The organism is Mesorhizobium sp. WSM4808, from assembly GCF_055811675.1.
Genome location: NZ_JBVVQX010000015.1, coordinates 112,747 through 169,016, shown reverse-complemented (window position 1 = coordinate 169,016; position 56,270 = coordinate 112,747). Strand labels below are relative to the sequence as shown.

The window sequence follows — 56,270 nt, the reverse complement described above, 5'->3', positions numbered from 1 at the left end:
TCGAGCTCACGAGGGATGAAAACCGTCTGTCCCACCGCATGATCCTTTCGGCCGGAAGCTATTTCCCGCAAGACGCCGGCCGGCCTCGCGGCGGCGCCGTGGACAAGGTGTCGGAAAATCTATCGGAGGATAAAGGCGCCGACGGCCATAATCAGCACGAACAGGATGGTCGCCGAGAAGAAGCCGCCCGCGAAGAAGCCGAAGGCCATCGCCAGAAGCAGGGCTCCGCAGAAAAGCGATCCGTATTTGGCCAGCGCGAGGAAGCCCGCATAGGTGCGGTCATGCTCGGCATAGTCCATCTTCGCGCCCAGTTCGACAGGACCGGTCGGCGAGTGATCAGCCATAGGAATACCCCTTCGAAGACATCTTTCAGGCACATAGCGAAAAGCCGGGCCGAGAGCAATGGCGCTATTGCCGCACAACAGCGGACAACTGCCTCAAAGAAAGGTTGAAGCCGGCTGCCAACGCGCGACGGAGTCCGATCGCTGGATTCTGATGCTTGATGCGGAAAGATGCTTCGAAGGCAGACGCTTGCGTGGCCTAAGCCGGCGCCCTCAGCCGGCTAGATGCGGAAATAGCCCGAGCAACCCGACGACGATCAGATAGAGCGCGACGATGTAGTTCAACAGCCTTGGCATGACCAGGATCAGCACGCCGGCGATCAGCGAGATAAGCGGGGTGAGCGCAAGTGTGGAAATGGTCATGACGGGTTCCTTTGGCATATCCGTGGATTCGGCGACCAATGGCGAGGACGACAAGGCGCCGAGCCATCAGAACGCGTATCCGGCCCGAAAGCTCCAGTGGTTCTGCGAAACGCCTAATCTCAGGCGGCTTCGCGAAAATATTTGGCAGTCGGCAGGATGGTCAGCGGCGCCAATTCTCCAGCACCAGGTGTCTCGAACAGCATACGCTGCTCCAGAGATGTGGATCGGAAAAATGGAAAGCGCGAGAACGACCGCTCGCGAATGGCAGCGACATTGGCGCGATAAAGCACGACCTTGTAGTTCAGGCCCGGATAGTCGCGCAGCTCGCCGATCTGCTCAGAACTGTAGATACGACGGTAGAAACCCGCATGTTCGGGCCGGATAGTCGAGAGACAGTAAGGTGCGTCGAAGTAGAAGCAGGCCATTCCGGCAAGGCGCAGCGTCAGGTAGGGGATCTGCGGATAGACCTTCGACCAGTCTGGGTCGGCAGCAAAGCGGCTCGGATCGGCAAAGTGCGCACCCGCAGCCAGCATCGGGCGCAGGATGTCGCCGTAGACAGTTGTAGACGGCGATTGTGGCGTGGCCCGGCAGGCATGATGAATGCGCACCGTGGAGACCAGGATGCCGTCAATATAGACGCCGAACTTGGAACAATTTTCAGCTTCGTCGAGCTCGTCGTGCACAATATGTTCCGGGTTTTCCGACACCATATCATTCAAGCGATAGGATTTGTAGCGTAACCTATAGATGTCTTCGAGATCCTCCCCCTTGTCGCAGCGGCGATATTCCGTCCGCTCAAGCATCGCTGAAACATTGCGGGCGAAACTCGACATGCTGTCGGGCGAATTTTCTTCACCCCCGCCCGCCACATGGCCAAGCGCTTCCAACTGCACATCCATACTCAAACCCTCGTAAGTTTCCGCCGCAGTTCAACCTACGACGGGACCCTGAGATGTAAAAGATGAAAATGGAGCACACGTCGTTTACCGATCATTAACGTTAACGATCCGTAAATTTTTATGAAAAGGCGACACTCTTCCCGGCACCGGTCAGCGGCGTGCGGCTCTCTTGGCTGAATTGATGTCCTTGGCGAAGGGCCATACCGTGTTCGACATGGTCTCGATGCCGGAAGCGCTGAGCGCCGAACCGAACAGGAACCCCTGGACAAGGTCGGGCTTGACCTGCAGCGCCAGTATCTTGAGCTGCTCGAAGGTCTCTACACCCTCGACGGTGACCGAAAGCCCCAGCGGCCGCGATAGGTTGACGATACCCTTGAGCAGCTCGAGCGAACGGGGGTTCTGGGTGACGTCCATCAGGAACGAGCGGTCGATCTTGATCTTGTCGAGCGGCAGTTTGTGCAGATAGCTCAGGCTCGAATAGCCGGTGCCGAAATCGTCGAGCGCGATGCGTACGCCGATCTGCTTCAGCTCCTCGATATACTGGCGCGTCAGCGACTTGTCGTCGAGCAGCGCCGTTTCGGTGACCTCGATCTCGAGCCGGGAGGCGGCGAGGCCGGAGCCGGCCAACGCATCGCGAACCTTCTGGATGACGTCGCGGTTGCGGAAATCCTTGGCCGAGAGATTGACCGAGACGCTGGTCTGGTCCGGCCATTTGGCGCATTCGGCGCAGGCTGCCTGCAGCACGAAGGTGCTGATCTCGGAAATGATGCCCATTTCCTCAGCCAAAGGAATGAAGATGCTGGGTGAGATCGGCCCGAGATCGGGATGATCCCACCGGCACAACGCCTCGCAGCTGGCGATACGCATGGTGCTCATCGCCACGATCGGCTGATAGACCACCCTCAAGCCCTTGCTTTCCACGGCTGTACGCAGGTCCGCCTTCATCAGCTGACGGTTGCGGAAGGCGGCATCCATCGAGGCTTCAAACAGCCGCCAGCTGTTCTTGCCGAGCTCCTTGGCCTTGTAGAGCGCCAGGTCCGCCTTGACGATCATGGCGTCGACATCGGTATCCTTGACCCGTGACAGCACCGCGCCGCCGCTGGCCTGAATGCGCAGCCCGTGACCGGCGACGTCGACTTCTCCTTGCAGGCCGGCGAAAATCTCGTCGAGCTGGCTGGTCAGATGGCTCTCATCCTCGACGCGGTCGAAGAAGATCATGAACTCGTCGCCGCCGAAACGGCTGACCGTGATATCTTGCCTGGCAATGGCGGCAAGCCGCTCGGCAACGGCATAGATCAAGCCATCGCCGATCGGATGGCCAAGCGTGTCGTTGACGCTCTTGAAATCGTCGAGGTCGAGCACCGCAAGGCCGCAGAGACGATCGCGATCGCCTGATACCATGGCCTCGCCTACCAGTTCATGGAAATAGGCGCGGTTGGGCAGGCCGGTGAGGTTGTCGTAACGTGCCATGAAGCGGATCTTGTCTTCCGCCTCGACACGGGCGGTGACGTCCTCGAAGGTGATGACGCCCAGTTCCTGGCTGCCTTCGCGCGCCGAGAACTCGTAATGCTGGCCGTTGGCGAGGGAAACCAGCACCTTGCGGTCGCGGCCCTCGCGCAGGGCACGCGTCAGCTGGGCCTCGATGTAGCGGCAATCCTTGGGCGCCAGCATGCCGCCGGCGACACCGCGCATCAACAGACCATGGATCGACCGGCCGAGCAGCGCGTCGGGCGACTTGAGCGACATCAGATGCGCGGCCTCGGCATTGGCCACCGCGACGCGGCCGTCCGGGCCGAGCATGACAAGGCCGTGCGACATGGTGTTGAGCGCTCGGTTGAAGCGCTGGGCGATGCGATTGGCCTTTTTTTCCTCGGACAGGGCGGCGAAAAGCACCTCGCGGACCAGATCGGCGAAGCGCTTGATGGCAAAAAGAAATGGCGCCGAAAGCAGGCCGAGAATGAAGTGATAGGGATCGCCCCGCAGGATGAAGCCCAGCGAGATCGGCCAAGTCATGGTCATAATGAAGATCACGACCATCCTGGGCGAACCATAGTTGCGGCCAGCAATAGACGTGGCGGAGGCAAGCGTCACGCAGACGGCAGCTATTTCCGCGAACGGGTCATAGGCAAGATAGATGCCGACAAAGCAGAAGGCACCAAGCATGAAGCCATGCATCGAGCCGTACAGTATGTAGTCGTTCTCGCGGCGACGCGCCTCTTCCCAATTTTGAGGCGAAGGAGCGTGACGATATTTCCTGATGTTGCGAAGACGAAGGAAGGCGACAGCCAGCAGTCCGAGGGTGACGGCGAGATAGGCCGGATCCATGGTTTTCCAGTAAACCAGCACGACCAGCAGGGTTTGGGCAAAGAATCCTATCGAAAGCGTCAACCCGTCGCGAAACAAGGTTTCCACGAACGGAATGTAGACGTCGACCGGAATCTCGTTCTTCTTTATCAGATTCAACGCCTGAATCCCAACCCTGGGGAGCCAAGCAGTGCCACATCCGCCTTAAGAAAGATTTAGAGAGGCCCCGCCGCTCCTGCCGTCAAGCCGGGTGACGCAACGGAAAGCAAGGAAACTGTCGTTCAGGTAAACAAGGCGTATCGATCATTCCGCGGCCTGAAGTTTCGGCCGCGCCGGCGTACTCGACAGGCGTTCGAGCAGCCTTTGGCGTTCGCTCGAAGCCTTGTCGGCGCTGGCTCGACGGACGTGACCATAGCCGCGAATGAGGGCCGGCACCGAGGCCAGCGCAACGGCCGCATCGACCCTGGCCGGGGCCAGCGATCCGGCGATGAGTTCCAGATCCGCCTCATACTGCGCCAGCAGCCGTCGCTCCATGCGCCGTTCGGCGGTGTAGCCGAACAGGTCGAAGGCGGTGCCGCGCAGGCCCTTCATCGCCGACAGCAGGCGAAAACCCTTCATCATCCACGGGCCGAAGCTCGATTTCCTAGGGCTGCCGTCATTGCCGCGACGGCCCATGATCGGCGGCGCGAGGTGGAATTCGAGCTTTTCGTAGCTCTGGAATTGTTTTCCAAGTTCGGCGACGAAAGAGCCGTCCGTGTAAAGACGCGCCACCTCGTATTCGTCCTTGATCGCCATCAGCTTGAACAGGTTCCTGGCGGCGGCCTGCGACACCGCGGTCGACCCAGGCACGGCCTTCGCTTCAGCGGCGCGCAAAACGGCCAGTTTCCCGGCATAGCGCCTGCCATAGGCGGCGTTCTGATAGGCGGTCAGGAAGGCGACGCGGCGGGCGATGATGTCGTCCAGTGTCTCGGCGATATCCGTGGCCTGGCCGGCCTTTCCAGCCACAGCCGGACCCGGCTGGGCAACGAGCCCGCGCACGAAATCCGGCTGATGGGCAGCGCGACGTCCCCAGCGGAACGCGGCGATGTTCATCGCCACGGCTTCGCCATTGAGCTCGATCGCCTTCTCGACGGCCTCGGCCGACAATGGCAGGCCGCCATGCTGGAAGGCAAAGCCGAGCATGAACATGTTGGCGCCGAGCGAATTGCCGAAAAGTGCCGTGGCGGTGCGGGTGGCGTCGAAGAAATGTGCCTTGTCGTCGCCCGCGGCCGCACGGATCGCCTTTTTCAGCCGCTCTATCGGCAACGAAAAATCCGCCGAGCGGGCAAATTCGCCAGGCATGATCTCGGCGGTGTTGGCGACGAAGATGGTGTGGCCCTCGCGCACCGCGGTCAGCACCTTCTTGGCGCCCGACACGACGAGATCGCAGCCAAGCACCAGATCGGCCTTGCCGGCCGAAACGCGGATGGCATGGATGTCGTCCGGGGTGCGGGCAATGCGGACGTGGGTGAACACCGAGCCGCCCTTCTGGGCGAGGCCGGCCATGTCGATCATGCCGCAGCCCTTGTCCTCAAGATGCGCCGCCATGCCGAGCACCGCACCGACGGTGACGACGCCGGTGCCGCCGACGCCGTCGATGATCGCCGCCCAGCCCTGCTCGCCAAGCGGGAATTGCGCCGGCACGGGCACGCCTTCCAGCGGATCGGCTTTGCCGGCCAGGCCCTCGGCCTTGCGGATCTTGGCGCCGTGCACGGTGACGAAGGACGGGCAGAAGCCGTTGACGCAGGAGAAATCCTTGTTGCAGCTCGACTGATCGATCTTGCGCTTGCGGCCGAATTCGGTCTCGACCGGCTGGATCGAGACGCAGTTCGACTGCACGCCGCAATCGCCGCAGCCTTCGCAGACCAGTTCGTTGATGAAGACCCGCTTGTCGGGATCGGGGAAGGTGCCACGCTTGCGGCGGCGGCGCTTTTCGGCGGCGCAGGTCTGGTCGTAGAGCAGCACCGAAACGCCTTTGACGTCGCGCAGCTCGCGCTGGACGAGATCGAGGTCGTCGCGGTGGTGGATGGTGGCGCCGGCCGGGAATTCGGCCTTGCCGGCATATTTGTCGGGCTCATCGGTGACGATGGCGATGCGGTCGACGCCTTCGGCGCGCACCTGCCTGGCGATCATGTCAACGGTCAGGCCGCCTTCATGCGGCTGGCCGCCGGTCATGGCGACGGCGTCGTTGTAGAGGATCTTGTAGGTGATGTTGGCATCGCTCGACAGCGCGAAGCGGATCGCCAGCGTACCGGAATGGTTGTAGGTGCCGTCGCCAAGATTCTGGAAGATGTGCTCGCGCTTGGAGAACGGCGCCTGGCCGACCCATTGCGCGCCCTCGCCGCCCATGGCCGTGAAGCCGACGGTGTTGCGGTCCATCCACAGCGCCATGAAGTGGCAGCCGATGCCAGCCGCAGCGATAGAGCCGTCCGGCACCTTGGTGGACGAATTGTGCGGGCAACCGGAACAGAAGAACGGCGTGCGCGAGCCGATGTCGGTGGCCTCGGTGAGCATTGCCTGGAACTGGCGCAGTCTTGCCACCCGCGCCGAAATCTCTTCGGACGGGCCGATGGTCCTGACGATCCTCTCGCCAAGCGCGATGGCGATCTCGTTGGGATCGAGCGCGCCCTTGGCCGGAAACAGCCAGTCGCCGCGCTCGTCCTTCTTGCCGATAATGACCGGTTGGGTGGCAGTGCCATAAAGGCTCTCGCGCAACTGCACCTCGATCAGCGAGCGCTTCTCCTCGACGACGACAATGGTGTCGAGGCCGCGGGCGAAGTCGGCGATGTGATGCAGGTCGAGCGGCCAGGGGCAGCCGACCTTGAACAGCCGCACCCCGATGCGGTTGGCGGCCGCCTCGTCGATGCCTATATCCTCCAGCGCCTGGCGGACATCGAGGTAGCTCTTGCCGAGCGTGATGATGCCGATCTTCGGGTTGCGGCCGCCCGAATAGACAATGCGGTTCAGCCCGTTGGCAAGGATGAAGGCGGAGGCCGCGGCGCGCTTGTGCTCATGCAGCCGCTCCTCCTGGCCGAGCATGTCGATCTCATGGCGGATGTTGAGACCGCCTGGAGGCATATCGAAATCCGGCACGACGATGTTCAGCCGCTCGAGCGCGGCATCGACCGAGGCCGTCGATTCGATGTTGTCCTTGACGCATTTGATCGCCGCCCAGGTGCCGGCAAAGCGCGACATGGCAAAACCGTAGAGCCCGTAGTCGATGATCTCCTGGACACCGGCCGGGTTGAGGATCGGCACCATCGTGTCGACGAACAGGAATTCGGTGGCGTGCGCATTGGTCGAGGATTCGGCCATATGGTCGTCGCCCATCAAGGCGAGCACGCCGCCATGTCTGGACGAGCCGGCGAGGTTGGCATGGCGGAACACATCGCCTGAGCGGTCGACGCCCGGTCCCTTGCCGTACCAGACCGAAAAGACGCCGTCATGGGTGCCCTCGCCCAGCAGTTCCGTCTGCTGCGCCCCCCAGCAAGCGGTGGCGGCAAGCTCCTCGTTGAGACCCGGCTGGAAGACGATGTCAGCCTGGGCGAGCTGTTTCTTCGCCTTCCATAGCTGCATGTCGAGGCCGCCGAGCGGCGAACCGCGATAGCCGGAGACGAAGCCGGCCGTGTTCAAGCCCGCGCGACGGTCGCGCTCGCGCTGCATCAGCAGCATGCGAATGACCGCCTGCGCGCCAGACAGGAAGATGCGCTCCTTTGCGAGATCGAACTTGTCGTCGAGCGCGACGTCGTGCAGCGTCATCAGGCATTTCCTCTGCGGAGGCCACGCGGGGGCAGGCAGCCAACGTCGGGGTCGGATGACGCATCCTTTCTCCCCTTGCAAGGCAGGTCAAACAAAATCGCAGATGCCAGGCAACGCGCAACGAACAGTCCGCAGCCATCCTGAATCGGGTATGAAACCGATCCGCGGACAGTGCCCGGCGCACGAAAATTTCAGCTGCGGCCCGGGCGGCCGCGACGCGTCAGCCGCCCTTCGAGCAATCCGGCTTCGGATCGCCCGGCAGCTTGCCGTCGGGATGGCCGACGAGATCGGGATTGGCGGTGTAGAGCTGGTCGATGACCAGCGGCCGGTCGGGCAGGATCGACTGGTCTTCCGTCGACATCAGCGTGGTATCGATCTTCTGCAGGACCGCGCCGTCGGCGCCCTTGATGCTGATGGCAATCGCATAGGGCTTGTTCTTGACGACGCAGGTCAGTGCCGGACTCTCCAGCGTCACCTTGTCGAGCTTCGGCCAGACTTTCTGCTCGACGACCAGAGGCGCCACGCCGGCGGGATCCTGGAAGCTGGCGACCGCGACCTGGCCCTCTCCCATCGGCTTCAGCGGCCGCAGGGTCACGACATAAGTCGCCCTTGCGAGGCGGTAGTTGAAGACGAATATCTTACCGGAAATCTCGAACAGCTTGCCTTCGTCATTGCCGCTATCGCGGCAGGCGCCCAGCGCAACGGCCGCGATGAGTGCCGCGCCGACAAGGATCGAACGGGAAAGGCCGCTACGCATTCTTGACCTCATTTTCCGCCATGCGACGGCGATGGTAGTGACGGCTTGCCTTCCGCCTGTTGCCGCACACCGCCATGTCGCACCAAAGGCGGCTGGAATTGCGGCTTCTGTCGACGAACAGCCAGGTGCAATTGGGACAGATCCTCAGCCTCGCGACGGTGTCGTCACGCAGAAGCGACAACGCCGAAACCGCCAGTGCCGCCTCGAAGGCGATCGGCGTCAGGGGATCACCGAACGGCCTCCCCGGCGCACCGATCTCGGTCCGGCTGCCGGCAAGGCCATCGGCGCAGGCTCTCAGGAATCCGGGCAGATCAGTGGTGGCAACCGCGCCCTTCGACGCCGCTCCACGAAACAGCCGGTCGGTCGCCTCGCGGATCGACAGCACGACGGGTGCGATCGCCGCCGGCGAGGATACCGCCAACGGCCTATCGCCAAGTTCGGCAGCGCGAAAGCGGCTCGCCGCGTCGGCGAAGCGGGCAATCTCGGCCGGATCGTCGAAACGGTCGAACGTCCGCTCCGGATCGCCGCGCAACACGACGGTGTTCGCCGTGTCGAGCGCAAGCAGGCCGCCGGTGAAGCGATGCGGGGTCCAGGATACCGTCATGCCGAAAATCTAACCGATAAATCATATTTGACAAGTTAGATTCAGCGATGCACCCTCACTCTGGGCTGCGGTGATCTTCGCAGCCTTTTGAGCCTGTCGTTGGCCAGGACCGCTTCGCACTTTTGGGCGGCATGCTTCGAGGTTTTGCATGCTCTATTTCTTCCAGCAGGTGTTGAACGGGCTGCATTCGGGCGCGCTCTATGCGCTGCTCGCCTTTGGCTATGTGCTGACCAACGGCATCCTGCACCGCACCAATCTCGCCTATGGCGCGTTGTTCGCCTTTTGCGGCCAGACGATGATCCTGACCGCGGCCTTCGGCTATCAGGTGCTGTGGCTGACGCTGCTGGCGGCGGTGGCGCTCGGCGTCGTCGCTGCGTTCCTCTATGCCGCGCTGATCAGCTACGTGCTGTCGCGCAGTGTCTTCGAACCTTTGGCCGATCGCACGCCCAATGCAATCGTGGTGACGACGCTCGGCATCCTGCTGCTGCTGTCCGAAGCGAGCCGCATCGCCGCCGACACGCATGATCTGTGGCTGCCGCCGATGCTGGCGCAGCCCATCGTTTTCGCGCAGGGCGCCACCTTCAAGGCAACGCTGACGCTCATCCAGATCATCGACTGCGCCGTGGTGGTGGCGGCAATCGCGCTGGCCAGCCGGGCCTTTGCCCGGTCGAGCTTCGGACGGCGCTGGCGCGCCGTCTCCGACGACCCCAAGGCAGCCGCGATGTGCGGCGTCGACGTGCGCGCGGTGTTCCGGCGCGCGGTGCTGTTCGGCGGCTTCTGCGCCGCACTGGCCGGTGTCATGGCCGGGCTTTATTACGGCAATGTCAGCTTCGGCTCGGGCCTCGTCTACGGACTGAAAATCCTGTTCGTGACGGCAGTCGGCGGCTATCTCTCGCCACCGCGCGCGGCGCTCGGCGCGGCCGCCTTCGGCATGGCCGAATCGCTGTGGGCAGGCTACTTCCCGGTCGAGTGGCGCGACGCGTGGATGTATCTGTTCCTGGTCACGACGCTGATCCTGATCGGCGCCGGCCGCGACACCGGCAAAATCGCCTGAAAACGTCAGACTTTGGTTGCATGACGCCAGGGCAGATCACCGCTATTGGGCACTGTCTGCCATGCGATGACATTTGCTGCCTCTATCCTTGTTGACCCGTCAGTCCACGCGCGGCATACCGTTGGACCACGCGGCGTGACGGACAAAAAGGGGGAAGCCGGCACGCCTCCGGTACAGGGAGGAATGCATGGCAGGGCTTCTCGCTCTATCCAGGACTATTGATCGCGCCAACGAATTCATCGGCAAATGGATATCGTGGCTGATCCTGCTGGCGATCCTGGTGAGTGCCGCCAACGCCATTATCCGCAAGGTGTTCGACATTTCCTCGAACGCCTGGCTCGAGCTGCAATGGTATCTGTTCGGCGCCGCCTTCATGCTGGCCGCCGCCTATACGCTGAAGCAGAACGAGCATATCCGCATCGACGTCGTCTACGGCCTGTTTTCACGCCGCGTGCAGCACTGGATCGACCTGCTCGGGCATCTCTTTTTCCTGATGCCGTTCGTGACGTTGATGGTGATCTATTTCGTGCCCTATGTGTCGCTGTCGTTTCGCAGCGGCGAGATGTCCAACAATTCCGGTGGTCTGATCATCTGGCCAGCCAAGGCCATCCTGCTCGTCGGTTTTTTCCTGCTCGCGCTGCAGGGCATCTCCGAGATCATCAAGAAGATCGCCATCATGCGCGGAGACATGGACGACCCCAATCCCTTCATATCGGTGCATGAGCAGGCCGAACTCGAAGCCAAGGCGCTGGCCGACGAGGTGCGCTCGTGATGGAGTTCATCGCGCAGAACATGGCGCCGATCATGTTCGCTTCGCTGATCATCTTCCTGCTGATCGGCTACCCCGTCGCTTTTTCCCTGGCCGCCAACGGCTTGATGTTCTTCTTCATCGGCGTGCTGCTGTCGCCTTATTCCGGAGGATCGATCAACCTCGCCTGGCCGCTCCTGCACGCATTGCCGGATAATTTCTACGGCAGCCGGGTGATGTCGAACGACACGCTGCTGGCCATCCCGTTCTTCACCTTCATGGGCATCGTGCTCGAGCGATCGGGCATGGCCGAAGACCTGCTCGACACGATCGGCCAGCTGTTCGGGCCAATCCGCGGTGGCCTTGCCTATGCGGTGATCTTCGTCGGCGCGCTCTTGGCGGCGACCACCGGCGTGGTGGCGGCTTCCGTCATCGCCATGGGCCTGATCTCGCTGCCGATCATGCTGCGCTATGGCTATGACCGCCGGCTCGCATCCGGTGTCATTGCCGCCTCCGGCACGCTTGCCCAGATCATCCCGCCGTCGCTGGTGCTGATCGTGCTTGCCGACCAGCTCGGCCGTTCGGTCGGCGACATGTATGCCGGCGCGCTGATCCCCGGCCTCGTGCTCACCGTCCTCTATATGTCCTACATCCTGATCATGTCGATCATCCGGCCGAACTCGATGCCGGCGCTGCCGCTCGAGGCCCGTACACTCGGCCATGGCGTGATGTCGCTGCTGGTGGCTTTGCTGGTCACATTAGCGGTTTCCTACGCGGCATATCGTTATCTGGCGCCGGCGCATGGCGACAATGCCGACATTCTCGGCGCGACTGCCGGAGTCCTGTTCATCTACATCGTCGCCATTGCCGACAAACGCCTGAATTTCAACATGATGTCCAGGCTCGCGCAGCAGGTGATCATCGTGCTGATCCCCCCGCTGGCGCTGATCTTCCTTGTGCTAGGCACCATCTTCCTGGGCATCGCCACGCCGACCGAAGGCGGCGCCATGGGTTCCGTCGGCGCCTTGATCATGGCGGCGGCAAAGGGGCGCTTGTCGCTTGACGTCGTCAAGCAGGCACTGGCCTCGACGACAAGGCTGTCGTCCTTCGTGCTGTTCATTCTGATCGGCGCACGGGTGTTCTCACTGACCTTCTACGGCGTCAACGGCCACATCTGGGTCGAGCACCTTTTGACGTCGCTGCCGGGCGGCGAGGTCGGCTTCCTGATCGGCGTCAACATGCTCGTCTTCTTCCTCGCCTTCTTCCTCGACTTCTTCGAATTGGCGTTCATCATCGTACCGCTGCTGGCGCCCGCCGCCGACAAGCTCGGCATCGACCTGATCTGGTTCGGCGTGCTTCTGGGCGTCAACATGCAGACCAGCTTCATGCATCCGCCCTTCGGCTTCGCGCTGTTCTACCTGCGTTCGGTGGCTGCGCGCGTGCCCTATCTCGATCGTCTCACCGGCAAACAAATCGCGCCGGTGACCACCGGACAGATTTATTGGGGCGCCGTGCCCTTTGTCTGCATCCAGGTGATCATGATCGGGTTGACCATCGCCTTCCCGCAAATGGTGATGCACTACAAGGGAACGACCGTCGATCCGGGCACGATCGACTACCAGGTGCCGGAGATGCCCGGCCTGTCGCCGCTCGGCACGCCGCCGGCGGATGGCGCAGCGCCTGCCGGCGGCGGCACGGCTCCCGCCGCCCCCGATCTGTCGCAGCCGCCGAGCTTCGGCGACGCGCCGCCGGCCAAGCCGGCAACGCCACAGCCCGACCTGTCGCAACCGCCAAGCTTCAACTGAACCGGCATGGTCAAAACCATGAAAGCGGTGCGGCTGGAAGCAGTGGGCGGCATCACGCTGCGCGACGTCGACATGCCTGACATCGGTGCGGATGAGCTACTGGTGCGCATCGAAGCCTGCGGCGTCTGCGGCACGGATCGGCATCTGTTTCACGGCGAATTTCCGTGCACGCCGCCGGTGACGCCCGGCCATGAGTTCTCCGGTCTCGTCGAGGCGATCGGAAAATCGGTCTCGGGTTTTGCCATCGGCGATCGTGTCACCGGCGACCCCAACATCGCCTGCGGGCGCTGCGCGCGTTGTCACGCGGGACAAATCAATCTCTGCAGCAATCTGCGCGCCATCGGCATTCATCGCGACGGCGGCTTTGCCGAATACCTTGCCTTGCCGCAGAAGCAGGCTTTCGTCCTGCCTGCGGGTCTCGATCCCATGCACGGCGCGTTCTGCGAGCCGCTCGGCTGTTGCCTGCACGGCGTCGACCTTGCCGGGATCAAACCGGGCAGCTCGGTGGTCGTGCTTGGCGGCGGCGTGATCGGCCTGCTCACCGTGCAGCTGGCAAGATTGGCGGGAGCCACGACCATCATCCTGTCGACCAGGCAAGCCTCGCGGCGCGCCCTCGCCGAGGACCTCGGCGCGACAATGACTATCGATCCAACCACCGCCGATGTCATCGATGCCATCGCCGGACCGGTGGGGCTGGTGCCAGGCGGTGTCGACGTCGTCTTCGAATGTGCGGGCGTGCGAGAGACCGTCGAGCAGTCGATGCGGCTGGCCCGCGCCGGTGGCACGGTCGTCATCGTCGGCGTGACGCCGCAAGGCGTGAAAGCTGAATTCGAGCCGTTCGACCTGCTGTTCCGGGAACTGAAGGTGCTCGGTTCCTTCCTCAATCCCTACACCCATCGCCGTGCCGCCGAACTCATTGCTTCCGGCACGATCGAGATCGATAGGCTGATCTCCAGGCAGGTGTCGCTTGAAGAAGCGCCAGCGGTGATCGCCAATCCGCCGGCGCCCGGCGAGGTCAAGGTTCTGGTGGTGCCGCGCCGAGGCTGAAGCGCCGGTTTCGCCTCCGGTATATACAGAAAAGCTCCCTGAGCGGGTTCCGCCCAGAGAGCTTTTGAGCAGAAGTCCGGCCGACTACAGCTTGCCGTTGCGCTGCTGGACCATCATGAAGGTGTCGTAATTGTATTCGGCCACCTGCGCCCAGAGATAATGCTCCTTGCGGAAGCCCTTGATCGATTCCCAGATCTTCTTGAACGGGGCGTTGGAGGCTTCCATTTCGGTATAGACCTCGTTGGCCTTTTCGAAGCAGGCGGCCATGATCTCCTGGCTGAACGGGCGCAGTTTCGCGCCGCCGGCTACCAGTCGCTTCACCGCCGCAGGGTTCAGATAATCGTATTTCTGCAGCATGTTGGCGTCGGCCGCCTGCGCGGCAGTGTGCAGCAGCGACTTGTACGTCGGCGAAAGTTCTTCGTACTTCGCCTTGTTGAACATCAGGTGGACGGTCGGGCCGCCCTCCCACCAGCCGGGATAGTAATAATAGGGCGCGACCTTATAGAAGCCGAGCTTCTCGTCGTCATAGGGACCAACCCATTCGGCCGCGTCGATGGTGCCTTTCTCCAGCGCGGGATAGATATCACCGCCGGCGATCTGCTGCGGCACGACGCCGAGCTTCTGCACCACCTTGCCGGCAAAACCGCCGATTCGCATCTTGAGGCCGGAAAGGTCGGCCACCGTGTTGATTTCCTTGCGGAACCAGCCGCCCATCTGGACGCCGGTGTTGCCGCCCGGCAGGCCGAAAAGGCCTTGCGTGGCGAGAAACTCGTTGAACAGGTCGATGCCGCCGCCATGGTAGTGCCAGGCATTCATGCCGCGTGCGTTGAGCGAAAAGGGAACCGCCGCACCGAGCGCCCATGTCGGGTCCTTGCCCCAGTAATAATATGCCACCGTATGACAGGCCTCGACCGTGCCGGCCGTGGTGGCGTCGGCGGCCTGCAGGCCAGGCACCAGCTCACCGGCAGCAAAAACCTGAATCTGGAAATTGCCGTCGGTGGCTTCCGACAGCATCTTCGAGAACACCTCGGCGCCGCCATAGATGGTATCGAGCGACTTCGGGAAGGACGACGCCAGCCGCCATGTCACCTTGGGATTGGACTGGGCGATTGCAGGCGCTGCCAGCGTGGCCGCCGCCGCGGCGGCACCGACGCCGGTGACACCGGCCTTGCGAATGAATGAACGACGATCCATGAACTTCCTCCCTTTTGGATCAACAGGCCGACGTCAGGAAATCCTCGGTTTCCCTGTCGGTTCGTTCGAGACAATACACGGGCAAGAAGTCGAGTCCAGCAGGCCGACCCGATTTGACGGCGAAGCCCGGCTGCCCTGCAACTATAGTCTAACAGGCCGTTTCGTGGCCCATGCGACACGCCGAAACTTGGCATGGAAAAACAACCGGGGATCGCCTATTTTAGCGGCAGGTATCCCTTGCCCAGATGGAACACAGAGCAAAAATGCATCAGCCGCTCGTCGCCATATCGACCGACGTCCGTCAGTTCGACAACTACACCTGGCACGCCGCCCCACAACAATATCTGGAAGCGGCGGTCACCGGCGCCGGCGTGTTTCCGGTGCTGGTGCCATCGTTCGGCGACCGGCTCGATTTCGACGAACTTCTATCGTCGGTCGACGGCGTCATGGTCACCGGCTCGAAATCCAATGTGCATCCCTCGCTCTATGGCGGCGACGCCAGCGAAGCCAATGGCCCCTATGATCCGGCGCGCGACGCCACGACGCTGCCGCTGATCCGCCGGGCGATCGAACGCGGCGTGCCGCTGCTCGCCATCTGCCGCGGCATCCAGGAATTGAACGTGGCGCTGGGCGGCACGCTCGGCACCGAGATCCAGGAGCGCGAGGGCTCGCTCGACCACCGCGCGCCGGTGAGCGATAAGCAGGACGAACGCTTCGCCATCCACCAGACCATTTCGATCAAACCTGACAGTTGCCTGGCCGGTGTGTTCGGTGCCGGCGACATCAAGGTCAATTCGTTGCACCGCCAAGCCATCGACCGGCTCGGCTCGAAGCTGCAGGTCGAGGCCGTCGCCACCGACGGCACGGTCGAGGCGGTTTCGGTGCGCGACGCCCGCGCCTTCGCCGTCGGCGTGCAATGGCACCCGGAATACTGGGTCAAGTCGGACAGCAATTCGGTGAAGATATTCCGGGCCTTCGGCGATGCGGTCAGGGGCCACGCCCTGATCCGCCAGGCAGCGCGTACGGCGGCAGAGTAAACGACCGGGTCCGCCCCCTGGCGCGAACCCGCGATCAGAACTTATAGCTGACGCCGAAGCGTACGGTTTGAGTCGTCACGTCGGTTGGGTAAAGCCAGGAACTGTCGGTCGCTGGATTGTCGGAGAACGTGCCAAAATCGCTGTAGCGATACTCGACCCGCGTCGTCCAGTTTTGCGCGAAGGCATATTCGATACCAGCGCCCACAGTCCAACCTGCCTTTGTGTTGGACGAGCTATCCGTCGTGGTGCCGTCGTCATATTTGGTATCGAAGTGAGCGACTGCGAGACCGCCCGTACCGTACAGGAGAGCCGGTCCCACCGCATAGCCAAGACGTGCGCGCAACGAGCCCTGAACGTCGATTTTGGTTTTGATATTGCCCGCATACGCGGAATCCACGGAGCCGCCCGCTCCCGAGGCTTCGAGATCGGCCTCGACGCCAAGAACGATCGAATTGAAGGCCTGATTGTAGCCGGCGTGGATACCTCCAATCACTCCGTCGGACTTCCACGCGTCAGCCCAATCGGAACTGCCGTCGTCGATATTGACGTCGTGGCTATCGACGTGCCCCCAATTGTATCCAAGCTGCGCGCCCACATAGTAGCCACTCCATTCGTAAGCCACCGGAGCTTCGACAAGCGCGTCGGCAGCGAAAGCGCCACCCGAAAGGGCGACAAGCATGGTGGATGCGAGAAGGATGGATTTCACGTTAGGCCCCCAATTGAATGGTGCATAACGATCTATCTTCGTTTGTATCGCAAGATGCTAAAATAGCGTGGAACTTCTTTTCGCAATCGGCGTGGCAGAACGGCCACTATGATTGGCTGGCTAAACCGCCATGGCGGTGCGATACCTGCCCTTTGTAGCGGCAGAATAGGCCGCTGGGCATTAATAGCTATTCAGCGACAGCAACGGTAGCGCCGGGGCATAAGATTCGTAGCCGTCGCCATCGGCAGCCGCGAAGGTGACGATCGGATCGACGCCGTTGGCGCTGAAGGCGACCGTGCCGTCGTTTTGCTCGCGCCAGAACTTCGCCTGCTCTATGCCGGGCAAGAGCCGGCGGCATTTCGGAGCAACGGTGACCAGCGACAAACCGTCCGAAATTTCGGCCCCGCGGCTGACTGCACAGACCGCCTCATCGCCATTGGCGACCAGCCTGTAGCTGTTGGACGGGGCGGCCTCGTTGGCCACGCTTTCTCGGCTGCCGCCATGAAACAGCTGAATGCCGCCAAACAGCGCTGCGGCAGCGATCAATGCGGAAAGTGCTTTCATCATTTTTCATCCACGTACACGGACAGGTTGAACAATGATTCCAAATGGTTAAGCTGACGTTAATAAATGTGGCGGCCACCGATCAGTTTCTAGCCTTGACTTCTGCTGTCTCGGGGACCGGCGTCAACGGCCGACGCTCGGTGAACCAGGACACCAGATTGTCGACGCACAGATCCGCCATGGCGCGGCGGGTGTGGTCCGAGGCCGAGCCGACATGCGGCAGCAGCGAGGTGTTGGGCGCGTTGAGCAGCGCCTTGGGCACGTTCGGTTCGTCGGCAAAGACGTCGAGGCCGGCGGCGGCGATGGTGCCGGTGACAAGGGCTGCCGCAAGCGCTGCTTCGTTGACAGTGCTGCCACGGCCGATGTTGACGAAGACGCCGTTGGCGCCAAGTGCCGACAGGATTTCGGCATTGACCGCCTTCTCCGTCGAGGCGCCCCCCGGCGCGACCGAAATCAGCGTATCGACGGCTTCTGCAAGCCCTTTCAGGGTCGCATGATACTGGTAGGAAAGACCTTCGACACGGCGCCGGTTGTGGTAGGCGACCGGCAAGCCAAAAGCTTCCAGACGCCGGGCGATGGCCTGCCCGATGCGGCCCATGCCGAAAATACCCACACTGCGCCCGCGCAAGGTCAGCCGGCTCAGCGGATAGTTGCCGTTGCGCAGCCAGCTGCCGTCGCGCAGCCAGGTTTCGGCGCGCGGCAGGTCGCGGATGGTGTTGATCAACAGCCCGATCGTGGTGTCGGCGACCTCCTCGGTCAACACGTCGGGCGTGTTGGTGACCATGATGTTCTTCGCTCGGGCATGGCTGACATCGACCGAATCATAGCCGACGCCGAAGGAGGCGATGAGCTCGAGGTTGGGCAATGCATCCATCATCGCCGCGTGGATGCCGGCAAACGAAGCGATGCCGCGCACATCGCTGCGCATCTCGTCGGTGATGAGGGACGGATCGGCGCGTTCTATTCTGACACGCCTGAACGTACGGTTGATGCGGTCGACCGCATGGTCGTTGAAATCGCCCGGCACCAGGATGGCGACGGTCTGCAACTGTTCGGCCTTGGTCATGCACGCTCCACCGGCTTGCCGGTCGACTGACGCACATGCAGTTCCGGCTTGATCAATTCCTGCGAGGGCCGCACCGTCTGGCCGTTGAGCTTGTCGAGCAACGCGCTGGCGGCGCGGCGGCCAACCTCGCGCTGGCCGTTCCAGACGGTGGTCAGGGCCGGCGTCGCGATCGCCGCCTCTTCGAGGTCGTCATAGCCGGTAACGGAGATGTCGATGCCGGGCACAAGGCCGGCACGGGCAATGCCGTTCATCAGGCCGATGGCGACAAGGTCGTTCCAGCAGCAGGCAGCCGTCGGTCTGTCCTTCAGCGCCAGGAACTGTCCGGCGGCCTCGAAGCCGGCCTGCTTGGTGCGTGGGCCGGCGATGCGCCATGACGGCCTGACTTCCAGCCCGGCCGCCTCCATCGCGTTGACATAGCCCTGGTAGCGGTCACGGCCGGTCGAGGTCTGGTCGGTGCCGCCGATCATGGCGATGCGCTTGTGGCCGAGCGAGATCAGATGGTTGGTGGCGAGGCCTGTTCCATAAGAGTCGTCGCCGCGAAAGACCGGCACGTCGGCACCCTCGACGGTGCGCGCGATCAGCACAGCCGGCAGGCCGTTCTCCTCGGCCATCAGGATGTCGGAAGCCGGCGTGCCGATGGCCGGCGACATGATGACGCCGTCGGCGCCGAGCTGTAAAAGCGTGTCGATGAAGGTGCGCTGCTTTTCGAGCTGATCGTAATGATTGGACAGGATGAAGGTTTGACGGCTGCGGTCGAGCTCGCTTTCGATTGAGCGCAGGATCTCGGCGAAGAATGGGTTCATGATGTCGTGGACGACGACGCCGACAATGCCGGAACGCGAGGTGCGCAGGCTGGCGGCGCGTCGGTTATAGATATAGCCGATGGCGCGGGCATGTTCCTTGATGCGGTCACGCGTGGTACCGGCAACCAGAGGGCTGTCGCGCAGCGCCAGCGAGACCGTAGCCGTGGACACGCCGAGCGCATCCGCGATCGTCGAAAGCTTGATTTTTTGTGCCAGCGACGTGTGCTCCCCGGACCTGAATTTCCAGACCTAAACTGTTTAAAGGCGGCGTTATGCCACCGATCGGGGGCAAATCAAAGTTTTTTTGCCAACGCCTCGGCCTCGACATCCGAGGCCGCGCGGCTCCGCAGCCGAAGCCTATGCTCGCGATGGACGATGTAGAGACCGCTGGCGACGATGATGGCGGCGCCGACCAATGTCCAGCGGTCGGGAAACTGCTTGAAGACGATCCAGCCGGAAATGATCATCCACACCATCTGCGAATAGGGATAGGGCGCCAAAGCCGTGGTTGTCGCCAGCCGGTAGGCCTGGACCAGCAGCCAGTGACCGACGCCGCCGAACACGCCGAGCATCAGCAGCACGAACCAGTGCCAACCGTCATGCGGCAGGGAAAACGAAAACGGCAGCAGGGGCAGAAGCAACAGCGCCGGCGCCAACGCCGAAAACAGGATGAGGCTCTCCGATGTCTCGGTCGCCGACATGCGGCGCGTCATGATGACGTAGAAGCAGTTCGACAGCATCGAGCCGAGCGCGAAGAGATGTCCGATGCCGAAAACGCCGACGCCCGGCCGGGTGATGATGAGGACGCCGGCAAAGGCCGCCAGGATGGCCAGCCAGCGCCGCCAGCCGGCCCACTCGCCAAGCAGCGGACCGGCCAGTGCCGTGATCACCATCGGCCCGAAGAAATAGATCGAGGTGGTCTCGGCCAGTTGCAGGGATTTGAGCGCCAGGACATTAAATATGGTCGATCCGAACAGGAACGCCCCGCGCAGGATATGCGCCGGCAGGTTGACCGGACGAAACCGCACCGGTTGGCGCCAGCCGCGCAGCAGCGCGCCGACCAGCACGACATGCACGGCAAAGCGCACCCAGGCAACGACCAGCACGGAAACGCCGGCAAGGACGAGGTATTTGCTTGATGTGTCGAGGAAGGTGAAGAAGACATAGGTGGAAAGCATGCACACGATCGCCACCGGGGGCGTCGCGCTTTCTACATGTCTTTGGGGAGCACTCACTTGCAGGCCGGGTGGGAAGCTGGGCTGGAGCCCACCTTTGCGGGAATTGCCGGCTCCCGGCAAGCCAATTGTCGACTGCCGCGACATGAAAGCCTGCTGGCACAACAAGAGCCGCCGGCAGGCGTAGTGCCTTGGCTAGGCGTGCATGCGGGCGCCCTTGGTGATTTTATCGACCAGCTTCTTGTCGGCGCGAAGCGCGATCCCGACCACCTTGGCGTCTTCAGGCGCGAATTCGGCGAAGACGGCACGGTTGGCCGCGTCAAAGCCGGTCGAAAACATTTCCTCGACATAGAGCGAGGTGGTCACGCCGCGCTCCAGCGTGCGCCGGTGGATGGTGCCCAGCGTCGTCTGGTCGGCGGACAAAACGATGACCGGCTGGATCGACAGCGGGTTGTAGAGATTGCCGGCGCGGTCGCGATAGGGTTCACCGATGATATCGGGAAACTGCGCGACGATGCCGCTGGTCAGGAAAGCGGTGACGTTGAGTTTCTGCCAGACCGGCAGATCTTCCCTGAGCACGATTGCAAATTTCGTATCGAACATGAGACATTGGCCATTCGGTTTGTGCCCCAATGCGAGGCTGAAGGAGTCGATGTCGCACGATCTAGACAGCCAGGCCTTCAAGGGTCTTGGACGTTTGTGCATCGATGCGGCGGAAAACCGTATCATCTCCGCCCCCGATCCCGCAGGCATGGAGCGGATCGAGGCGCGCTTCCATGGCAGCGCGTTCGACCTGCATCGCCACGACACCTATGCGATCGGGGTGACGCTGCACGGTGTGCAGACGTTTCGCTATCTCGGCGCTGCGCGCCACAGCCTTCCGGGCCAGATCATCGTGCTGCATCCCGACGAGTTGCACGACGGCGGCGCCGGCACCGAGGACGGACTGCGCTACCGAATGCTCTATCTGGAACCGTCGCTGATGCTCGACTGCCTTGGCGGCGCGTCGCTGCCTTTTGTCAGGGATGGCGTGGTGGCGGACGCCGCCTTCTGCGCAACGCTGCTTTCGGCGCTGGGTCCGCTGGAGCAGGAACTCGACGAGTTGTTCGTCGACGACTTCCTGACGCAACTGATGCAAAGCCTGATCCGGCATGGCGGCCAGTCGGCGAAGCCGATGACCAGGACGGCGTGGCGGGCGGCTGCGCTGGCGCGCGACTATCTCACGGAAAACCTGAACCGGCCGGTGCGTTCCGGCGAGCTGGAAGCTGTAACCGGGCTTGATCGCTATGCCTTGTCACGGCATTTCCGTGCCGCTTTCTCCACCAGTCCACATCGCTTCCTGGTGATGCGCCGGCTTCAGCGGGCGCGGCGGATGATCGCCGCCGGCGAACCGTTGGCACAGATCGCGGTCGAAGCCGGCTTCAGCGACCAGAGCCATTTCATCAGGCAATTCAAGAAGGCGTTCGGCATGACACCGGGACGCTGGTCGTCGCTGATCCAGGGCTCTGCCGCGGCGGCTTGATCGCCTGCCGCGACAATCCGCCGGTCAGTCGTCCGATTCGGCGTCGTCGTCGATGAGCACCAGTTCCTCGTTCGAGAGGTTGGCCTCGATGCGGGCAAGCAGTTTGAACAGCGACTTCTGGTCCTTCTTGTCGAGGCCCTTCAGCGCCTGCTTTTCGGTCTTCTTCACCGATTTCTCGATGGCGTGGATGATATCGCGGCCGGTATCGGTGAGGAAAATATGCGCCTGACGGGCGTCTGCCGAGGAGGCGCGTTTTTCCAGAAAACCCTGGGCTTGCAGCCGGTTGATTGTCTTGGTGATGGTGGGTGGGCGCACGCCGAGGCGTCCGGCAAGATTGCCCGGCGTCTGGCCGTCCTCACGGTCGAGCGCCAGCATGATCTGATCCTGGCCGGCATAGAAGCCGTGCGCCAGAAGCCGGGCCGCCAGCGCCGTTCTTGCCAGCCTTGCCGCCGAATGCAGCCGGCTCATTGTCGCAGTCTTATCCGCCTTGGCCATCGTCATCCCTCTTCGGCCGTACCGGTGCGGGCAGCATAGAGGCAGCCGGCCGGTTGGCAATCGACGATGAAAAAGATTCCGGAGCTTCAAACAGCTTTGCCGGCAAGCATTGTGGTGTCCGCCGTGGCTAATGCCAGATGTTTATTTCAGTTAGATGACAAACGAATTCCCAGCCGGAATTTTCGCCGCGAGCAAAGTGATGGAGTGACCGCCGCTCAGCCGGACTTCACCGCGATGATCATCAGCGCCTGATAGGCATCCTCCAGCTCGCGCAGCGCAGCCTGCGATTGCGGTCCGGCCCGCCTGGCTATGCCGTCCGCGGCATTCGAGGTGTCGCGCTCGCCCGACCGGTCGTTGTAGGGCGCGACCGTGGTGAATATCTGCTCGCTGAGGCTGTCGGGGAAGAACAACTGTCCGGTCATCACCGAACTGTCGTTAGGGAATATCTTGAAATGGATATGGGTGGTGCGGCCGCGATACCAGCCGGGATAGATGGTGGCGAAGGAAACGATGCCGCTTGCATCGGTCTTCTGCCAACCACGCAGGAAGGTCTGGCCCGACGTGTCGCCGCCGCGGCCGTCACCCTGTCCGGGATAGCCGGAATAGGCGCCTTGCGCGTCGCAATGCCAGATGTCGACGCGGGCGCCGACAAGCGGGCGGCAGGCCGCGTCGACGACCTGCAGCCGGACGTCAAGGGCAATACCTTTCTTGCCTTCGGTGACATCGGCGCGTTCTAGCTTCGGATCGAAATAGAAAGGTCCCTCGGTCGCCTCGGGCGTGATGGTGCAGACACCGGCGCCGTTTTCGAACAAGGCCAGTCCGGCATAGGGTGAAGTCTGGTCTGCTATCGCGGCGGCGGGCAGGAAGGCACCACCGCCGGCGGTGACCGCGATCAAACCGAGCGCCTGGCGCCGGCTCATTGAGAACGAGGATGGCTTGCCGGACATATCTTGCCTCTCGAATTGGCATCTGTCGCCCTGATCTAGGCGATCACAACGGCTTTCGCCAACGATTCGGCAATGCAGCAAGCCGGTTTGGCCCATCGGTTTGCCCCGTGCAAAAGCCCGGCGCACATCCTATATGGAGCCGACATTCCCTTTTCTCAGGCCGAATTTCCGAGGCCCAGATAATTCGAGGCAAGCCATGAGCGACGCACAGACGCAGATCCCCGTAACCGTTCTCACCGGCTATCTCGGTGCCGGCAAGACGACGCTGCTCAACCGCATCCTGTCGGAAAACCACGGCAGGCGCTACGCCGTCATCGTCAACGAGTTCGGCGAAATCGGCATCGACAACGACCTGATCGTGGAATCCGACGAGGAAATCTACGAGATGAACAATGGCTGCGTCTGCTGCACGGTGCGCGGCGACCTGATCCGTGTCGTCGAGGGCCTGATGCGCCGACCCGGCCGCTTCGATGCCATCGTCGTCGAGACCACCGGGCTCGCCGATCCGGTGCCGGTGGCGCAGACCTTCTTCATGGATGACGACGTGCGCTCCAAGACCAGGCTCGACGCGGTGGTGGCGCTGGTCGACGCCAAGCACCTGCCGCTGCGGCTCAAGGATTCCAGGGAAGCCGAGGACCAGATCGCCTTCGCCGACGTCGTCGTGCTCAACAAGACCGACCTCGTCACATCAGAAGAGCTCGCCAAGGTCGAGGCGACGATCCGCGCCATCAATCCGGCGGCGAAGATCCACCGCACGACCCGAGCCGGCGTCGCCCTGACCGAGGTGCTCGATCGCGGCGCTTTCGACCTGTCGAGGGCGCTGGAAAACGATCCACACTTCCTCGAAGCGCATGACGATCACGATCATCATGACCACGACCATGACGGCCACGATCACCACCACCATGATCATGACGGGCACCACCATCATGCGCATGCTTCCGACATCCATGACGTGACGGTGCAATCGGTGTCGCTGCGCGGCGGCGAGATGGACCCGAAGAAATTCTTCCCATGGATCGAGAAGATCACCCAGATGGAAGGCCCCAACATCCTGCGGCTGAAGGGCATCATCGCGCTCAAGGGCGATGATGAGCGCTATGTCATCCAGGGCGTGCACATGATCATCGAGGGCGATCACCAGCGCGCCTGGAAGGACGGCGAGAAGCATGAGAGCCGGCTGGTGTTCATCGGCAGGGAACTCGACGCCGAGCGGCTGAAGAAGAGTTTTGACGCCTGCCAGGCGGCTTGATTTCCAGACTTTATAGCGCTAGCGCTGCCCCTCCTTCCTTCTCCCCTTGTGGGAGAAGGTGGCCGGGCGAAGCTCGGTCGGATGAGGGGGGTTCCAGCTTGGCGCTGACGGAGATCCGTCACCCACCCCTCAACCGTCTCGGTGCTGCGCGCCGATCCACCTTCTTCCACAAGGGGAGAAGGCCGGCCGCACCCAGCCGCGCTGGCGACCCAGCGAGGTTAGACGACCAGCATAAATCTCGAATGGAATAATCTCCCATGCCGACCGTCGCCCCGCTTGATCTCGAAGGCCACTGCATCGCCGCCGTCTTTCTCGGCGACGTGCCGCATTTCGCGATGGCCGACGGCGCCGTCCATCGGCTCGACCATGGCCACAAGACAGTTCAGGCCAATGACGGGGTGCTCGCCGCCTTCCATGATGCGGCCAATGACCGGCTGATCACCGGCGGCGAGGACGGCAAGGTGTTTGCCGTGAAGGTGGGCGGCGAGGTCACGGAACTGGCAAGCGCGGCCAAGAAGTGGATCACCAGCGTTGCCGCCGGGCCGCAAGGCGCCATCGCCTATGCCTCAGGCAAGACCGCCTTCGTGCGCTTCGCCGACGGCAAGACGAGGGAATTCGTCCATCCGCGTTCGGTCGAGGGGCTGGCCTTTTCGCCCAAGGGCATGCGCTTCGGTGTCGCCCGCTACAATGGCGCGACGCTGCATTTCCCGGCCGCCGAGGGCAAGCCGGTGGAGCTTGAATGGGCCGGCGCCCACACCGGCATCACCTTCTCTCCCGATGGCGCCTTCCTCGTCACCACCATGCAGGAAAACGCATTGCACGGCTGGAAGCTCGCCGACGGCAAGCACATGCGCATGACCGGCTATCCCGGCAAGGTCAAAAGTCTGTCGTGGAGTGTGAAGGGCAAGTGGCTGGCGAGTTCCGGCGCGCCGGCGGCGATCGTCTGGCCGTTTTCAGGCAAGGATGGTCCCATGGGCAAGGCACCGCTGGAGCTCGGCACGCGCGGCAACGCCATGGTGACGGCTGTCGCCTGCCACCCGAGCCAGGATGTCGTTGCCGTCGGCTATGATGACGGGATGGTGATGGCGGTGCGTTTTGCCGACGCCAAGGAAGTGCTGTTGCGACGGCCGGGCAAGGGCGCCATCACCTCGATGATGTGGGACAAGGAAGAACGCCGGGTCGCCTTCGGTAGTGCCGCCGGCGATTGCGGCGTCATCGATATCACGGCCTGACCCCGCTCACTCCGCTCCGCACGACACCTTGCCGCTGATTTCAACCGGTTTGCCGTCCTGGTCCGTATCCGCCGCGGCGTCGTAGACGGCGAGCGTATAGCTCCCGTCGTAGACGCCTTCGTCGCTGGTCTTGGTCAGGATCGTCAGTTCGACCGAATTGATCTTTTGCGCGACCTCGTGCTCGCGATAGATGTTCAGCCGCAATTCCTTGCCGTCGAGCCAGTACTGCGTCAGGTTGGAATCCTCGAACACCGTCTTGCGCAGGCTGTCGCCGGCAGGCCGGCTCAGAATTTCGAGGTTGCCGCGAAAGTTGAAGGTCGGCCCGCCCATGCCTCTGGTGACGCCTGCCTCGACCTCGAATGTCGCCGCCGGGTCCTCGGTGGAGCACCAGATGCCACCCGACGCGAAGGCAGCGCCAGCCGACGACAGAAGCATTGCCACACACATGATCGTTCTCATTTTACCCCTCCACCTCAATTCCCGCTCATATTGGCGCTGACTTCGGCAGCACGGTCAAGCGCCGCCGCCAAAGGCTGAGCCAACGCAGGGCAGATGCGCGGCCAATTGCGGATGCGGACACGGATTGGCTAAGAGGGATCGACCAGAGGGGTTTTCATGCACAGCGACACGTCCAACACGTCCATCGGCGGCATCGGCCGCGACCGCATTGCCGATTTGCGCGAAACCGAGGGGGCAGCCTTCCGCAAGGCGCGGCCAAAATCGCAAGCCAAGATCGGCAACGGCCTGCCCGGCTTCTTCGGCGGCGTCCCGATGCACTGGATGAACGATTGGCCGACGCCGTTCCCGATCCTGGTCGACAACGCCAGGGGCGCGAACATCACCGACATCGACGGAAACAAGCTCGACGATTTCTGCCTTGGAGACACTGGCTCGATGTTCGGCCATTCGCCGCCACCGGTGGCTCGCGCCATCCGCCGGCAGGCCGGACGCGGCCTGACCTATATGCTGCCTTCGGAAGATGCGCTGGCCATCGGGCCGCTGCTGCAGCAGCGCTTCGGCCTGCCGTTCTGGCAGATCGCGACGACGGCGACCGACGCCAACCGCTTTGCATTGCGCGTTGCCCGTGCCGTCACCGGCCGCGAAAAAATCCTGGTCTTCAACGGCTGCTATCATGGCTCGGTCGACGAAACGATGGTGCGGCTGATCGACGGCAAGCCCGTCAACCGGCCAGGATTGGCGGGCGAGTTCCGCGACTTGACCCGCACGGCCAAGGTCATCGAGTTCAACGATGTTTCAGCACTCGAAGCCGCGCTTAGGGATAAGGACGTCGCCTGCGTCATCGCCGAGCCGGTGCTGACCAATTCCTGCATGGTGCTGGCCGATCCGGGCTACCATGACGCCCTGCGCAAACTGACACGCCAAACCGGCGCGCTGCTTCTGATCGACGAGACGCACACGATCTCGACCGGCCCCGGCGGCTACACGAGGAAATATGGTCTCGACCCGGACTTCTTCGTGCTGGGCAAGCCGATCGCCGGCGGCGTGCCGGCCAGTGTCTGGGGCATGAGCGACGACGTTGCCTCACGCTACGCGGATTACAACAGGACCAAGGAGCCGGGCTATTCCGGCATGGGCACGACACTCTCGGCCAACCCGCTGCAGTTCGCGGCGATGCGCGCCACGCTCGAAGAGGTGATGACGCAGGAAAACTACGACCGCATGGATCATCTGGCGCGGCGGCTCGATGCCGGGCTGACCGGCGTGATCGATCGCTATCGCCTGCCCTGGCATGTTTCCCGCGTCGGCGCTCGTGTCGAGTTCATCTGTGCGCCCGGTCCGCTGCGCAATGGCGCCGAGGCGGAAATGGCGCATGCACCGGAACTGGAGGCCGCCATCCATGTCGCGCTGGTCAATCGCGGCGTGCTGATCGCACCCTTCCACAACATGATGCTGATCTCGCCGGCGACCTCGGCTGCCCAGGTCAACCGGCTGATCACCGCCTTCGGCGCGGTTGCGGCGAAGCTTGCGGCATGAGACAAGCGGCGATGGACCACCCCAACGCCATGATAACCTCACCTTCGGGCTCGACACCTGCCGAGGCGCACGCCTTTCTCGATGCCCATCCCGAGATCGAGGCCTTCGATATCGTGCTGACCGATGCCAATGGCGTCGGCCGTGGCAAGATCGTGCGCCGGCATGAACTGAAGAGCATCTTCGAGGGCGGCCGCCATATGCCGATCTCGATCCTCGGCCTCGACATCACCGGCGAGGATGTGCACGAGACCGGACTGATCTGGACGACCGGTGATGGCGACCTTAGGGCATGGCCGATCCCCGGCACGCTGGTGCCGCTCTACGGTACGAGCCCGCCCCGCGGCCAGTTGCTGATGGCGATGTACATGCTCGACGGCCGGCCGATGTCGTCGGATCCGCGCCTGGCGCTGGCTCGGCAGGTGGAGATCCTGGCGGCCAAGGGTCTCTATCCCGCCGGCGCCTTCGAGCTCGAATTCTTCCTGCTGGCCAACGAACGCGACGCTGACGGCAAGGTGCAGCCGGCGCGCGCGGTGCTCGATGGCCGCGTCTCGGGCAAGACCGAAGTCTATTCGGTCGACCATCTGCACGGCATGGAGCCGCTGTTTTCCGACATCTATGCGGCGGCCAAGGCGCAAGGCATTCCGGCCGAGACGGTGATTTCCGAATATGCGCCCGGCCAGTACGAACTGACGCTGAACTACCGCAAGGATGTGATGCGGGCGGCCGACGATCTGGTCATGCTGAAGCGGCTGGTGCGGGCGCAGGCGCGCCGCCATGGCGTCACCGCCTGTTTCATGGCCAAGCCGATCGAGAAATATGCCGGCTCGGGCATGCATTTCCATGTTTCGCTGCAGGACAAGGCCGGCCGAAACGTCTTTGCCGAAGCTGGGGGCGAGAGCTGGTCGCTGCCGCTGCTGCAGGGGCTCGGCGGCCTGATCCAGACCATGGCGGAATCGATGCTGGTGTTTGCACCGCATGCCAATTCCTGGCGGCGTTTCGTCTCGCAATCCTATGCGCCGGTGGCGCCGACCTGGGGCGTCAACAACCGCTCGGTGGCGCTGCGTGTGCCGGCCGGCGACGCCAAGAACCGGCGCATCGAGCACCGGCCGTCCGGCGTCGACGCCAACCCTTATCTGATCGCCGCAACGGTGCTCGCCGGCATCATCAAGGGCATGGATGAAGGACTCGACCCCGGCCCTGAAACGACAGGCAACGGCTATGAGGCAGCGGTCACGCGCACAACCATGCCCGTCGACTGGCGCGCCGCGATCGAAGCGGCGCGGACGTCCAACTTCCTGAAGAACGCGCTCGGCGAAGACCTGCACAGGACCTTCGTGGCGATCAAGCAGTCCGAGTACCTGCGTGTGGCACGCACGGTCAGCGAGTTGGATTACCACCTCTATCTGCACGAGGTTTGATGGATTCATGATGGGCGGCGATCACTTTTTCGCCGCCTCCATCAAATGAGGTAGCGGATCTCCTGTTTAGAACATATCATGAACATATGAGTGCACTTACCGTCCGTGACAAGCTGGCGATCCTCTCCGACGCCGCCAAATACGATGCCTCCTGCGCCTCTTCCGGTGCGGCAAAAAAGGATTCGTTGAAATCCGGCGGCATCGGCTCCACCGAAGGCATGGGCATCTGTCATTCCTACGCGCCGGACGGCCGCTGCATTTCGCTCTTGAAAATCCTGCTGACCAATTTCTGCATCTACGATTGCAGCTATTGCATCAACCGCTCGTCCTCCAATGTGCGGCGCGCCCGTTTCACCATCGACGAGGTGGTGAAGCTGACTATGGATTTCTACCGGCGCAACTACATCGAAGGCCTGTTCCTGTCTTCAGGCGTCATCCGCTCGCCGGACGAGACCATGGGCGAGATGGTCGAGGTGGCACGCCGACTGCGCGTGGAGGAGAAGTTCTCCGGCTACATTCATCTGAAGACGATCCCGGAAAGTTCGGCCGAACTGATCGAGAAGGCAGGGCTTTATGCCGACCGGCTATCGATCAATGTCGAACTGCCGACCGACGAGGGTGTGAAGCGGTTGGCGCCCGAGAAGAAGCCGGAGACAATCCGGCTTTCCATGGCCAGGCTGCGCCAGAAGATGGAGGAGAAGGCCGAGCCTACCTTGAAAACCAAAAAGCGCGAACGCTTTGCGCCGGGTGGGCAGTCGACGCAGATGATCATCGGCGCCGACAAGACATCCGACGACGGCATCCTTCACACCAGCGCGCGGCTCTATGGCAGCTATCATCTGCGGCGCGTCTATTACTCGGCTTTCAGCCCCATTCCGGATTCGTCATCGTCGCTGCCCTTGCTGAAACCACCGCTGATGCGCGAGCACCGGCTCTATCAGGCCGACTGGCTGATGCGGTTCTATGGGTTTTCGCAGCCGGAAATCCTCGCCGGGAGCAGCGACGGCATGCTCGATCTCGCCATCGACCCGAAGCTCGCCTGGGCGCTGCGCAACCGGGGGCAGTTTCCGGTCGACATCAACCGCGCCGAACGCGAAGCGCTGCTGCGGGTGCCGGGTCTCGGCACCAAGGTGGTGGCAAAGATTTTGGAGACGCGCCGGCATCGGCGCATGCGGCTGGAGGATGTCGGGCGGATCTGCCAGTCGATTGCCAAGCTCAGGCCGTTCATCATCGCCGAAGGCTGGTCGCCTGGTGCGCTGACCGACAAGGCCGGCCTGCGCGACAGGATCGCCCCCTCCTGCGAACAATTATCGTTGTTCTGATGATGCAGCCAGCTGAACTTGATCTCGTCAGATACAGTGTGCGGCTCGATAGCGAGACGGATTTTGCCGGCTGGCGTGACGCGGCACGGCGGCTGGCCCTGAATGAGGTCAGGCCCGAGGAGGTCGGCTGGCGTGTCGCGCCGGGCTCTGATCAGGCAGAATTGCCTGAAGTGCCTGCGGGCGCGCAACTCGTCGTGCCGCGCGACTTCATCGGGCATGCCGAAACGGCGTTCTGCCATTCCGATCCCGGCCGGTTTGCCTTTCTCTACCGAATGCTTTGGCGATTGCGCGACGAGCCTAAACTACTGGAAATCGCGTCGGATCCCGACACCAGGCGGCTTGAGGCCATGGAAAAGGCGGTGCGGCGCGACAGCCACAAGATGCATGCCTTCGTACGCTTCCGTAAAATCGGCGACGGTGCCGATGAGCGTTATGTCGCCTGGTTCGAGCCGGATCATTTCATCGTCGAGCGCAACGCCGATTTCTTCGTCAGGCGTTTCACCGGCATGCGCTGGACGATCCTGACGCCCTACGCCTCCGCCGATTGGGATGGCGAAAGGCTGGCTATCGGACCGGGCGCGGCCAAGGGCGATGCGCCGGATCAGGACGACACCGAGGCGCTCTGGCGCACCTATTTCGAGAACATCTTCAATCCGGCGCGATTGAAGGTGAAGGCCATGCAGAAGGAGATGCCGAAGAAATATTGGCGGAACCTTCCCGAGGCTTCGCTCATTCCAGACATGATCGCAGGAGCGGACAAGGCCGCCAAGGACATGATTGCGAAGATGCCGACAACACCCGCGCCGCACCACGCCAAGGTGCAGGCACGGCATTGGCCGAAGCAGCCCGCCGAAGCACCGGAAGATGATGCAGACACGATTCCCGAGTTGCGTGAGGTAGCGAAAGGCTGCCGCCGCTGCCCGCTGTGGCGCGACGCGACGCAGACCGTCTTCGGTGAAGGCCCTGACAATGCCAAGGTGATCTTCGTCGGCGAACAGCCAGGCGATCAGGAGGATCTCGCCGGCAAACCTTTCGTTGGTCCGGCCGGCAAGGTGTTCGATGCGATCCTGGATGATGCCGGTGTCGATCGGCAAAAGGTCTATGTCACCAACGCGGTCAAGCACTTCAAGTTCGAGCCGCGCGGCAAGCGCCGCATCCACTCCAAGCCGAATTCCGGTGAGATTCAGGCCTGCCGCTGGTGGATCGACCAAGAATTCGAGCTGGTCAAGCCGAACCTCGCCGTGGCACTCGGCGCGACGGCGGCGATGTCGCTGCTCGGCAAGGCGATCCCGGTGACAAAGATGCGCGGACAAGTGATCGAGCGCGAGGACGGATTGCGCGTGTTCATCACCATCCATCCCTCCTTCATTCTGCGCATCCGCGAACCCGCGGACAAGGAGGCTGAACGCGAACGGTTCCTGCAGGATATGAAGCAGGTGAAGCGGCTGATGGCCGCCTGATCAGTCTGCTTTGCGCAATTCCGGACGGAAAACCGCTTCACACTTTTCCTGGAATTGCTTCAGCTACCTGATCAGAATTGCCCTGAGATCGTTGACATTCGTGCCGGTCGGGCCGGGTACAAAGAGATCGCCAACCGCGTTGAAGGCCGTCCAGGCATTGTTGCCGGCAAGCATGGCCTTGGCATCGACACCGGCCGAGCGCATGCGCGACACGGTCGAGCCATCGGCGAAGGCGCCGGCATTGTCTTCCGAACCGTCGATGCCATCGGTGTCGGCGGCCAATGCGTGGATGCCTTCGACGCCGTTGATGCCGATAGCAAAGGCGAGCAGGAATTCCGAATTGCGGCCGCCCTTGCCTTTTGCCCGTAGCGTGACGGTTGTCTCGCCGCCCGACAGGACCAACACCGGCTTCGAAAATGGTCGGTTGCGCGTCGCCACTTCACGCGCGATCGCGGCATGGACGCCGCCCACCTCGCGCGCTTCGCCCTCAATGGCATCGGAGAGGATAACGGCCTCGACACCCTGCCGTTTCGCTTCCGTAGCGGCGGCTTCCAGCGATACCCCGGCCGAAGCGATCAGATGCACCTCGTTGCGCGAAAAACGCTCGTCGTCCGGGCTTGGCGCATCGGCGGCCGGCGAATTGATATGCGCCATCACCGAGGCCGGCAGTTTCATGCGATAGGCCGATATCGAGGCCAGCGCGTCGGCGCGGCTGCCTGTATCCGGTACGGTTGGGCCGGAGGCGACCATTGCCGGATTGTCGCCGGGAATATCGGAGACGATCAGCGACACCACCCTGGCCGGCCATGCGGCCGCTGCCAGCCTGCCGCCCTTGATGGTGGAAAGGTGCTTGCGGATGGTGTTCATCGCCGCGATCGGCGCACCAGAGGCGAGCAGCGCCTCATTGACGGCGATCTCGTCGGCCAGCGTCAAGCCGCCGGCCGGCGACGGCAACAGCGCCGATCCGCCGCCGGAAATCAGCGCCACCACCAGGTCATCCTCAGTCAGATTCTGGACCTTGGCGAGCAGGCGCCGCGAGGCTTCCAGACCGGCAGCGTCCGGCACCGGATGAGCCGCCTCGATGATCTCGATGCGCTCGCAGGTCGCGCCATAGCCATAGCGGGTGACGACCAGCCCTTCGATGGGGCCGTCCCACGCTTTCTCGAACGCTGCCGCCATCTGCGCCGAGCCTTTGCCCGCGCCGATGACAATGGTGCGGCCCTTCGGCTTGGCCGGCAGATGATCCCGGATGGTTCGTTCCGGGTCGGCGGCGGCGATGGCGGCGTTGAAGATGGAGGTCAGGAATGCCTTGGGATCGAGCACGGTCATTCGGCGTCCCGAGGCAATGCCAGGCCGCGCTTGTCGACGCCCAAATGATCGCATAGCGCATCTACGACGACGCCGTGATCCTCGCGCTCCGGCAGTCCGGAGACGGCGATCACCCCGATGACGCCGGCGCCCTTGACGGTCACCGGAAAGCCACCGCCGGCCAGCACGTAGTCGGCAATATCCAGCCCTTCGCCGATCTTGAAGCTGCGGTCCGGGCGCTGCTGTTCCAACACCATACGATAGGTGCTTCTCAGGAACCGTTTGACCACATTGATCTTGCGCCGCGCCCAGTCGGGATTGGAAGCATTCGAGCCCGGCAGCGCAGCATAGAACAGCGGCCGGTCGAAGGTCCGGATATCGACGATGATTGGCAGGTTCCCGGCCAAAGCCCTATCGCGAATCGCGGTACCGATCTCAAAGGCAATGGCCTCGTCGAACTCCGAAAAGACGAGCGTGGCTTCCTGTCTTTTAATAGTTTCAATGTCGTCGGCCACTGTCTCGCTCCCGATGTCGTTGTTGGCTTTCGCCGACTATCGCGGCGCGGTCAAGACGTCAGGGGTCAGGCGCGCCCATCTGCTAGGACTATGTCCAGCGCCGCCTCGGCATGAAGTTGGGTGACGTCGAAAGCTGGCAATGGATAGTCGTCCAAAGCGGCCAACAGCGGAAGCTCGGTGCAACCTAAGATCACCGCCTGCGCGCCGCGCGCCTGGAGGTCTAATGCCATATCCATCAGCGCAGCCCTTGAGTCCTGCTTCACGATGCCCAACGTCAGCTCATCGATGATGATACTGTGCAAGGCTTCACGTTGTTGCTGCGGCGGTGTGAGGACTTCGAGGCCATGACGCTGGCGCAGACGTCCCGAGAAGAAATCCTGCTCCATCGTATATCGCGTTCCCAACAGCCCCACACGCGCGAAGCCCCGTAACTGAATGGCCTGCGCTGTGGCATCGGCGACATGCAGCAGTGGGACGGAAAGCTGAGCCTCCACTTGGTCGGCCACACGGTGTGCGGTGACTGAGGTGAGCATCACTAAATCGGCGCCGGCCCTTTCCAGGTTTCGCGCCGCTTCGGCTACCGTTTCAGCGAGATCATCCCAGCGTCCGAGCGCGGCCATCTCGTTCAGTCCGTCGAAATCCAACGTGAACAGGACCGACCTGGCATTGTGATGTCCGCCGAGGCGCCGATGCGCGGCCTGATTGAGCAGCCGATAGTAAATCGCGCTCGATTCCGAACTCATCCCGCCTACCATACCGATGAGTTTATTCTGACGGACGGTCATCGACGGGGCTCCCCTCGCACCTGCCGCTGCACTATAGCAGATCGCTCTTCGCTGCGCGCCCCGCGACATAGACCTCGCGCACGGTGCGGTCGTCGCCAAGCGTCTGCAGGAGAAACAGTTCCTGCGCCAGCGTCTCGACCGTTTCCATCCTGAGTCGCATCGCCGGCGTCGCCCTGGCGTCCAGCACGACGATGTCGGCATCGGTGCCCTCGTCCAGCGTGCCTATCTTTTCCGCCACCGACAGCGCCTCGGCATTGCCACGCGTCATCTGCCAGAAGGACTGGAACGGGTTGAGCTTCTCGCCGTTCAGCGCGATCACCTTGTAGCCTTCGTTCATGGTGCGCAGCATGGAGTAGTTGGTGCCGCCGCCGACATCGGTGGCGGCGGCGATGCGGATCGGCTTTTCGCGACGACGAAAGCGCTGATAGTCGAACAGGCCGGACCCAAGGAACAGGTTGGAGGTCGGACAGAACACCGCCACCGAGCCACTGTCGGAAAGCGCATTCGCTTCGCGCTCCGAGAGATGGATGCAGTGCCCGAACAGGCTCTTTTTGCCCAACAGCCCGTAGTGCTCGTAAACGTCGGTATAGTCACGCGACCACGGATAGAGTTGCTGCGTGAAGGCGATTTCGGCGTGGTTTTCCGACAGATGCGTCTGCATGTGCAGATCGGGATATTCCCGGCACAGCGCGCCCGCCATCTCCATCTGCTCCGGCGACGAGGTGATGGCGAAGCGCGGCGTGATGGCGTAGTGCTGCCGTCCTTTGCCATGCCATTCCTTGATCAGCGCCTTCGTGTCGTCATAACCGGATTGTGGTGTGTCGAGCACGCCGTCGGGCGCGTTGCGGTCCATCATCACCTTGCCGGCGATGTTGAGCATGTTGCGGTCATGCGACTCGGCGAAAAACGCCTCGGCCGAAGCCTTGTGCACCGAACAGTAGGCGGCAACCGTCGTGGTGCCATGGCGCACCATTTCGTCGAGGAACAGCCGCGCGATGCGGCGGCCGTGCTGGGCATTGGTGAACTTCGTCTCTTCCGGGAACGTGTAGGTGTTCAGCCAATCGAGCAGTTCTGCGCCATAGGACGCAATGATCTGCATCTGCGGAAAATGCGCATGGGCATCGATGAAGCCCGGCAACAGCAGATGCGGCCGGTGGTCGATTTTTTTCGCTACCTCGCCGGCTTGCTTTTCAACATCGGCATAGGTGCCCGCAGCGACGATCCGGCCGTCGCGGATCAGCAGGCCGCCGTCCTCCTCGTAGCGCCAGGCGGAATGATCGTCGATGGTTTGCGGCCAGCGCACAAAGGACAGCGTGCGGCCGCGCAGGAGTGTCGAGGTCATGCTATTTCCCCGCGCCTTCGAACCAGGCCACCAGCAGCGCCCGTTCCTTGTCGGTGATCTGCGAGACGTTTGCGGGCGGCATGGCGTGGCTGCGGCCGGCCTGCAGATAGATCTCGCGGGCGTGGTTGGCGATATCCGCGTCGGTGTCGAGCATCACGCCCTGCGGCGCATGATAGATGCCTTCGTAGACCGGCTCCGCCGCATGGCACATCGAGCAGCGGCCGAGCACGGTGTCGCGCACGGCCGGGAAATGCGCCGAAGCGACATAGATTTGCGCCGATGCCGATTCCCTGGGTTCGCCGGTCAGCACCTTCGGCGCGGTCGACAGCCAGATGATGACAATGAACAGGACGAGTGCCGCCATCCAGGTCCAGGTCGGATTGCCCTTGCGGGCATGGATCGAGTTGAAATAGTGCCGGATCAGCACGCCGATGATGAACACCAGCGAGGCGATGACCCAGTTGAACTCAGTGCCGAACGCCAGCGGATAGTGGTTCGACAGCATCAGGAACAGCACCGGCAGCGTCAGATAATTGTTGTGAAGCGAACGCTGCTTGGCGATCTTGCCATATTTCGGATCGGGCTTGCGGCCGGCGATGAGGTCGGCGACAACGATCTTCTGGTTTGGGATGATAACCATGAAGACATTGGCCGACATGATCGTGGCGGTGATGGCGCCCAGATGCAGGAAGGCGGCGCGGCCGGTGAACAGGTGCGTCAGCCCCCAGGCGATGAACACCAGCACGCAGTAGAGCACCAGCATCAGGCCGGTATCGCTTTTTGCCAGCGGCGAGCGGCACAGCAGATCATAGACCACCCAGCCGACGCCGATCGTTGCCAGCGACAGCAGGATGCCTGTAGGCACCGACATCGGCAGCACGTTGGGATCGATCAGGAACAGATCGGCTCCGGCGTAGTAGACGACGCACAGCATGGCGAAGCCGGACAGCCAGGTGGCGTAGGATTCCCATTTGAACCAGGTCAGGTGTTCCGGCATTTCGGCTGGTGCCACGAGATATTTCTGGATGTGGTAGAAGCCGCCGCCATGCACCTGCCATTCCTCACCGAAGGCGCCGACGGGCATGCCGGGACGCTGGCGCAGGCCGAGGTCGAGCGCGACGAAGTAGAAGGACGAGCCGATCCAGGCGATACCGGTGATGACGTGCAGCCAGCGCACGGCAAAACTCAGCCAGTCCCAGAAAATCGCGAAATCCATCATTGAAATCGTCCCTGCCGATTGGGCGACTTTACGGGTTGGAGCGCAAACGGAAAGAGGCGAGGTGCACGATGACTTTCAAAAAAAAATGGAAAATACTAGGGTAGTCACACGCAGCAGGATGGGAGCCGCCCGAAGGCGGCCTCAGGAAAGCCACTAAACCGCATGGCCTATCTCGACAACATTGCCGTCTTCGTTCGCGTGGTCGAACTCGGCAATCTGTCGGCGGCCGGGCGCGACATGCGGATTTCGCCGGCGGTCGCCTCCAACCGCATCAAGGAGTTGGAGAAGCACCTGGGCGTGCGTCTGTTCAACCGCACGACGCGGCAATTGATGCCGACCGAGCATGGCACGGTTTTTTACGGGGGCGCAAAGCAGGTGCTGGAGGCGATCACCGAAGCGGAAGCCGCGGTCTCGGCGCTTTCCGGTCAGCCGCGCGGCACCATCCGCGTCACCGCCCCCTTGGGCCTCGGCCGTCGGTTGGTGGCCTCGGGCATTCCCGATTTTCACGACAAATACCCAGACATCGAGGTGAGGCTGAGGCTTTCGGACCACAATGTCGACATCATGAAGGAAGGCATCGACGTCGCCTTCCGGCTCGGTATCATCGAGGATTCCAGCCTCAGGATGCGCGGCATCATGGAATGCGAGCGCGTGCTGGTGGCGGCGCCGAAATATCTCGAGGCGCGCGGCGAACCGATCGAGCCGCAGGAACTGATCGGCAAGAAGCACGACTGCCTGATGCTGCGTTATTCCGGCGCGCGCGAATATGTGTGGACGCTGCAGACCCCCACGGGCCCGCAGAAGTTCGAGGTACACGGACCCTACGACACCGACGATGGCGACGTGCTGACCGGCTGGGCGCTTTCAGGCCGCGGCATCATCAACAAGCCGCGCTTTGAGGTCGAGCCGTTCATCCGCGACCGGCGGCTGAAGGTGATCCTGAGCAGCACGCCGCCGACACCGGTGCAGTTCGCCGCCGTCTATCCGCACAAGAAGCTGCAGGATCCAAAAGTGCGGCTGCTGCTCGACTTCATGGCCGAGCGCTGCCAGCGACTGATCAACGATCTGCTAGCTGGGAAATAATGCTGGCCTCCACGTGCCCGGCGGTTGGCCCAGCGCCAGCGGTTGCCATCCCCTGAAGTGGCGAACATAGTTCGGGTGGTATTTCGTCTCGCAGGCACCATCGATGGACAGCGGCGCCACAATGCATCTTGCCGTTTCGCTGTTTCCGGGGATCGCCGATCCATCGCCGGAACCGGGATTCAGCCGCCTGACTGGTTTCGTGCAAAAGGCCGAAGCAGCGGGCCTGGACATGGTGCTGCTTGCCGATTCCGCACCGGCGTCCGGCGGCGGTGCCGCGAACAGCCCGATGCCCTTCGAAGCGACCACTTTGCTGGCCGCATTGGCGACTGTCACAAGCAGGATCGGACTGGTCGCCGCGGCATCGACCGTCGCCCACCAGCCATACAATCTGGCGCGCCGTTTCGCCTCGCTCGACATTATCAGCCATGGCCGCAGTGGCTGGAACGCAACCATGACGCAAGCGCCACGGGAAGCAGCCAATTTCAGCCGGGCCGAAGGATTTTCGCCTGACGATTTCCGCCGTCGCAGTGAGGAATATATCGGCATCGTGCAAGGTCTGTGGCGGGGCTGGGACGCGGACGCGATGCTGTTCGACCAGAGCGGCGGCCGCTTCCACGACCCCGAAAAGATGCATCTGCTCGACCACAAGGGCGGGTTCTTTTCCGTGCGCGGACCGCTGAACGTCGCCCGTTCGCCGCAGGATACGCCAGTGCTCGTCTTGTCGGACCTGAGCGAAGCCGACCTGGATATTGCCGCCCGCACCGCCGATGTCATCCTGCTGGATGGCGGACCGTTGGACGGCACGACAGAACGCTACGACGATATCCGGCGCCGTGTCACGGCGTGCGGACGCGATCCGGACGCTGTGAAAGTGCTGACGAACGTCGCGCCTACCGCCGATAGTAAGCCGGCTGCCCGCGCCGACAGGCTGGAAAAGGAATTCCGGGCGAGAGGCTGCGACGGGTTCAACATCCTGATGCCGGCACAGCTTTCAGCGCTCGACGATTTCGTCGATCTGGTTTTGCCGGAACTGAGGCAGCGTGGCCTGTTTCGAGAGAACTATCGCGGCACGACGTTGCGCTCGCATCTCGGGCTTGCCGGCGGAGGTGACCGATGACCGCTCGCCAGATGAAGCTCGGCGCCTTCCTGTGGGCGACAGGCCACCACATCGCGGCCTGGCGCCATCCCAAGGCACACGTCACCGCCGGCATAGACATCGATCATTACATCCAGCTGGCGCGCACGGCGGAGGCGGCGAAGTTCGACATGATCTTCTGCGAGGACGCCGCCGGCCTGCGCGAGGCCAATGTCGGCATCGCCAGCCAGACCTCGCGCTCGATCGGCTTCGAGCCGATCAGCCTGCTTTCGGCGCTCGCCGTCCAGACCAGCCGCATCGGCCTCGTCTCGACAGCCTCGACAAGCTACAACGAGCCCTATGGCCTGGCGCGAGCCTTCCTGTCGCTCGACCATCTGAGCGGCGGCAGGGCCGGCTGGAACCTGGTCACCTCGGCCAGCCCCGTCGAGGCCGCCAATTTCGGCTCGACCGGCCTCAAGCCCCATGCCGATCGCTATGAGCGCGCGCGCGAATTCGCCGAGGTGGTAACCGGGCTCTGGAACGGCAAGCTCGATGGCGCTTCTGGATCCGGACATGACGGCCAGAGCTTTTCGGTTCGCGACCCGCTCGATCTGCCGCGTTCGCCGCAGGGCGCGCCGGTGATGGTCCAGGCCGGCGCCTCGGATGTCGGCCGCGACCTTGCCGCCGGCACCGCCGATGTGGTGTTCACCGCGGCGCAGACCTTCGAGGAAGCGAAGGCCTTTTACGACGACCTCAAGGGACGTCTGGCGGCCTACGGGCGCGAGCCTGACGACATCAAGATCATGCCGGGCGTCGCGCCAGTGGTGGCGGAGACCGAAGCGGAGGCCCGTGAAAAATATGACGAATTACAGGCGCTGATCCCCGACGACGTCGGTGTGGCGCTGCTGTCCAGCTATCTCAGCATCTCCGATCTGTGGCGCTATCCGATCGACGGGCCGCTGCCGGACCTGCCGGAGAGCGAGGGGATGAAAAGCCGGCAGGCGCTGGTCATCGAGCAATCGCGCCGCGACGGCCTCTCTATCCGCGAGCTTGCCCGGCATTTCGCCGGCGCGCGTGGCCATTGGCGCATCGTCGGCACGGCGGCCCAGGTGGCCGATGAGTTGCAGGCGCGGTTCGAAGGCGGTGCCGTCGACGGCTTCAACGTCATGCCCTCTTATTTCCCCGGCGAACTCGATGCCTTTGCGATGCTCGTCGTGCCGGAATTGCAGCGACGCGGCCTGTTCCGCAAGGAGTACGAGGGCCGCACATTGCGCGACCAACTGGGTTTGAAACAGCCGGTTAACTGCGGCGCAGCCTAGCCTGCCATCACCCTGCCATGCGGAATTTGATGGTCGGCACTTGAGGTTGCGTTGTGACTGACCAGCGCCGTCATGATCTCGGCTGCCGCCAGCGCCGCGATGACCTGCGGGCGCTTGTCCTTGACCGTATCGCCGCCGATCGGCGAGACGAGGCGGGCAAACTCGGCCTCGCTGCCTGCCGCTGATTTCAGGAACCAGTTCCTGAACGTCGCTTTCTTGGTCTTCGAGCCGATCATGCCGACATAGGCGGTGTCGCCGCGCTTCAGCGCCTCGGCGACGATCAGGAAATCCAGCGCATGATCGTGGGTCAGGATGGCGAAGGCGGTGCCGGCGGGAGCGTTTCGCACCTCGGACTCGGGGATCGGCGTCAACCGCGGCTCGACGGTTTCCGGCATGCCTTCCAGTGCCTCGGCCCGCGTCTCGATGACGACGCAATGCACGGGGAGAAGTGCTATCGTCGACGCCAACGCCTGGCCGACATGGCCGCCGCCGAAGACGTAGACATATGGCAGGTGTGCCTCTTCGGCTTCCGCAACCGCAACCAGTTCGGCGGCAAGCGCGGCATCGACGAGCCGGATCAGCACTTCGACGCGCCCGCCGCAGCATTGGCCGATTTCCGGGCCTAGCGGGACGTCCAGGGTAGCGCAGACTTTGTCAACCTCGATGCGGGTTCCCCTCCCCCTCGAGGGGAGGGTGGCGGCGAAGCTGCCGGGTGGGGTCGGATCGACCGGGCTCAACGCCCTGGCGGTGCCTTCTGATAGGACCCCCTCTGTCGGCTTCGCCGACATCTCCCCCTCAAGGGGGGAGAAGAGCATCTGCCTGGCCTTGTCGATCGCCATGTATTCGAGCTGACCGCCGCCGATCGTGCCAAAGATCGCCGCCCGCGAGACGAGCATAAATGCGCCCTTCTCGCGTGGCGTCGAACCTTTTGTGCCAGCCACTTCGACCAGGGCAATCCAGTCGGCGCTGGCAAGGAAGTCTCTCAGGCTTTGCACTTTCGAATTCATCATTCGCATTCCCGTGCGGGAAATATAGGTTTTTTCGGCCCGGATTGCACGCATTGCCGACCTTGCGCCAGACTCAGGCGACGGCCTCTTTCTTCAGCCTCTCGATCGCCATCAGCACGCGCTCCGGTGTGGCGGGGGCATCGAGGCGCGGGCAAATCTTGTTGTCGGCGACACTGGCCACCGCATCCGACAGCGCATGCAGCACCGACATGCCGAGCGGGAACGGCGGCTCGCCGACCGCCTTGGAGCGGTGGATGGTCGGCTCGCCCGCTTCCGGCCAGTCGGCCAAGGTGACGTTGAAGATCTTCGGCCGATCGGAGGCGAGCGGGATCTTGTAGGTCGACGGCGCATGCGTGCGCAGCCGGCCCTTGGCGTCCCACCACAGTTCTTCCGTCGTCAGCCAGCCCATGCCCTGGATGAAGCCACCCTCGATCTGGCCGATGTCGATGGCTCGGTTCAGCGAGCGGCCGCAGTCGTGGAGAATATCGGTGCGCTCCACCATGTATTCTCCGGTCAGCGTGTCGACCGAGACTTCCGAACACGACGCGCCATAGGCGAAATAATAGAAGGGGCGGCCCTCACCCTTGTCGCGGTTCCAGTGGATTTTCGGCGTCTTGTAGAACCCCGCCGCCGACAGCTGGATGCGCGCCATATAGGCCTGCTTGACGAGGTCGGCGAAGGCAATTTCCTGGTTGCCAATGCGCACCCGGTTGGGCAGGAACAGCACCTGATCGCGCGGCACCTGGTATTTTTCGGCGGCGAAATCGGTCAGCCGATCCTTGATCTGGCGCGCGCCATTCTGCGCCGCCATGCCGTTGAGGTCGGAGCCGGACGACGCCGCCGTGGCCGAGGTGTTCGGCACCTTGCCGGTGGTGGTCGCGGTGATCTTGACCTGGTCGAGGTCGATCTGGAACTCTTCCGCCACCACCTGCGCCACCTTGACGTAGAGGCCCTGCCCCATCTCGGTCCCGCCATGGTTCAGATGCACCGAACCGTCGGTGTAGACATGCACCAGCGCGCCGGCCTGGTTGTAGTGGGTGGCGGTGAACGAGATGCCGAACTTGACCGGTGTCAGCGCCAGGCCGCGCTTGATGAAACGGCTGTTGGCGTTGAAGGCCGATATCTCACGCCGCCGCCGCGCATAGCTGGCGCTTTCCTCCAACTCGGCGACGATGCGCTGGATGATGTTGTCCTCGACCGTCTGGTGGTAGGGCGTGATGTTGCGGCCCCCCTCGCTATCACCACTGGTGCCGTAGAAATTCTTTTTGCGGATTTCGAGTGGATCCTTGCCGACGGCAAAGGCCACCTCGTCGATGACGCGCTCGGCGCCGACCATGCCTTGCGGGCCACCGAAACCCCGAAACGCGGTGTTCGACACGGTGTTGGTGTAGAGCGGCGCCGACTGGGCATGCACCGCTGGCCAGAAATAAGTGTTGTCGCAGTGGAACAGCGCGCGATCGGTCACCGGGCCGGAAAGGTCCGACGAAAAACCGCAGCGCGCCGCGAACATGAAATCGACGCCGAGGATATTGCCCTCGTCATCGAAGCCGACCTCGTAGTCGACGAGGAAATCATGACGCTTGCCGGTGGCGATCATGTCGTCGTCGCGGTCGGGCCGGATTTTCACGGCGCGATGGTGTTTCTTCGCGGCGATCGCGGCCAATGCGGCAAACTGGTTGCCCTGCGTCTCCTTGCCGCCGAAGCCGCCGCCCATGCGGCGGATTTCCACCGTGATGGCGTTGCTCGGCACGCCAAGCGCATGGCTGACCATATGCTGGACTTCGCTCGGATGCTGGGTCGAGGAATAGATGGTGACGTCCTGGTCCTCGCCCGGAATGGCCATGGCGATATGGCCTTCGAGGTAGAAGTGTTCCTGGCCGCCGACGCGCATTTTTCCTTTTAGCCGGCGCGGCGCCTGACGGATGGCTGTGGCGGCATCGCCGCGCTTCAGCGTCAGTGGCGGCGTGACGAGCTTGTCCTTCCTCGGATCAAGTTCCCCGATGTCGGTGACGAAGGGCAATTCCTTGTATTCGACCTTGGCCAACCTGGTGGCGCGACGCGCCTGCTCGCGCGTCTGCGCAATAACGCAGAAGATAGGCTGGCCGTAGAATTGCACCTTGCCGTCGGCCAACACCGGCTCGTCGTGGCGGCCGGTCGGCGAAATGTCGTTTTCGCCGGGCACGTCACTGGCCGTCAGCACGTCGACAACGCCGGGCGCTGTACGCACCACCGAGAGATCCATGCTGGCGATCGTGGCATGCGTGGCGGTGGAAAGCCCGAGGCAGCCATGCAGCGTGCCGGCCGGTTCCGGCATGTCGTCGATGTAGACGGCGGTGCCGCTGACATGCTTGTGCGCGGAATCGTGGCGCTGATCGGTGGCGACGCCGCCAGCGATCTTTTCAGCCTTGAGGTTGGGGGCAGCGTGCTTGTTCATCATGCCGCCTCGTGCCTTGAAACCTGGATCGGGTCCCTGGTGCCGCTGGTCTCGGCGAAGAAGCGCAACAAAAGGTTGCGCGCTGCCAGGGCGCGATACTCGGCCGAGGCCCGCATGTCGGTCAGAGGGGTGAAATCCCTGTCATATTCGGCCATCGCTGCCTCAACCGTCTGTTCGGTCCACGGCTTGCCGAGCAGCGCTTTTTCGACAGAAGACGCCCGCTTCGGCGTCGCCGCCATGCCGCCATAGGCGATGCGCACCTCCGCGACCGTGCCGTCTTTAGCCAGCGTCAGAAAAAAGGCGCCGAGGGCCGCGGTAATGTCCTCATCGCGGCGCTTGGTGATTTTGTGGACCGCGAATTTTGTGCCCTTGGCGGGAACAGGAACGTGCACCGCCTCCACGAATTCGCCCGGCTGCCGGTCCTGCTTGCCATAGGCGATGAAGAAATCCTCCAGCGCGATCGTGCGCTGCTTCTTGCCACGGCGCAGCGTCAGTTGCGCGCCGAGCGCTATCAAGGGCGGCGGCGTGTCGCCGATCGGCGAGCCGTTGGCGATGTTGCCGCCGATGGTGCCCATGTTGCGCACCTGTTCGCCGCCGATACGATCGAACAACGGCCCCAGCGCCGGGATACGCTTCGCCAATGTCGCGAAGGCATCAGTGTAGGTGACGCCCGCGCCGATCGAAATGATGCCGTTTTCTTCCGAGATGGTGGAAAGTCCGTCGAGATTGCCGATGAAAATGGCCGGCGAAATATCGCGCATGTGCTTGGTGACCCAGAGGCCGACATCGGTCGAGCCGGCGACGATGGTGGCGCCGGGTTCCTTGTCCAGCACGGCGGCGAAATCATCGACATCGGCCGGCACGACCAGCCGCGCCTTGGCCGAACCGATCTCGACCCGGGCGCCGTCATGCATGGCCTCGAGCCTCTCGGTGATCGCCTTGCGCTCCGCGGCCAGCGGATCCTCCGCCGCCTTACCGTAGCTGGAAATGGCATGCGCCGCGCGGATGATCGCCTCGTAGCCGGTGCAGCGGCAGAGATTGCCTTGCAAGGCCTTTTCGATATCCGCGTTCGACGGATTCGATGACTTCATCCACAGGCCATAGAGCGACATCACGAAGCCCGGCGTGCAGAAGCCGCATTGCGAGCCGTGGAAATCGACCATCGCCTGCTGCACCGGATGCAGTTGGCCTGATACGCCGCGCAGATGCTCGACGGTCACGACATGGGTGGCGTCCAACGAGCCGAGGAAACGGATGCAGCCATTGACGCTTTCATAGACCAGCCCGCCGGCCGAGAGCTTGCCGACCAACACGGTGCAGGCGCCGCAATCACCCTCGGCGCAGCCTTCCTTGGTGCCGCGCAGCGACCGCTCTAGCCGCAGCCAGTCGAGCAGGGTCGCGTCTGACGCCACCGACGAAAGCGCGACGTCCCTGCCGTTGAGGATGAAGCGGATTTCTTTGCGGATGCTGATTTTGGCCATGCCTCAGCTCCCCCTGTACGTCGAGTAGCCGTAGGGCGAGACCAGCAGCGGCACATGATAGTGCACGGGCTCGGCCATGCCGAAGCGGATCGGTATCACATCGAGAAAGGCCGGTTTCGGCAGGCTCGACCCCTGCTGGCGCAAATAATCGCCCGCGGCGAAGACCAGTTCGTATTCGCCGGTGCGGAACTCCGCGCCGGCGAGCAGCGGCTTGTCGCAACGGCCGTCGGCATTGGTGACAACGGTCTTCAAATGTGTCCGTGCCTTGCCGTCGAGGTGATAAAGCGCGATCGACAGTCCCGCCGCCGGCTTGCCGGTCGCCGTGTCGAGGACATGGGTCGTCAGACGCCCGCCATCGGCATTCGACGTTTCTGCCATTGGCCGCCTCCCATTTCCGGTACGAGCGAATTGGCCCGGTACGATCAAGTATCAACAGTGAATTGTGCGCCAATTAAAGGCGATGCATAAGTCCCGGTCGAGCGGAGTGCGACAAAAACACTTTCAAAAATTTTCGGGGGAATGCGAGAAGCGCCCTTTCGATACTCTGATCATACTTCGGGCCGTGCCCGGCGGGAGGGACGATGCGTTACAGCAGAGACATGCGCGGCTATGGAGCCAATCCGCCGGACCCGAAATGGCCTGGCGGCGCACATGTCGCCGTGCAGTTCGTCGTCAACTACGAGGAAGGCGGCGAGAACTGCATGCTGCATGGCGACAAGGCGTCCGAAGCCTTCCTGTCGGAAATCGTCGGCGCGGCACCCTGGGTGGGCCAGCGTCACTGGAACATGGAATCAATCTACGAATACGGTGCCCGCGCCGGCTTCTGGCGGCTGCTGCGGCTGTTCACCGAGTCGCAAGTGCCGATCACCTGCTACGGCGTCGCCACCGCACTCGCCCGTTCGCCGGATCAGGTGGCGGCCATGCAGGAAGCCGGCTGGGAGATCGCCTCGCACGGGCTGAGATGGATCGACTACCGCGACCACAGCGCCGAGGATGAGCGCCGCGACCTCGAGGCGGCGATCAAGCTGCATTACGAAGTGACCGGCGCGCGCCCGACCGGCTGGTATACGGGTCGCACATCGATCAACACAGTGCGGATTGTGGCAGAAGAAGGCGGTTTCGACTATGTGTCGGACACCTATGACGACGAGCTGCCCTACTGGTTCGAGCATGAGGGCGGCGCGCAGCTCATCATTCCCTATACGCTCGATGTCAACGACATGCGGTTCGCCACGCCGCAAGGTTTCAATTCGGGCGACCAGTTCTTTGCCTATTTGAAGGACAGCTTCGATACGCTCTATGCCGAGGGCCAGGCCGGCCGGCCGCGCATGATGAACATTGGCCTGCATTGCCGCCTCGTCGGGCGGCCGGGCCGGGTGGCGGCGCTGAAGCGCTTCGTCGACTATGTGAAGTCGCACGACAAGGTCTGGCTGGCGAGGCGCATCGACATCGCCAGGCACTGGCAAGAGGTCAATCCTTATCAACCGCCGGCGCTCCGCCCATCGAAGATGGAATTCGAGACCTTCGTCCACACGTTCGGCGGCGTGTTCGAGCATTCGCCCTGGATCGCCGAACGCGCCTATGAACTGGAACTGGGCCCGGCGCATGACACCTCAGGCGGTCTGCACAATGCGCTTTGCCGCATCTTCCGGTCCGCCAGCGAAACCGAGCGGCTTTCGGTGCTCAACGCCCATCCCGACCTTGCCGGCAAGCTGGCCAAGGCCAAACGGCTGACGGCGGAATCGACCAGGGAACAGGCCTCGGCCGGCCTCGACGCGCTGACCGACAAGGAGCGCGAACTGTTTTCCAAGCTGAACGCCGCCTACGTCACCACCTTCGGCTTCCCCTTCATCATCGCGGTGAAGGGCAAGACGAGGCAAGAAATCCTGGCGGAGTTCGAGGCGCGCATCGGCAACAATCGCGGCGTTGAATTCGAGACCGCCTGCAAACAGGTCGAGCGCATCGCACTGCTCCGCCTCAAGGACATGCTTCCGCAATAGGTTTGAACCCATGGATACGATCAGGATGCCCGAGCGAACCTATTACGCACCACATGGCGGCCTCCCCGGCCAGAGCGAGCTTCTGACCGGTCGCGCCGTCTTCACCCAGGCCTATGCCGTCATTCCTCGGGGTGTGATGCAGGATATCGTCACCAGTGCCTTGCCGTTCTGGGACGAGACCCGCGTCTGGATATTGTCGCGACCGCTGTCGGGTTTTGCCGAGACGTTCTCGCAATACATAGTCGAGGTTGCGCCAGGCGGCGGCAGCGACCGGCCGGAACCCGATGCCGGTGCCGAAGGCGCGCTGTTCGTGGTCGAAGGCGAGCTGACGGTTCTGCTTGAGGGCAAAAAGCATAGTTTAAGACCCGGCGGCTTTGCCTTCCTGCCGCCGGCCAGCGGCTGGAAGGTTCGCAACGAAGGCAAAGCCGATGTTCGCTTCCACTGGATTCGCAAGGCTTACGAGGCGGTCGACGGTCTCGATGTGCCGGAGGCCTTCTTCGCCAACGAACAGGAGATCGCGCCGACGCCGATGCCCGGCACCGAGGGCCGCTGGGCGACGACGCGTTTCGTCGATCCAGCCGATTTGCGCCACGACATGCACATGACCATCGTCACGCTTGAACCGGGTGCGGTCATTCCCTTCGCCGAGACCCATGTCATGGAGCACGGGCTCTATGTGCTGGAAGGCAAGGCGGTCTATCGCCTCAACCAGGACTGGGTCGAGGTCGAGGCCGGCGACTATATGTGGCTGCGCGCCTTCTGCCCGCAGGCCTGCTATGCCGGCGGCCCGGGCAAATTCCGCTATCTGCTCTACAAGGACGTCAACCGGCACGCCAAGCTCGGCGGCGCCGGTGTCCCTGGGCGGACGCCGTGACGCGGATCATTGCGCGGCCGCTGACCCGCGAGAGCTTTGCTCCGTTCGGCGACGTCATCGACATGGGCGGCGACAACCACTACCCGATCAATGGCGGCCGCGCGGAACGCTATCACGATCTGGCGACCGCCGAGGCGATCGGACCGAATGCCCGCGTGCTAATCTCGATGGTGCGCGGCACGCCTTACGAACTGCCGCTGAAGCTGAGCATGGTCGAGCGCCACCCCTTCGGCAGCCAGGCCTTCATCCCGCTGTCGCCGCGTCCATTCCTGGTCGTCGTCTGCCATGACGGCAAGCAAGGGCCTGATGAGCCGCATGCCTTCATCACCGCACCCAGCCAAGGCATCAATTACCGGCGCAATCTCTGGCATGGCGTGCTGACGCCGCTCGGCGAGCCTCAGGATTTCCTGATCGTCGACCGTGGCGGCGACGGCTCCAACCTCGAAGAGTTCCATTTCTCGCACGCCTACGAGATCCATCTCCCTTAATTTTTTGTGCGTGTCGTTACCCCAAACCCGGGGGCACTTTGGGCGACATGCGGCAGGAGACCCCCTGATGACGGATATTTCGCTGATCGACCGCCTGCTCGACGTTATCGAGCACGACATCGTGCCGAAGACGGCCGACGGCGTCACCCATGGCAACAAGCTGTTCGGCGCCGCGATCCTGCGCAAGGACGACCGGTCGCTGGTGCTGGCCGAAACCAACAACGAGATGGAAAACCCGCTCTGGCACGGCGAGGTGCACTGCCTGAAGCGCTTCTACGAAATGCCCAGGGCTGAACGCGTCGACACGAAAGACGCCATCTTCATCGCCACGCACGAACCCTGCTCGCTCTGCCTGTCGGCTATCACCTGGACCGGCTTCGACAATTTCTACTATCTGTTCAGCCACGAGGATTCGCGCGACAGCTTTGCCATCCCGCACGATCTGAAAATCCTGAAAGAGGTCTTCACCCTCGATCCCGGCGGTTACAACGCCGAAAACGCCTACTGGAAGAGCTTTTCCATTCGCCGGCTGGTGCGAGCTTTGCCCGAGGCCGAACGGCAACGGCTGGAAACACGTATCGGCGCGATTTCGGCGCGCTACGATGAGTTGTCCGGCGTCTATCAGGCGAATAAGGACGATAACGACATTCCGCTGAATTGACGCGGATTGACCAGCCGAATTCGTTGGCTGGCCCACGACGCGACCCCACCGGCTCCATCATCTGGCGATCCTGGAGCATGCCATGAAAACAGTCACCGAATTTTCCCGCAAGGTCGTCGAATTCCCGGACATGGGGATCGTCATGCCGGACGGCTGCCGGCTCTCGGCGCGGGTGTGGATGCCGGAGGATGCGGGCGACGATCCGGTGCCGGCGATCCTCGAACACCTGCCCTACCGCAAGCGCGACGGCACCATCTTTCGCGATCAGCTGACGCATCCCTATTTCGCCGGCCACGGCTATGCCTCGATCCGCGTCGACATGCGCGGCAATGGCGATTCCGAAGGGCTGATGGACGACGAGTATTCCGAGCAGGAATTGCAGGACGCCTGCGACGTCATCGCCTGGGCGGCAAGCCAGCCCTGGTGCAACGGCAATGTCGGCATGATGGGCATTTCCTGGGGCGGCTTCAACTGCCTGCAGGTGGCGGCCAAGCAGCCGCCGGCGCTGAAAGCCGTGATCAGCCTATGCTCGACCGTCGACCGCTATGCCGACGACATCCACTACAAGGGCGGCTGCCTGCTGATCGAGAACTTCGGCTGGGCCTCGACCATGCTGTCCTACTCGTCGCGGCCACCGGACCCGCTGCTGGCCGGCGACAACAGATGGCGCGATCTGTGGCTGACCCGGCTGGAGAACCAATCCTTCCTGGCGCCGCTGTGGCTGAAACACCAGCACCGTGATGCCTACTGGAAGCGCGGCTCGATCTGCGAGGATTTCTCCGCCGTCAAAGCCGCGGTGCTGTCGATCGGCGGCTGGCATGACGGCTACCGCAACACGGTCTCGCATCTGGCCAGCAACATCGAAGCCCCGGTCAAGGGCATTATCGGGCCATGGATCCACAAATACCCGCACTACGCAGGACCAAAACCCGCCATCGGCTTCCTGCAGGAGGCTCTGCGCTGGTGGGACCGCTGGCTGAAGGGTGTCGACACCGGTGTCGAGTCCGACCCGGCCTACCGCGCCTATGTCATGGACAGCGTGCGCCCAGCGCGCTGGCACCCCGAGCGGCCTGGCCGCTGGGTGGCGGAGCAGGAATGGCCATCGTCCAACATCAAGACGCAGACGGTCGATCTGATCCCCGCAACGGAAAAACCCGCCATCGTGGCCTCGCCGCAAAGCTGCGGCCTGGCCGGCGGCGAGTATTTTCCTTTCACCTTCGGCCCCGAACTGCCTGGCGATCAGCGCCCCGACGATGCCCTGTCGGCGTGTTTCGACCAGCCGGAACTCAGCGAGCCGATCGACATCGTCGGCGCCCCGGAGGTCGAGCTGCAGCTATCCTCTGATCGTACGCAGGCCAACATCGCGGTCCGGCTTTGCGATGTGCATCCCGACGGCGCCTCGGAGTTGATCTCCTATGGCGTACTCAATCTGACCCACCGCAATTCGCACGAATTTCCGGAGGCGCTGGTGCCGGGTGAAACCGTGTCTGCGCGCGTAGTGCTCGATCAATGCGCCTACCGCGTGCCTGCCGGCCACCACCTGCGCGTTGCCGTTTCGAACGCCTATTGGCCTGCCATCTGGCCGTCGCCGGAGCCGGTCCGTCTGACCTTGTCGGCGGCGACGCTCCGCTTGCCGCTGCGGCCGCTGGCGACAGACGACGAAGCGGCGTTCGCCGAGCCGGAAGGTGCCACTCCCTGGGCAACGGAGACGATCCGCGCCAGCAATTCCGAGCGCCATATCGATCGTGACGAAAAGACGGGAATCGTGACGCTTTCCATCGTTGATGATTTCGGCGAGGTGCGCGATCTCGCTCATGGCCTGGCCAATGGCAGCATCGCCCGCGAGACTTGGACGATCCACCCCGATGATCCGCTGTCGGCCTCGGGGAAGACGCACTGGACGCAGACCCTGTCGCGAAACGGATGGTCGGTACGCACCGAAACGACAGCCGAAATGCGGTCGGACGCGCAAAACTTCATCGTCAGCGCCAGAATCGAGGCCTATGAGGACGAAACGCTCGTCTTCGAGCGCAATTTCGAGGAGAAGGTGCCGCGCGCGCTTCTTTGAGCACCGAGTTCATTGGTCCAATTGCGACGTACGATTTACGCCACGGCATGTCGCATTCGGTCTTGCTTACCGCTTTCCCTTGCGGTCATTATTCTCCTCACAAGAAATAAGAAAAACGACCGCAGAGTCGAACCAACAGAGTGAGGAACTCAAAATGTCGAACGAACTGGAATTTCTTAGCCGGCGTGTCGCGTCGGGCAAACTGAGCCGTCGTGATTTTCTCGGCCGGGCGGCGGCGCTCGGTATCTCCGCGCCCTTCGCCAACTCGCTGCTTTCAAGCGCTGCACGCGCGGCAGGTCCGGTCAAGGGCGGTACACTGAAAGCCGGACTTGTCGGCGGCGAGTCCACCAACAGCCTTGATCCGGCACTGTTCATGACTCAGGTGCCGTTCGCCTTCGGCAAGATGTGGGGCGAATTGATCGTCGAGCTTTCGCCGGAAGGCAAGCTCGAGAACCGCATCGCCGAGGAGATCGGCTCGTCGGACGACGCCAAGGTGTGGACGCTGAAGATCCGCGACGGCGTCGAATTCCACAACGGCAAGACGGTGACCGCCGAGGATGTGGCCGCCACACTTGAGCGCCATTCCGACGAGAAGTCGAAATCCGGCGCGCTCGGCTACATGAAGGGCATCGAGACCATCAAGGCCAGCGGCAAGGAAGTCGTGCTGACCCTGAAGGAAGCCAATGCCGATCTGCCCTATTTGCTCAGCGACTACCACCTGATCGTCCAACCGAATGGCGGCAAGGACAAGGCCGACGCAGGCATCTCGGCCGGTCCTTACAAGGTCACGACCAATGAGCCCGGCGTGCGCCATGGCGGCGAGCGTTTCGCCAATTACTGGCAGGGCGACAAGATGGGCCACGCCGACCAGATCGAGATCATCGTCATCAATGATGCGACGGCGCGCACGGCCGCCCTGCAGGGCGGCCAGGTCAATATGATCAACCGCGTCGAGCCAAAGATCGTCGATCTGATCAAGCGCCTGCCGGGCGTCACCATCCGCAACCACGCGGGTCCCGGCCACTATGTCTTCATCGCGCATTGCAACACCGCACCCTTCGACAACAACGATCTGCGCATGGCGCTCAAGCTGGCCATCGACCGCGAAGAAATGCTCGACAAGATCCTGCGTGGCTACGGTTCGATCGGCAACGACTTCCCGATCAACGCTTCCTACCCGCTGTTCAGCGATATCGAGCAACGGAAATACGATCCCGACAAGGCCAAGTTCCACTTCAAGAAGTCGGGCCATGACGGGGCCGTGCTGCTACGGACTTCCGACGTCGCCTTCCCCGGCGCCGTGGATGCCGCGCAACTCTATCAGCAGAGCGCGGCCAAGGCCGGCATCAAATTGGAGATCAAACGCGAACCGGGCGACGGCTACTGGTCGGAAGTCTGGAACAAGCAGCCCTTCTGCGCCTCCTACTGGGGCGGCCGCTCGACGCAGGACCAGATGTACTCGACCGCCTATCTGTCGACGGCGGACTGGAACGACACGCGTTTCAAGCGCCCGGATTTCGACAAGATGGTGCTGGCGGCCCGGGCCGAACTTGACGAGACCAAGCGCAAGGCGATGTACCACGACATGGCTGTCATGGTCCGCGACGAAGGCGGCCTGATCCTGCCGATGTTCAACCAGTTCATCGACGCAACAGGCGCCAAGGTCGACGGCTGGGTCGACGATCCACATCAGGAGCTGATGAACGGTTACGCCTTGGCGAAGTGCTGGCTGCAGGCCTGAGCCGGCTTTGCGGATATGTCTTCACCCATCCTGAAACTGATTGCCCAGCGCATCGCGCTGGGCATTCTCCTCTTGTTGGCCGTTTCGGTCCTGATTTTCGCCGGCACGCAGATCCTGCCCGGCGATGTCGCGCAAGCCATTCTTGGGCAATCGGCGACACCGGAGTCGCTCGCCAATCTGCGCGAGCAGCTCGGCCTCAACGATCCGGCCTATATCAGGTATTTCCGCTGGCTCGGCGGGGTGGTGACAGGTGACCTGGGTACCGCCATGTCGAGCGGCCAGGATATCGCCACGTCGATCAAGGGACGGCTGTGGAACACGCTGTTTCTCGCCTTCTGGGCGGCGATCGTCGCCGTGCCGCTGGCGATCATTCTCGGCCTGATCGCGGTGCGCTACCGCAATGGCTGGGTCGACAAGCTGATCTCCGGGCTGGCGCTGGCCTCGACCTCCTTTCCCGAGTTCTTCATCGGCTATGTGCTGGTCTATTTCTTCGCCGTGAAATGGCAAATCTTCCCTGGCATCTCGACCGTCTATGACGGCATGCCTTTTGGCGAGCGCATGCAGGCGATCGCTCTGCCGGCGGCCGCGCTGACGCTGGTCGTGCTCGCCCACATGATGCGCATGACACGCGCGGCGATCCTCAATGTCATGCAGTCGGCCTATGTCGAGACGGCGGAACTGAAGGGCCTGTCGGCCTTCAACGTCATCCGCAAGCACGCCTTCCCCAATGCCATCGCGCCGATCATCAACGTCGTCATGCTCAACCTCGCCTACCTGATCGTCGGCGTCGTCGTGGTCGAGGTGATTTTCGTCTATCCGGGCATGGGGCAGTATCTGGTCGACCACGTCACCAAACGCGACGTGCCGGTGGTGCAGGCGGTCGGCCTGATCTTCGCCGCCGTTTATATCAGCCTGAATATCATTGCGGACATAGCGGCGATCGTCGCCAATCCGCGTCTCAGACATCCGAAATAGGGGGCGGATATGCTCGATATCAAACGCATCCCCCTCCCCGCGCTGATCGGGATCGTGCTGACGGCATTGTTCGTGCTGGCGGCGATCTTCGCCCCCTGGATCGCGCCGCACGGCAATGGCGAAATCGTCGGCGACGTCTGGGAACCGATGTCGGCTGCCCATTTGCTGGGCACCGACAATCTCGGCCGCGATCTTCTGTCTCGCATGATCTACGGCGCCCGCATCACTTTGTTCATCGCGGTGCTGGCCACCGCACTGTCATTCTCGCTCGGCGCCATCCTCGGCTTCTCGGCGGCCGTCTTCGGCGGCTGGTTCGACACGCTGCTGTCGCGCCTCGTCGATCTCTTGATGTCGATCCCGACGCTGATCATGGGTCTCGTCGTGCTGTCAGTGCTGCCGACCAATCTGGTGACGCTGATCCTGGTGATGGGCATTCTGGATTCGACCCGCGTCTATCGCCTGTCGCGCGCGGTCGCCGTCGACATCAACGTCATGGACTATGTCGAGGCGGCGAAACTGCGTGGTGAGGGCAGCGGCTGGATCATCTTCCGCGAGATCCTTCCCAACGCATTGTCGCCGCTGGTTTCGGAACTCGGCCTACGCTTCATCTATGCCGTGCTGTTCCTGTCGACGCTGTCGTTCCTCGGCCTTGGCGTGCAGCCACCGGACGCCGACTGGGGCGGCATGGTCAAGGAAAACAAGGATGGCATCGTCTTCGGCATCGCGGCCGCGCTTATCCCGGCGGCGGCGATCGCCCTGTTGGCGATTTCCGTCAACCTGGTTGCCGACTGGGTGCTCAACCGGACGACCAGCCTCAAGGGAGGACGCGGGTGATGGCCGACACCAAAGCGAAATCAGGCCTGCTGCTCGACATCCGCAACCTGCGCATCGAAGCCACCGTCTTCCCGCCCGGCGAGCCGCCAAAGAACATCGTGTTGGTGCACGATGTCTCGCTGACGCTTGAAAAAGGCAAGGTGCTCGGCCTGATCGGCGAGTCCGGCGCCGGCAAGTCGACCATCGGCCTGTCGTCGATGGGCTATGGCCGCGGCGGCGTGCGCATCACCGGCGGCGAGGTGATCCTGAACGGTCGCGACATCCTCAAGGGCGGCAAGGACGGCTTCCGCAAATTACGCGGCCGCGAGGTCTGCTATGTCGCGCAATCGGCGGCAGCCGCCTTCAACCCGGCGCACCGGCTGATGGACCAGGTGGTGGAAGCCACGCTGCTGCACGGTACGGCAACGCGGGCCGAGGCCGAGAAGCGCGCGGTTGCGCTGTTCAAGAAGCTCAGCCTGCCGAACCCTGAAACCATCGGCGAGCGCTTTCCGCACCAGGTTTCGGGTGGCCAGTTGCAGCGCGTGATGACGGCGATGGCGCTGTGCTCCGAGCCGGACCTGATCGTCTTCGACGAGCCGACAACGGCGCTCGACGTGACGACGCAGATCGACGTGCTGGCGGCGATCAAGGATGCCATCCGCGACACCCATGTCGCTGCGCTCTACATCACCCACGACCTTGCCGTCGTCGCCCAGGTCTCAGACGAGATCATGGTGCTGCGCCATGGAAGGCTGGTCGAATGGGGCGGCACAAGGCAGATCATCAAGGAGCCGCGCCAGGAATACACCAATGCGCTGGTCTCGGTGCATGAGATCGAGCATCAGGAGCAGAAACCCGGCACGTCGCCATTCCTGTCGGTGAAGAACGTCACCGCCGCCTATGGCCGCAGCGACATCAAGGTGCTGAAGAACGTCTCGGTCGACATCTATCCGGGTCAGACGCTGGCCGTCGTCGGCGAGTCAGGCTCCGGCAAATCGACGCTGGCACGCGCCATCACTGGCCTGCTGCCGCCCGAACAGGGCACCGTCACCTTCGACGGGCGTCCGCTGGCAAATCGGCTGGCCGACCGGCCGAAGGAAGATTTGCGCCAGTTGCAGATGATCTACCAGATGGCCGACGTGGCGATGAACCCGCGCCAGACCGTCGGCACCAT

At 62.9% G+C, this 56,270-nt stretch carries 52 protein-coding genes (2 of these 52 only partly in view); 25 read left to right on the top strand and 27 right to left on the bottom strand.

The window, feature by feature from the left end; genetic code table 11:
- The 8 genes from AC0L2U_RS25360 to AC0L2U_RS25325 all read right to left on the bottom strand — a co-directional run.
- Positions 1 to 35: the 5' end (the start) of a Re/Si-specific NAD(P)(+) transhydrogenase subunit alpha gene (locus tag AC0L2U_RS25360; RefSeq protein WP_127396064.1), read on the bottom strand. It extends 1,249 nt beyond the left edge of the window; only the first 35 of its 1,284 coding nucleotides appear in the window; the start codon lies at positions 33 to 35; its stop codon lies beyond the left edge, outside the window.
- A gap of 84 nt (positions 36 to 119) precedes the next feature.
- Positions 120 to 344, bottom strand: a complete 225-nt coding sequence (locus AC0L2U_RS25355; RefSeq protein ID WP_127267396.1) for an aa3-type cytochrome c oxidase subunit IV — start codon at positions 342 to 344, stop codon at positions 120 to 122.
- 210 nt (positions 345 to 554) lie between these two features.
- Positions 555 to 704 carry a DUF3096 domain-containing protein gene (locus tag AC0L2U_RS25350; RefSeq protein WP_013528205.1) on the bottom strand — a complete coding sequence of 50 codons (150 nt, stop codon included), beginning with the start codon at positions 702 to 704 and terminating at the stop codon, positions 555 to 557.
- A gap of 119 nt (positions 705 to 823) precedes the next feature.
- Positions 824 to 1,603, bottom strand: a complete 780-nt coding sequence (locus AC0L2U_RS25345) for an N-acyl amino acid synthase FeeM domain-containing protein (RefSeq protein ID WP_128307221.1) — start codon at positions 1,601 to 1,603, stop codon at positions 824 to 826.
- Between the two features lie 150 nt (positions 1,604 to 1,753).
- Entirely contained in the window at positions 1,754 to 4,066 is a 2,313-nt protein-coding gene (locus AC0L2U_RS25340; protein ID WP_127321216.1) for a putative bifunctional diguanylate cyclase/phosphodiesterase, read from the bottom strand.
- A gap of 144 nt (positions 4,067 to 4,210) precedes the next feature.
- Positions 4,211 to 7,705 (bottom strand): indolepyruvate ferredoxin oxidoreductase family protein, encoded by a 3,495-nt coding sequence (locus AC0L2U_RS25335; protein WP_473602809.1) that lies wholly within the window; start codon positions 7,703 to 7,705, stop codon positions 4,211 to 4,213.
- A gap of 220 nt (positions 7,706 to 7,925) precedes the next feature.
- Entirely contained in the window at positions 7,926 to 8,462 is a 537-nt protein-coding gene (locus AC0L2U_RS25330) for a hypothetical protein (RefSeq protein WP_292633423.1), read from the bottom strand.
- Complete coding sequence (locus tag AC0L2U_RS25325) at positions 8,455 to 9,066, bottom strand: CGNR zinc finger domain-containing protein (protein WP_473602808.1); 612 nt, start codon at positions 9,064 to 9,066, stop codon at positions 8,455 to 8,457. The genes AC0L2U_RS25330 and AC0L2U_RS25325 overlap by 8 nt, the downstream gene beginning before the upstream one ends.
- Before the next feature lie 148 nt (positions 9,067 to 9,214).
- Between AC0L2U_RS25325 and AC0L2U_RS25320 the strand changes: the two genes are divergently transcribed.
- The 4 genes from AC0L2U_RS25320 to AC0L2U_RS25305 all read left to right on the top strand — a co-directional run bounded on the left by AC0L2U_RS25320 (position 9,215) and on the right by AC0L2U_RS25305 (position 13,720).
- The gene (locus AC0L2U_RS25320) at positions 9,215 to 10,120 is read left to right on the top strand and encodes a branched-chain amino acid ABC transporter permease (RefSeq protein ID WP_473602807.1); all 906 of its coding nucleotides are present in this window, start codon (positions 9,215 to 9,217) and stop codon (positions 10,118 to 10,120) included.
- 187 nt (positions 10,121 to 10,307) lie between these two features.
- Positions 10,308 to 10,892, top strand: coding sequence for a TRAP transporter small permease subunit (locus AC0L2U_RS25315; RefSeq protein ID WP_127266510.1), 585 nt, complete (start codon positions 10,308 to 10,310; stop codon positions 10,890 to 10,892).
- The gene (locus AC0L2U_RS25310) at positions 10,892 to 12,673 is read left to right on the top strand and encodes a TRAP transporter large permease (RefSeq protein WP_127266513.1); all 1,782 of its coding nucleotides are present in this window, start codon (positions 10,892 to 10,894) and stop codon (positions 12,671 to 12,673) included. The genes AC0L2U_RS25315 and AC0L2U_RS25310 overlap by 1 nt, the downstream gene beginning before the upstream one ends.
- 18 nt (positions 12,674 to 12,691) lie before the next feature.
- A complete protein-coding gene (locus AC0L2U_RS25305; protein WP_164873918.1) occupies positions 12,692 to 13,720 on the top strand; it encodes a zinc-dependent alcohol dehydrogenase family protein in 1,029 nt (342 codons plus the stop codon).
- 84 nt (positions 13,721 to 13,804) lie between these two features.
- On the opposite strand, the gene AC0L2U_RS25300 is transcribed toward AC0L2U_RS25305, so the two are convergent.
- Positions 13,805 to 14,914: a TRAP transporter substrate-binding protein gene (locus tag AC0L2U_RS25300; protein ID WP_013528215.1), complete on the bottom strand. Its 1,110-nt coding sequence runs from the start codon at positions 14,912 to 14,914 to the stop codon at positions 13,805 to 13,807.
- Between the two features lie 263 nt (positions 14,915 to 15,177).
- Between AC0L2U_RS25300 and AC0L2U_RS25295 the strand changes: the two genes are divergently transcribed.
- Positions 15,178 to 15,951 carry a gamma-glutamyl-gamma-aminobutyrate hydrolase family protein gene (locus tag AC0L2U_RS25295; RefSeq protein WP_127808204.1) on the top strand — a complete coding sequence of 258 codons (774 nt, stop codon included), beginning with the start codon at positions 15,178 to 15,180 and terminating at the stop codon, positions 15,949 to 15,951.
- Between the two features lie 34 nt (positions 15,952 to 15,985).
- On the opposite strand, the gene AC0L2U_RS25290 is transcribed toward AC0L2U_RS25295, so the two are convergent.
- From AC0L2U_RS25290 to AC0L2U_RS25265, 6 genes are all read right to left on the bottom strand, one after another.
- Positions 15,986 to 16,657: an outer membrane protein gene (locus AC0L2U_RS25290; protein ID WP_127808205.1), complete on the bottom strand. Its 672-nt coding sequence runs from the start codon at positions 16,655 to 16,657 to the stop codon at positions 15,986 to 15,988.
- 180 nt (positions 16,658 to 16,837) lie between these two features.
- The gene (locus AC0L2U_RS25285; RefSeq protein ID WP_164873919.1) at positions 16,838 to 17,221 is read right to left on the bottom strand and encodes a hypothetical protein; all 384 of its coding nucleotides are present in this window, start codon (positions 17,219 to 17,221) and stop codon (positions 16,838 to 16,840) included.
- An 82-nt stretch (positions 17,222 to 17,303) separates the two neighbouring features.
- Positions 17,304 to 18,287 (bottom strand): 2-hydroxyacid dehydrogenase, encoded by a 984-nt coding sequence (locus AC0L2U_RS25280; RefSeq protein ID WP_473602806.1) that lies wholly within the window; start codon positions 18,285 to 18,287, stop codon positions 17,304 to 17,306.
- Entirely contained in the window at positions 18,284 to 19,306 is a 1,023-nt protein-coding gene (locus tag AC0L2U_RS25275; RefSeq protein ID WP_127396005.1) for a LacI family DNA-binding transcriptional regulator, read from the bottom strand. Before AC0L2U_RS25275 ends, AC0L2U_RS25280 begins: the two co-directional genes overlap by 4 nt.
- 77 nt (positions 19,307 to 19,383) lie before the next feature.
- Positions 19,384 to 20,268 (bottom strand): DMT family transporter, encoded by an 885-nt coding sequence (locus AC0L2U_RS25270; RefSeq protein ID WP_164748949.1) that lies wholly within the window; start codon positions 20,266 to 20,268, stop codon positions 19,384 to 19,386.
- A gap of 192 nt (positions 20,269 to 20,460) precedes the next feature.
- Positions 20,461 to 20,868, bottom strand: coding sequence for a DUF2000 family protein (locus tag AC0L2U_RS25265; protein WP_127331396.1), 408 nt, complete (start codon positions 20,866 to 20,868; stop codon positions 20,461 to 20,463).
- Positions 20,869 to 20,917: 49 nt separating this feature from the next.
- On the opposite strand from AC0L2U_RS25265, the gene AC0L2U_RS25260 reads away from it, so the two are divergent.
- Complete coding sequence (locus AC0L2U_RS25260) at positions 20,918 to 21,787, top strand: AraC family transcriptional regulator (protein ID WP_473602805.1); 870 nt, start codon at positions 20,918 to 20,920, stop codon at positions 21,785 to 21,787.
- A 24-nt stretch (positions 21,788 to 21,811) separates the two neighbouring features.
- On the opposite strand, the gene AC0L2U_RS25255 is transcribed toward AC0L2U_RS25260, so the two are convergent.
- Complete coding sequence (locus tag AC0L2U_RS25255) at positions 21,812 to 22,282, bottom strand: MarR family winged helix-turn-helix transcriptional regulator (protein ID WP_127266503.1); 471 nt, start codon at positions 22,280 to 22,282, stop codon at positions 21,812 to 21,814.
- 66 nt (positions 22,283 to 22,348) lie between these two features.
- On the opposite strand from AC0L2U_RS25255, the gene AC0L2U_RS25250 reads away from it, so the two are divergent.
- The gene (locus tag AC0L2U_RS25250; RefSeq protein WP_127266502.1) at positions 22,349 to 22,534 is read left to right on the top strand and encodes a hypothetical protein; all 186 of its coding nucleotides are present in this window, start codon (positions 22,349 to 22,351) and stop codon (positions 22,532 to 22,534) included.
- Here AC0L2U_RS25250 and AC0L2U_RS25245 read toward each other — a convergent pair.
- Positions 22,498 to 23,229: an intradiol ring-cleavage dioxygenase gene (locus AC0L2U_RS25245; RefSeq protein WP_473602804.1), complete on the bottom strand. Its 732-nt coding sequence runs from the start codon at positions 23,227 to 23,229 to the stop codon at positions 22,498 to 22,500. The genes AC0L2U_RS25250 and AC0L2U_RS25245 overlap by 37 nt on opposite strands.
- Positions 23,230 to 23,425: 196 nt before the next feature.
- On the opposite strand from AC0L2U_RS25245, the gene AC0L2U_RS25240 reads away from it, so the two are divergent.
- Both AC0L2U_RS25240 and AC0L2U_RS25235 read left to right on the top strand, forming a co-directional pair.
- Entirely contained in the window at positions 23,426 to 24,481 is a 1,056-nt protein-coding gene (locus AC0L2U_RS25240; protein WP_127808208.1) for a CobW family GTP-binding protein, read from the top strand.
- Positions 24,482 to 24,738: 257 nt separating this feature from the next.
- Positions 24,739 to 25,713 (top strand): WD40 repeat domain-containing protein, encoded by a 975-nt coding sequence (locus AC0L2U_RS25235; protein WP_128288575.1) that lies wholly within the window; start codon positions 24,739 to 24,741, stop codon positions 25,711 to 25,713.
- A gap of 6 nt (positions 25,714 to 25,719) precedes the next feature.
- Here AC0L2U_RS25235 and AC0L2U_RS25230 read toward each other — a convergent pair whose 3' ends face one another.
- Positions 25,720 to 26,172 (bottom strand): hypothetical protein, encoded by a 453-nt coding sequence (locus AC0L2U_RS25230; protein ID WP_128288576.1) that lies wholly within the window; start codon positions 26,170 to 26,172, stop codon positions 25,720 to 25,722.
- Positions 26,173 to 26,328: 156 nt separating this feature from the next.
- Between AC0L2U_RS25230 and AC0L2U_RS25225 the strand changes: the two genes are divergently transcribed.
- From AC0L2U_RS25225 to AC0L2U_RS25210, 4 genes are all read left to right on the top strand, one after another.
- On the top strand, positions 26,329 to 27,708 hold the full coding sequence (locus AC0L2U_RS25225; protein ID WP_128288577.1) for an aspartate aminotransferase family protein: 1,380 nt from the start codon (positions 26,329 to 26,331) through the stop codon (positions 27,706 to 27,708).
- Positions 27,705 to 29,126: a glutamine synthetase family protein gene (locus AC0L2U_RS25220; RefSeq protein ID WP_473602802.1), complete on the top strand. Its 1,422-nt coding sequence runs from the start codon at positions 27,705 to 27,707 to the stop codon at positions 29,124 to 29,126. The genes AC0L2U_RS25225 and AC0L2U_RS25220 overlap by 4 nt, the downstream gene beginning before the upstream one ends.
- Positions 29,127 to 29,212: 86 nt before the next feature.
- Positions 29,213 to 30,448: a putative DNA modification/repair radical SAM protein gene (locus tag AC0L2U_RS25215; protein ID WP_128288578.1), complete on the top strand. Its 1,236-nt coding sequence runs from the start codon at positions 29,213 to 29,215 to the stop codon at positions 30,446 to 30,448.
- A gap of 2 nt (positions 30,449 to 30,450) precedes the next feature.
- A complete protein-coding gene (locus AC0L2U_RS25210; RefSeq protein ID WP_128288587.1) occupies positions 30,451 to 31,908 on the top strand; it encodes a UdgX family uracil-DNA binding protein in 1,458 nt (485 codons plus the stop codon).
- A gap of 63 nt (positions 31,909 to 31,971) precedes the next feature.
- On the opposite strand, the gene AC0L2U_RS25205 is transcribed toward AC0L2U_RS25210, so the two are convergent.
- The 5 genes from AC0L2U_RS25205 to AC0L2U_RS25185 form a co-directional block, all read right to left on the bottom strand.
- Positions 31,972 to 33,237: a glycerate kinase type-2 family protein gene (locus AC0L2U_RS25205; protein ID WP_128288579.1), complete on the bottom strand. Its 1,266-nt coding sequence runs from the start codon at positions 33,235 to 33,237 to the stop codon at positions 31,972 to 31,974.
- The gene (locus AC0L2U_RS25200; RefSeq protein WP_127395588.1) at positions 33,234 to 33,731 is read right to left on the bottom strand and encodes a heme-degrading domain-containing protein; all 498 of its coding nucleotides are present in this window, start codon (positions 33,729 to 33,731) and stop codon (positions 33,234 to 33,236) included. Before AC0L2U_RS25200 ends, AC0L2U_RS25205 begins: the two co-directional genes overlap by 4 nt.
- Before the next feature lie 65 nt (positions 33,732 to 33,796).
- Positions 33,797 to 34,516 (bottom strand): aspartate/glutamate racemase family protein, encoded by a 720-nt coding sequence (locus tag AC0L2U_RS25195; protein ID WP_128288580.1) that lies wholly within the window; start codon positions 34,514 to 34,516, stop codon positions 33,797 to 33,799.
- A gap of 31 nt (positions 34,517 to 34,547) precedes the next feature.
- The gene (gene guaD, locus AC0L2U_RS25190) at positions 34,548 to 35,858 is read right to left on the bottom strand and encodes a guanine deaminase (protein WP_128288581.1); all 1,311 of its coding nucleotides are present in this window, start codon (positions 35,856 to 35,858) and stop codon (positions 34,548 to 34,550) included.
- Between the two features lies 1 nt (position 35,859).
- Complete coding sequence (locus AC0L2U_RS25185) at positions 35,860 to 37,077, bottom strand: urate hydroxylase PuuD (protein WP_128288582.1); 1,218 nt, start codon at positions 37,075 to 37,077, stop codon at positions 35,860 to 35,862.
- Positions 37,078 to 37,239: 162 nt separating this feature from the next.
- Here AC0L2U_RS25185 and AC0L2U_RS25180 point away from each other — a divergent pair, with 162 nt between their 5' ends.
- The 3 genes from AC0L2U_RS25180 (at position 37,240) to AC0L2U_RS25170 (ending at position 40,554) form a co-directional block, all read left to right on the top strand.
- Positions 37,240 to 38,160, top strand: a complete 921-nt coding sequence (locus AC0L2U_RS25180) for a LysR family transcriptional regulator (RefSeq protein ID WP_027039874.1) — start codon at positions 37,240 to 37,242, stop codon at positions 38,158 to 38,160.
- 103 nt (positions 38,161 to 38,263) lie between these two features.
- Positions 38,264 to 39,277 carry an LLM class flavin-dependent oxidoreductase gene (locus AC0L2U_RS25175; protein WP_127808219.1) on the top strand — a complete coding sequence of 338 codons (1,014 nt, stop codon included), beginning with the start codon at positions 38,264 to 38,266 and terminating at the stop codon, positions 39,275 to 39,277.
- A complete protein-coding gene (locus AC0L2U_RS25170) occupies positions 39,274 to 40,554 on the top strand; it encodes an LLM class flavin-dependent oxidoreductase (RefSeq protein WP_128288584.1) in 1,281 nt (426 codons plus the stop codon). Before AC0L2U_RS25175 ends, AC0L2U_RS25170 begins: the two co-directional genes overlap by 4 nt.
- Here AC0L2U_RS25170 and xdhC read toward each other — a convergent pair.
- The 4 genes from xdhC to uraH form a co-directional block, all read right to left on the bottom strand.
- The gene (gene xdhC / locus AC0L2U_RS25165; protein WP_127811277.1) at positions 40,551 to 41,561 is read right to left on the bottom strand and encodes a xanthine dehydrogenase accessory protein XdhC; all 1,011 of its coding nucleotides are present in this window, start codon (positions 41,559 to 41,561) and stop codon (positions 40,551 to 40,553) included. The two genes, AC0L2U_RS25170 and xdhC, sit on opposite strands and share 4 nt — an antisense overlap.
- Positions 41,562 to 41,634: 73 nt before the next feature.
- A complete protein-coding gene (gene xdhB / locus AC0L2U_RS25160; protein WP_473602813.1) occupies positions 41,635 to 43,995 on the bottom strand; it encodes a xanthine dehydrogenase molybdopterin binding subunit in 2,361 nt (786 codons plus the stop codon).
- Complete coding sequence (gene xdhA, locus AC0L2U_RS25155; protein WP_128289152.1) at positions 43,995 to 45,476, bottom strand: xanthine dehydrogenase small subunit; 1,482 nt, start codon at positions 45,474 to 45,476, stop codon at positions 43,995 to 43,997. Before xdhA ends, xdhB begins: the two co-directional genes overlap by 1 nt.
- Positions 45,477 to 45,479: 3 nt before the next feature.
- Positions 45,480 to 45,854 (bottom strand): hydroxyisourate hydrolase, encoded by a 375-nt coding sequence (uraH, locus tag AC0L2U_RS25150; protein WP_127328582.1) that lies wholly within the window; start codon positions 45,852 to 45,854, stop codon positions 45,480 to 45,482.
- Between the two features lie 203 nt (positions 45,855 to 46,057).
- On the opposite strand from uraH, the gene puuE reads away from it, so the two are divergent.
- From puuE to AC0L2U_RS25105, 9 genes are all read left to right on the top strand, one after another.
- Positions 46,058 to 47,476 (top strand): allantoinase PuuE, encoded by a 1,419-nt coding sequence (gene puuE / locus AC0L2U_RS25145; protein ID WP_473602801.1) that lies wholly within the window; start codon positions 46,058 to 46,060, stop codon positions 47,474 to 47,476.
- Between the two features lie 10 nt (positions 47,477 to 47,486).
- Positions 47,487 to 48,350: a bifunctional allantoicase/(S)-ureidoglycine aminohydrolase gene (locus AC0L2U_RS25140; RefSeq protein ID WP_292453307.1), complete on the top strand. Its 864-nt coding sequence runs from the start codon at positions 47,487 to 47,489 to the stop codon at positions 48,348 to 48,350.
- Positions 48,347 to 48,838, top strand: a complete 492-nt coding sequence (locus AC0L2U_RS25135; RefSeq protein ID WP_473602800.1) for an ureidoglycolate lyase — start codon at positions 48,347 to 48,349, stop codon at positions 48,836 to 48,838. Before AC0L2U_RS25140 ends, AC0L2U_RS25135 begins: the two co-directional genes overlap by 4 nt.
- A gap of 67 nt (positions 48,839 to 48,905) precedes the next feature.
- A complete protein-coding gene (locus tag AC0L2U_RS25130) occupies positions 48,906 to 49,499 on the top strand; it encodes a nucleoside deaminase (protein ID WP_127328578.1) in 594 nt (197 codons plus the stop codon).
- A gap of 82 nt (positions 49,500 to 49,581) precedes the next feature.
- Positions 49,582 to 51,567 carry a CocE/NonD family hydrolase gene (locus AC0L2U_RS25125; RefSeq protein ID WP_473602799.1) on the top strand — a complete coding sequence of 662 codons (1,986 nt, stop codon included), beginning with the start codon at positions 49,582 to 49,584 and terminating at the stop codon, positions 51,565 to 51,567.
- Positions 51,568 to 51,721: 154 nt separating this feature from the next.
- Positions 51,722 to 53,308 carry an ABC transporter substrate-binding protein gene (locus AC0L2U_RS25120; protein ID WP_127397243.1) on the top strand — a complete coding sequence of 529 codons (1,587 nt, stop codon included), beginning with the start codon at positions 51,722 to 51,724 and terminating at the stop codon, positions 53,306 to 53,308.
- 15 nt (positions 53,309 to 53,323) lie between these two features.
- Positions 53,324 to 54,283, top strand: coding sequence for an ABC transporter permease (locus AC0L2U_RS25115; RefSeq protein ID WP_127397242.1), 960 nt, complete (start codon positions 53,324 to 53,326; stop codon positions 54,281 to 54,283).
- A 9-nt stretch (positions 54,284 to 54,292) separates the two neighbouring features.
- Positions 54,293 to 55,117 (top strand): ABC transporter permease, encoded by an 825-nt coding sequence (locus tag AC0L2U_RS25110; protein WP_127268157.1) that lies wholly within the window; start codon positions 54,293 to 54,295, stop codon positions 55,115 to 55,117.
- A protein-coding gene (locus AC0L2U_RS25105; RefSeq protein ID WP_127808227.1) for an ABC transporter ATP-binding protein crosses the window boundary here: on the top strand, positions 55,117 to 56,270 show its 5' portion. The gene runs 502 nt beyond the window's last position; the window shows 1,154 of its 1,656 coding nt (coding positions 1-1,154); its start codon is at positions 55,117 to 55,119; its stop codon lies off the right edge, out of view. Before AC0L2U_RS25110 ends, AC0L2U_RS25105 begins: the two co-directional genes overlap by 1 nt.

What these genes read in the sequence shown, in the direction of transcription:
- AC0L2U_RS25355 (WP_127267396.1), bottom strand. Translation starts at nt 344, where the DNA reads ATGGCTGATCACTCGCCGACCGGTCCTGTCGAACTGGGCGCGAAGATG.
- AC0L2U_RS25350 (WP_013528205.1), bottom strand. Translation starts at nt 704, where the DNA reads ATGACCATTTCCACACTTGCGCTCACCCCGCTTATCTCGCTGATCGCC.
- AC0L2U_RS25345 (WP_128307221.1), bottom strand. Translation starts at nt 1,603, where the DNA reads ATGGATGTGCAGTTGGAAGCGCTTGGCCATGTGGCGGGCGGGGGTGAA.
- AC0L2U_RS25335 (WP_473602809.1), bottom strand. Translation starts at nt 7,705, where the DNA reads ATGACGCTGCACGACGTCGCGCTCGACGACAAGTTCGATCTCGCAAAG.
- AC0L2U_RS25330 (WP_292633423.1), bottom strand. Translation starts at nt 8,462, where the DNA reads ATGCGTAGCGGCCTTTCCCGTTCGATCCTTGTCGGCGCGGCACTCATC.
- AC0L2U_RS25325 (WP_473602808.1), bottom strand. Translation starts at nt 9,066, where the DNA reads ATGACGGTATCCTGGACCCCGCATCGCTTCACCGGCGGCCTGCTTGCG.
- AC0L2U_RS25320 (WP_473602807.1), top strand. Translation starts at nt 9,215, where the DNA reads ATGCTCTATTTCTTCCAGCAGGTGTTGAACGGGCTGCATTCGGGCGCG.
- AC0L2U_RS25315 (WP_127266510.1), top strand. Translation starts at nt 10,308, where the DNA reads ATGGCAGGGCTTCTCGCTCTATCCAGGACTATTGATCGCGCCAACGAA.
- AC0L2U_RS25310 (WP_127266513.1), top strand. Translation starts at nt 10,892, where the DNA reads ATGGAGTTCATCGCGCAGAACATGGCGCCGATCATGTTCGCTTCGCTG.
- AC0L2U_RS25305 (WP_164873918.1), top strand. Translation starts at nt 12,692, where the DNA reads ATGAAAGCGGTGCGGCTGGAAGCAGTGGGCGGCATCACGCTGCGCGAC.
- AC0L2U_RS25300 (WP_013528215.1), bottom strand. Translation starts at nt 14,914, where the DNA reads ATGGATCGTCGTTCATTCATTCGCAAGGCCGGTGTCACCGGCGTCGGT.
- AC0L2U_RS25295 (WP_127808204.1), top strand. Translation starts at nt 15,178, where the DNA reads ATGCATCAGCCGCTCGTCGCCATATCGACCGACGTCCGTCAGTTCGAC.
- AC0L2U_RS25285 (WP_164873919.1), bottom strand. Translation starts at nt 17,221, where the DNA reads ATGAAAGCACTTTCCGCATTGATCGCTGCCGCAGCGCTGTTTGGCGGC.
- AC0L2U_RS25280 (WP_473602806.1), bottom strand. Translation starts at nt 18,287, where the DNA reads ATGACCAAGGCCGAACAGTTGCAGACCGTCGCCATCCTGGTGCCGGGC.
- AC0L2U_RS25270 (WP_164748949.1), bottom strand. Translation starts at nt 20,268, where the DNA reads ATGCTTTCCACCTATGTCTTCTTCACCTTCCTCGACACATCAAGCAAA.
- AC0L2U_RS25265 (WP_127331396.1), bottom strand. Translation starts at nt 20,868, where the DNA reads ATGTTCGATACGAAATTTGCAATCGTGCTCAGGGAAGATCTGCCGGTC.
- AC0L2U_RS25260 (WP_473602805.1), top strand. Translation starts at nt 20,918, where the DNA reads ATGTCGCACGATCTAGACAGCCAGGCCTTCAAGGGTCTTGGACGTTTG.
- AC0L2U_RS25255 (WP_127266503.1), bottom strand. Translation starts at nt 22,282, where the DNA reads ATGGCCAAGGCGGATAAGACTGCGACAATGAGCCGGCTGCATTCGGCG.
- AC0L2U_RS25250 (WP_127266502.1), top strand. Translation starts at nt 22,349, where the DNA reads ATGAAAAAGATTCCGGAGCTTCAAACAGCTTTGCCGGCAAGCATTGTG.
- AC0L2U_RS25245 (WP_473602804.1), bottom strand. Translation starts at nt 23,229, where the DNA reads ATGTCCGGCAAGCCATCCTCGTTCTCAATGAGCCGGCGCCAGGCGCTC.
- AC0L2U_RS25240 (WP_127808208.1), top strand. Translation starts at nt 23,426, where the DNA reads ATGAGCGACGCACAGACGCAGATCCCCGTAACCGTTCTCACCGGCTAT.
- AC0L2U_RS25235 (WP_128288575.1), top strand. Translation starts at nt 24,739, where the DNA reads ATGCCGACCGTCGCCCCGCTTGATCTCGAAGGCCACTGCATCGCCGCC.
- AC0L2U_RS25230 (WP_128288576.1), bottom strand. Translation starts at nt 26,172, where the DNA reads ATGAGAACGATCATGTGTGTGGCAATGCTTCTGTCGTCGGCTGGCGCT.
- AC0L2U_RS25225 (WP_128288577.1), top strand. Translation starts at nt 26,329, where the DNA reads ATGCACAGCGACACGTCCAACACGTCCATCGGCGGCATCGGCCGCGAC.
- AC0L2U_RS25220 (WP_473602802.1), top strand. Translation starts at nt 27,705, where the DNA reads ATGAGACAAGCGGCGATGGACCACCCCAACGCCATGATAACCTCACCT.
- AC0L2U_RS25215 (WP_128288578.1), top strand. Translation starts at nt 29,213, where the DNA reads ATGAGTGCACTTACCGTCCGTGACAAGCTGGCGATCCTCTCCGACGCC.
- AC0L2U_RS25210 (WP_128288587.1), top strand. Translation starts at nt 30,451, where the DNA reads ATGCAGCCAGCTGAACTTGATCTCGTCAGATACAGTGTGCGGCTCGAT.
- AC0L2U_RS25205 (WP_128288579.1), bottom strand. Translation starts at nt 33,237, where the DNA reads ATGACCGTGCTCGATCCCAAGGCATTCCTGACCTCCATCTTCAACGCC.
- AC0L2U_RS25195 (WP_128288580.1), bottom strand. Translation starts at nt 34,516, where the DNA reads ATGACCGTCCGTCAGAATAAACTCATCGGTATGGTAGGCGGGATGAGT.
- guaD (WP_128288581.1), bottom strand. Translation starts at nt 35,858, where the DNA reads ATGACCTCGACACTCCTGCGCGGCCGCACGCTGTCCTTTGTGCGCTGG.
- AC0L2U_RS25185 (WP_128288582.1), bottom strand. Translation starts at nt 37,077, where the DNA reads ATGATGGATTTCGCGATTTTCTGGGACTGGCTGAGTTTTGCCGTGCGC.
- AC0L2U_RS25180 (WP_027039874.1), top strand. Translation starts at nt 37,240, where the DNA reads ATGGCCTATCTCGACAACATTGCCGTCTTCGTTCGCGTGGTCGAACTC.
- AC0L2U_RS25175 (WP_127808219.1), top strand. Translation starts at nt 38,264, where the DNA reads ATGGACAGCGGCGCCACAATGCATCTTGCCGTTTCGCTGTTTCCGGGG.
- AC0L2U_RS25170 (WP_128288584.1), top strand. Translation starts at nt 39,274, where the DNA reads ATGACCGCTCGCCAGATGAAGCTCGGCGCCTTCCTGTGGGCGACAGGC.
- xdhC (WP_127811277.1), bottom strand. Translation starts at nt 41,561, where the DNA reads ATGAATTCGAAAGTGCAAAGCCTGAGAGACTTCCTTGCCAGCGCCGAC.
- xdhB (WP_473602813.1), bottom strand. Translation starts at nt 43,995, where the DNA reads ATGAACAAGCACGCTGCCCCCAACCTCAAGGCTGAAAAGATCGCTGGC.
- xdhA (WP_128289152.1), bottom strand. Translation starts at nt 45,476, where the DNA reads ATGGCCAAAATCAGCATCCGCAAAGAAATCCGCTTCATCCTCAACGGC.
- uraH (WP_127328582.1), bottom strand. Translation starts at nt 45,854, where the DNA reads ATGGCAGAAACGTCGAATGCCGATGGCGGGCGTCTGACGACCCATGTC.
- puuE (WP_473602801.1), top strand. Translation starts at nt 46,058, where the DNA reads ATGCGTTACAGCAGAGACATGCGCGGCTATGGAGCCAATCCGCCGGAC.
- AC0L2U_RS25140 (WP_292453307.1), top strand. Translation starts at nt 47,487, where the DNA reads ATGGATACGATCAGGATGCCCGAGCGAACCTATTACGCACCACATGGC.
- AC0L2U_RS25130 (WP_127328578.1), top strand. Translation starts at nt 48,906, where the DNA reads ATGACGGATATTTCGCTGATCGACCGCCTGCTCGACGTTATCGAGCAC.
- AC0L2U_RS25125 (WP_473602799.1), top strand. Translation starts at nt 49,582, where the DNA reads ATGAAAACAGTCACCGAATTTTCCCGCAAGGTCGTCGAATTCCCGGAC.
- AC0L2U_RS25120 (WP_127397243.1), top strand. Translation starts at nt 51,722, where the DNA reads ATGTCGAACGAACTGGAATTTCTTAGCCGGCGTGTCGCGTCGGGCAAA.
- AC0L2U_RS25115 (WP_127397242.1), top strand. Translation starts at nt 53,324, where the DNA reads ATGTCTTCACCCATCCTGAAACTGATTGCCCAGCGCATCGCGCTGGGC.
- AC0L2U_RS25110 (WP_127268157.1), top strand. Translation starts at nt 54,293, where the DNA reads ATGCTCGATATCAAACGCATCCCCCTCCCCGCGCTGATCGGGATCGTG.